The organism is Oceanobacillus jordanicus (assembly GCF_022095695.1).
GTDB classification, from domain to species: domain Bacteria; phylum Bacillota; class Bacilli; order Bacillales; family Amphibacillaceae; genus Oceanobacillus_B; species Oceanobacillus_B jordanicus.
On record NZ_JAIFZM010000007.1, the window covers coordinates 57,672 to 115,342 of the forward strand.

Below are 57,671 nucleotides of genomic sequence, written 5' to 3' on the forward strand. Positions count from 1 at the left end.
AACTAACATTACTACTTTTTCCTATTTATCTCTTTATTTATGTAGATTTTTCAATCATTCAAACATTACCCTATGATGTATTTATAGATTATATCGTATTTCCAGCGCTTCTCTTGCTTTCCATTTTGGTTGTTATTCTATCAAGCTATTTATTTGCAGTCCATGCCCATTTTGACCTTCCTTTCTGGAAATATGTTACATATGCTGTGCTAGCAGCTGGAATATCTCCATTGTCTGTTGTTTTAATTATTTTTGGCTTAGCACTTATTTCACTTCTTGCTTTTCTTTTTCCAGCTACCCTGTTGTTCTTCGGGGTAAGTATCCCTGTGTTACTTATTCAGGCCTGTGCTTTGCAGGCATTTGGGAAGATGGAGACGTTCCAACTACATCAAAAACGTGTGAAACACCAAGCAAGGTAAAGTGAAACTTCAATCAGCGGGGCTCTCATTCTTCCCCCACTGATTGTTAGTTGAACGAATCGGGATGTTAACGTCCGTTTACTCCCGCTTAAACATCACTGTTTCACCTCATATTTTGAAGTGGGAGTCTTACGGACGGGTGCTCCGGGATAAATTATCAGAAACTATTGACAAATCAAACGAACCGCTCTATATTAAGATGGAAAGCGCTTTCGTTAGGAGTAGAACATGACAACAATTTATGACATAGCAAAAGCAACAGAGTATTCGATTACAACGGTATCCAAAGTATTAAACAACTATCCAAATGTAAGTGAAAAAGCAAAGAAGAAGGTTTTGCAAGCAGTAGAAGAGCTGGGGTATACACCAAATTCTTCTGCCCGTACGTTGGCTACAAACAAATCCTGGATGATTGGGGTGGTGTTCGCAGAGCATTTGGGTGTCGGCATGGCGCATCCATTCTTTAGTGAAGTCATCGAGAGCTTTAAAAAACAAGTAGAGCTATATGATTATGATCTACTCTTTGTTTCTCGTAACATGGGCTTGCAAAAGCGAACCTATAAACATTTGAAACATCGAGGTGTGGATGGGGTAGTAGTGGTCCAATCATTAGGGGAAGAAGCGATTGAATATTCCACTTCCAAATTGCCGACGGTATTCATTGATATGCCGATTGAAAAGTCAAGCGCAGTATACAGTGATAACAAGCAAGGTGGAATGCTGGCAGTAGATTATCTGTATGGGTTAGGGCATCGAAAAATTGCCCATATTGCTGGACGTGATACCATGTTCACAGCTGTTGAACGCACAAGAGGATTTAAACTTGCCACCCGTGAAAAGGGGTTAACCATACCAGAACAGTACATAGTGGATGGTGGCTATTATTCCTATGAGGGTGGTCGTGAGGCAATGGTCAGGTTATTGGGTTTGGAAGCTCCACCAACGGCGGTATTTGTCGCAGGTGATGAGATGGCACTAGGGGCTGTTAAAGTAATCAAAGAAGCGGGACTTCGTGTACCCGAGGATATCTCGGTAATTGGGTTTGATGATATTCCACTTTCCAAGCATGTAGACCCACCATTAACAACAATAAGACAGGATAAACAACTGATTGGCCAGCAATCTGCGGTACTATTACTCGATAAGATTAATGGGCTATCTAAAAACAATCAGGATAAAATCGTTCCTGTCCAGTTAATTAAACGGAATTCCTGCAGTGCATTATAAGGGATTAGAAAATTTTATTGCTAGAAGGTAAAGCGCTTTACTAAAGTAGTGGAACGAAAAATAAGTGAAAATAGGCAAAAAACTGTATAATTCATTAAATGTAAGCGTAATCATATACCGTATATTAAAAAAATCTCCAATACTAGTATGCTTTTTCATAGTAAAGCGCTTTACCTGATCTGTATATGTGAAAAGGAAAGGGGGCGTAGGTGCGAAAAGTAGAGGAACGATGGTTGTGCAATATTTTATATTCTAAAGTCCAAAGTATAAGAAAAACTACACATTCGCTATAAAACATGCGAATGCTAGTTTTTCAAATTGTAATCGAGGGGGAATTACATTGAAAAAATTGGTGTTCTTATTAGCTATAACAAGTGTTTTTCTGGTACTTACTGCTTGTTCTGAAGAGAAAGCAGATTTAGTTGTTACATCGTTTACAGATGAATTGCAAGGACCAATTGATAAGTTCGAAGAGTTGCATGATGTAAAGGTAGATTTACAGATTATCCCTACCGAAAATTACACAACAACACTACGTCCTGCTTTAGAAAGTGGGAAGGGAGCGCCAGATGTATTTACTGGGGAGATCGTCTATTTAAAAGATTGGCTTGAACAGGATTACTGGGAAAATCTTTCTGCAGATCCTTATAACGTAGACAGTTGGGAAGATGATTACATGGAGTATGTCTGGGATTTAGGAAAAGACCCAGAGGATAATGTGAGAGCAGTTTCTTGGCAAACAACGCCAGGTGGGATCTACTATCGTAGAAGCATTGCAAAAGAAGTACTAGGGACCGATGATCCTGCAGAAGTAGGCGAAATGTTCTCCACCATGGAAGGGTTGATGGAAGTTGGAGAAAAGATGAAAGAAAAGAATTATCGTCTCTTCCCTGATGAAGGTTCTATTCAACCATACACGAATGGACAAGATCCACAGCCGTGGGTAAATGAGGCCAATGAGCTTGTGATGACAGAAGCACGTTTGTCTTACTTTGATTATGCAAAAGAACTACGTGATAAACAGTATACTGCTCTTGCTCCTGCTTGGTCTCCAGCCTGGTATGAGTCCTTCGTTGGTCCAATTAGTTATAATGTCGGCTGGGATGAGTTGGATGATAGTGCAGAAGCAGAAGACAAGACAGAAGTCTTTGCTGTCTCGCTTCCTACGTGGGCACTGAATTCTGTACTTAAAGTTGAAGCACAAGAAACTGCTGGAGATTGGGCTGTTACAAATGGGCCTACTCCATATTTCCAAGGTGGTACGTGGATTGGCATGTATAAGGATTCAGAGAACAAGGATCTGGCTTGGGAGTTTATCCAAATGCTCGTACATGATGAAGAGTTCCTAACTGAATGGGTTACAGAGACTACAGGGGATGTCCTTTCCTATATTCCTGTCACAAGTAAAATTAGTGAAGGGTATGAGGAGGAGTATTTAGGCGGGCAGAACCACTATGAATTCTTCCTGGAAGAAGCAAACAAAATTGATGCAAGCACGATCACGAAATATGACCAGCAGATCGGCGACTTATTTGGTACAGAGGTAGGCAACTATGTGGAAGGAACGGTCACAAAGGAAGAGGCATTAGAGGAGTTTTATAATCAAGTGAAAAATGCCTTCCCAGACATTACCATTCCGGAATAGACAAACAAGGTGAGGGAGCACTACCAACTGGCTGTGTTCCCCACTTTTTAACACGTGAGAACACTTTTAAATTCCAAGTAAAAAAACGTACACATTTGCAAAAGGACGAGCGAATGCGCGTTTTCTAAATTTTTTAGGTTAGGGGGAAGAGCATGGAAAAGACAAATCGTCGCGCCTATTTATTTATCGCCCCGTTTGTAATCGTGTTTCTGGTGTTTAATATCTATCCGATACTGCTTACTTTTTATTATAGTTTAACCAACTACAGTGGCATGGGTGGTATCGCAAATGCAGAGTTTGTTGGGTTTGGGAATTACATAAGACTTGTAACCGATAGTTATTTTTTTGAGGCTTTTGGAAACACGTTAAAAATATGGGGATTTAACTTTGTAGTACAGATGATGATTGCGCTTGGCTTGGCCTTGTTGTTTTCAGATATTCGACTGAAGCTTAAGGGTGTTGGACTATTTAGAGCACTATTCTATCTACCTAATATTATAACGATAGCATCGGTTGCTTTGCTGTTTAATATATTACTTGATTGGAACCATGGGGCATTAAACCAAATGCTGCTTAGTCTCGGAATTATCGACTCTCCAATAAATTGGTTGAATTCCCCTGTCTATGCCCAATCTGCCGTCGCTTTAATCGGGGCTTGGATGTGGTTTGGGAACTCTTTCATTATTCTTTTGGCCGGTATTTCTGGTATTTCCCGGGATTATTATGAGGCTGCATATATTGATGGGGCAAGCTGGTGGCAGTCCTTTACAAACATTACCTTGCCACAACTAAAACCTATTTTGCTGTATGTATTAATTACCTCGATCATTGGAGGTTTGCAACTGTTTGATTTACCAATGCTTCTAACCGATACGCGCGGTGCACCTCAAGGCTCTCTTAATACGATGGTGTTGTATTTGTATAACCAAGCATTTAAGTATAATAACTTCGGATATGGCGCGACCTTGGCATACGGGTTGTTTATTATTACCGTGATCTTCTCGGCCGTCACCTTCCGCACAATGTATCGGAAGGAAGTTAAGTAAAGGGGGAGGGAAAGCGATGAAAAAAATCACGCTATTAAAAGCGTTTATCTATATTGCGCTAACTGTGCTAGTGATCATTTGTTTTGTTCCGTTTTATATGATGATCGTGAATGCGACAAGGTCCAATTCTGAAATCTTACAAGGATTTACCTTAATTCCAGGGAGCGCCATTCTCGATAACTATCAAACACTTATTAGTTACATGGATGTTTGGCGTGGGTTTACAAACAGTTTAATAGTAGCTGTTTCTGTCACGGTGTTGAATGCCTATTTCTCTGCTTTGACTGCCTTTGCTCTTGTTGTCTATGAGTTTAAGTGGAAGAATATTATCTTCGTGTCGTTTTTGGTTATGATGATGGTGCCAGGCCAGCTAGGCTTGCTTGGCCTTTATGATTTAAGTGAAGCATTAGGCATGCTTGATTCTTATTGGCCATTGATTATCCCAGCCATTGCGGCACCATTTACCGTCTTTTTCTTCAGACAATATTTAATTACTACAATGCATACCTCCATATTGGAGGCAGGAAGGATCGACGGCGCAACAGAGCTTCATATGTTTCACCGAATCGTGCTGCCATTGTTAATGCCTGCCATTGCTACGATGGGGATCTTTACCTTTATTGGATCATGGAACAACTACATTACACCGTTAGTTATTTTGAGGTCGCCTGAACTATTTACGTTACCTGTCATGATGGGCGCACTCCGCGGCTCACCTGTTGCGATGAATCTGGGAGCCATGTATCTTGGCATCGCGATTTCCGTAGTACCGATCATGATTGCATTTCTATTTTTATCCCGCTATATCATCAGCAGTATTACAGCTGGTGCGATTAAAGGATAACGTACAATAAAATATTTTTGTTTTTATATAGGAGGATGTTTAGATTGAAAAAATTCGACCCTGCATTTGTGTTTGGTACGGCAACTTCTTCCTACCAGGTGGAAGGAGCAGTGAATAAGGATGGTCGATCGCCGTCGATCTGGGACACGTTCGCCGCTACGCCTGGGAAGGTTTACCAAGGGGATACCGGTGAAGTAGCCTGTGACCACTATCATTTATATAAAGAGGATGTACAGCTCATAAAGCAGTTAGGTGTAGAGAGCTATCGTTTCTCCATCGCCTGGCCGCGTATTTTCCCAAGCGAGGGAGAGTACAATGAGGCTGGGATGCAATTTTATAAAAATTTAATTAGCGAATTAAAGGAACAGGGAATTAAGCCTGTTGTGACGCTTTATCACTGGGATCTACCCCAATGGGCTGAGGACAAGGGAGGCTGGGTGAACAGACAATCTCTTGAATGGTTTTACACGTATGCGAAAAAAGTGTTTGAAGAATTAGATGGAGAAGTGGACAGCTGGATTACCCATAATGAACCGTGGTGTGCAGCATTTCTCGGTTATCATCAAGGAGTTCACGCACCTGGCCATACAAATGTAGAAGAGGCATTGAAGGCGGCACATCATATTTTAGTGTCCCATGGGCAAGCAGTGAAATTATTGAAAGAAACCATGAAGTCTGAGACGCCAATTGGCATTACCTTAAATCTGAGCCCGATTTACCCAGTAAGCCAATCTTTTAATGATAAGATTGCCGCAAATAATGCAGATGGTTATTCGAATCGCTGGTATTTAGATCCTATTTTTAAAGGGAGCTATCCAGCAGATATGGTCAATTTATTTTCTAAGTATGTACATGATTTTTCCTTTATCCATGATGGGGATCTTACAGAAATCTCGGTAGCATGTGATTTCTTTGGCATTAATTATTACAGTCGCCAGCTGGTGGAGTTCACGAGTGCAGGAGATTTCATGTACCGGGGTGGACATTCCGATTATGCTAAAACAGGAATGGGCTGGGACGTGTCACCGAAGGAGTTCCAGGAGCTCATTCGCCGTCTGAGAAAGGAGTATACCAATCTGCCAATTATCATTACAGAGAATGGTGCTTCCTATCCGGATGAACTCACAGTAGATGGGGCCGTCCATGATCCCGAAAGAACGGATTATATAAAACAACACCTCCAAGCTATTGCGGAATTAAATGAGGAGGGAATGAATATTGCGGGATACTATGTTTGGTCCTTATTTGATAATTTCGAGTGGGCGTATGGTTACGAAAAACGATTTGGCATTGTATACGTGGACTTCGAAACACAAAAGCGAACGTGGAAGGACAGTGCGAAATTCTATCAATCTGTTGTAGAAAAAAGAGAAGTGTGACTATACTAGATCTTATACTAGAAAGAAGTGCCTATCTAAAGGGAGAGTTAGCCTGGGCAGTTTGCATGTCCAGGCTTTTTAATTTAGTGACTACGAACTGGAAGTATGGACTAACAACTAATATAGTTGGTCTGCTGAGATAGTAAAATGAGTTCGATTTTACAATGAAAAAGGATATAATGGTAAAGAGAAAAAAGAAGGGACTGAACAATGCGCAGATATCAATATTCTACTCTCATATTCTATTAAAAACGGAGGAAGAAAATTGATTAACGAACTAATAACAAAACGATTAACGTTAAGAAAGATGCAAGAAAAGGATTCAGCCGGGCTGTTTGCAGTTTGGTCAGATCCATCTGTTACCAGATTCATGAATATTCCTGCATTTACAGGTGAAGATCAAGCGAAGGAAATGATTAACTTTTTAGCCGAGTTAGCGCATGAAAACAAAGCTCTCCGGTATACGATCCGCACGAAGGATAGTGGGCAAATTATTGGAAGTTGTGGTTATAACACAATCGACTTTGCAAACGGAAAAACAGAGCTGGGCTATGAGTTGGCAAAGGAACATTGGGGCAAAGGCTACGCCTCGGAAGCTATTCGTGAACTTATGAATTATGCATTTGAAGAATTAAACCTTCACCGTATCGAGGCGAAGGTGGAGCCTGAAAATAAGAATTCGATTCGTTTGTTACAAAATCTCGAGTTTACGTTTGAGGGGATTTTGCGTGATGCTGAGAAAGCAAAGGGGAGATTCGTCGACCTTGCCATGTATGCGAAGTTAAGTACGGATTAATAAAAAGCCCCAATGCTAATGTAGCATTGGGGCTTTCCTGCTATGGGAACCTTTTTCGTGTGTTATTCGTACGTTAGGTAGAGAATGTTCCAGAAAAGGAGGCAATGGGATGGAATGCTACATAGAAGAGACAGGTAATAAAGCCGGTCCTCTTATGCTTTTTGTCCACGGCGGTGGAGTAGGTGGTTGGATGTGGAATAATCAGCTAGATTATTTTACAGGTTACCATTGTGTTGTACCAGATTTACCAGAGCAGGGAAAAAGTAGTGAGACCACTTCCTTCACGATAAGAAAAAGTGCAGAGCTTATTCTTGATTTAGTAGAAGAGAAGGCTGCTGGAAAGAAAGTGATCGTGGTTGGCTTTTCCCTTGGTGCCCAAATCATCGTACAAATGCTCAGTATGCGACCAGATATCATTGACTATGCCATGATTAATAGTGCGCTAGTTAGATCAATGCCACGATTAGAAGCTTTCATAGGCCCCGCTGTAAGAATGACGCATCCTCTGACCAAGCGGCGTTCCTTTGCTTTGGCCCAGTGCAAAACACTCGCCATTCCAAAGGAGTTATTCGAAACCTATTTTCAGGAAAGCAACAAAATGACGGCAGAGACATTGATAAGAATTTTGCAGGAAAATATGATGTTTTCAATGCCATTAGGGTTTAAGAATGCGAAAACGAAAATTCTTGTCACAGTAGGTGAGAAGGAAAGAGGTATCATGAGGAAATCAGCAGAGGACATTTTAACAAACAGTCAAAACGGACAGGGTATCATTCTAGCGAAAGCAGGGCATGGTGCTCCGTTAGCAAATCCATCTCTTTTTAATTCCATACTAGATAAATGGTTAAAGGAAGATAGCAATAGCTAAATACATACATCTTCTGCAAAAGGGTATACTCCCTATAAAAAAGGTGGTATACCATAATGGAAAATAAAGTTGCAATCATTACAGGTGCAGGTTCTGGAATTGGCAGGGCTTCTGCTTTACAATTGGCTCGAGCTGGAGCAAAAGTGGCGTTATTTGATCTCAAAGAAGAAAACGCTACAAAAGTACAACAGGAAATTGAAAAAGAAGGCGGGGAAGCGATTGTCTGTGAGACAGATGTTTCCAAACCAGAACAGATGGAAGCAAGCTTTCAAAAGGTTTCCAGTAAATGGGGACGTTTAGATGCAGTGTTTGCCAATGCTGGGATCAACGGCACAGTCGCCCCCATTGAAGATTTAGACCCAGAGGAATGGGATAAGACATTGGAAACAAATCTCCGTAGCACATTCCTATCAGTGAAATACGCTATACCACATATGAAAGATAATGGCGGCAGCATTGTGATCACAAGCTCCATCAATGGGAATCGTACCTTCACAGGTTTTGGCATGAGTGCATACAGCTCATCCAAGGCTGGACAGATGGCTTTCGGAAAAATGGCTGCGCTAGAGCTTGCGGAATATGGAATTAGAGTGAACATCATCTGCCCTGGAGCAATTGAAACAAATATCGGGAAAAACACATTTCCAGAAAAAGATAACCTTAAAAAGATCGAAATCCCAATTGAGTTTCCAGAAGGCGGCCAGCCACTCGAACATGGTGCAGGAAAGCCTGAGCAAGTGGCAAATCTCGTTCAATTCCTTCTATCAGACCAATCCAGCCATATTACAGGAACCGAACTATTCATTGACGGAGCAGAGTCTTTGTTGAGATGATGTGTGGGGAGAGAAACGATATCTTGTTAAAGTGAATCGTGAACAGCGGAAAGTGAATCCAAAGCGAGACAAAGTGAAACGAGAACAGCCAAAAGTGAAACCAAAGCGAGGCAAAGTGAATCGTGAATAGCAAATAGTGACGCATCACAGCCCAAAATAGACGTACCTCTAACCATCCTGCATAGTAAAACAATAAAATAATATAAAAAGGGGGGAAGCATCACGTTGAATATGAAATTATTCTATATCATCCTGTCTATTGTCCTCGTGCTTCCTAATTCAACAACATTGCTTAGCAATATGAAAGGGGGAATAGGGATGATGGGATCAAATACTGCAGAAATTATTGTGGATGGGCATCAGGATGCACTGTATAAATCAATAGACTCTGAGACTTGGTTGCCGACAACAGATCTCGGGAAAAATACAGATTTTGAAGTTGATATTCCGAAGTTGCAAAAAGGAGGATTAAACGTCCCCTTTTTAGCTGCATATACACCAGGCTTTTATGGAAATGATGCGCGGAGCATAAGCCACACACTTGCGCAAATCTCCTCATTATATTGGACGGAAGAAAATAATGCCGAGCAGCTACAAATCGTTTCACATGCACCTGATATCCTTGCCACTGCAAATCGTGGCAAAATTGCAGCTGTCCCTACAATTGAAGGGGCTTATTCCTTGAATAAGGAAAATGCTCTAGAGCTAACTCGCCAATATCGTGATCTTGGCATAGCAGTAATGGGCTTTACGTGGAACTATTCGAATGCCCTTGGGGAAGGGGCCGATCAAATTTATGATGACCAGGAGAAAACGGCCTCATCAGGCGGTCTTACAGAACTTGGAGCGAAGGTAGTTAAAGAAATGAATAAGCTAGGGATGGCAGTGGATGTTTCCCATATGGCTGAGAGCACGTTTTGGGATGTCATGGAAACAACGAAGGCACCAGTTATTGCCACCCACTCTGGTGTTAAGGCATTAAAAGATCATCAGCGTAACCTAACAGATGAGCAACTCGTCGCATTAAAAGAAAATGGCGGTGTCATCGGGATTGTCTTTTATCCAGAATTTCTAACTGATTCGGGTGGAGCCACGATTTCTGATGTGGTAGATCACATTGATCATGCTGTTAAAATAATGGGAGTAGATCATGTTGCGATCGGCTCTGATTTTGATGGAGCTGAACTGCCTAGTGATATAAAGGACTCCAGTGAAATTGGAAAAATAAAAGAAGCACTGGCCGAACGAGGATACTCAGAGGAAGAGGTCAGCAAAATCATGGGCTTGAATACGTTGAGAGTGCTAAATGAGATCCAGGGAGCGGCAGATCGAGTGATCCGTGCCAAGGGGATTTCTATCATGCCTGAAGTAGAAATGGGAGAAAATCTTAATGAGCGAACACCTACCCTAACTGCGGAACTGAAGGTGGAGGAAGGAACAGAACTCGATCCGGAGAGCTTAAAAGTTATCGTAGACGGAATTCCAAACCCGGCAACGTATGATAAGAAATTAGCTACCATATCTTTTACACCTAAAGAACCATTGAAGGAAAAATTCCACGTTGTCACCTTCCTAGGTGCAGATAATGAAGGAAACGAGCAGAGGACGACGAGGATTTTTAGAGTGGAATAGGTATGTGAGGGAAGATAGAAGAACAAAGTAATTATTCATACTCCTAACGAGGTACTTATAGAAGATAACACGGAGTAGAAAATACAAAAACAGGTGCTAAACATACTAAACGAGACAGTATGTTAGCACCGTAATAGTAACCAAAGGCGGTGCCTGGATATTTAAATCCGGGCGTATTGTTTTAATGCAGTTAAACAAAAGAGTGTTTACCCCGGTGCAACCTCCCGTAAGACTCCCACTTCAAAACATGAAGTGAAACCGTTAGTTTTTAGTGGGAGTAAACGGACGCTAACACCCCGATTCGTTCAACTAACAATCAGTGGGGGAAGAACGAATCCCCCGCTGATTGAAGTTTCACTTTACACTATCTTCCTTTTAGATAAGCCAAGAATACCTGCGACTAAACAAGAAATACAGATTCCAAGTAGAAAGGTATAAGGGTTAAAGTATAGATAGTTTAGATGGATGCTTTTCCACCAAGTTAACCAATTATCAAGTGGATAGTAAAGCGCTTCTTTTATCGTTAAGACAAATTCCATTTGGGAAACAACTGAAAACCAAGTGACGGCTATCGTAATGGCAATGATAAGTAAACTAAACCAAGCTTTTTTCTTTGAGAGAATTTCAATAATCTTCATCGAAAAAACTATACAGAAAGAGATAAATAGTAGGAAGGAGATAAGGATATTTGGTATAAACGGGTTGCCATTTCCAGAACTGACCTCTGGGGATGGCGTCATCAAATCATAGATGAGATAAAAATTAAGTACATTTATTACCAAAGAGATAAGGAGCATACGATTGTTAATGTCTTTTTTTATGACGAACCATTTTGTTAATTTAACCATGATAAAAATGCCCATTGCAAGAGGTCCATATAAAATAATGAATATTAACATATCAGGTAATCCACTTAGTAAACCTTCCAATACATTCACCCCTTTATTAGTAGCTAACTAAATTACATCCAGTAGTTATATAAATTCTGCACAAAACAGCAAAATCCTGCTTGAAAGGATGCTCCTCAAGTATAAATGTATAACTTATCAATAAGGAAATCCCTATATATTTTTACTTAGGATCATTATTCTTAACAAAACCTCGTGCTTTCTCACACTATCTACATCTACACCAGAACTCCTTCATATTAATATATGCGTGCTAAAATCACCCAAGAAATGAAAATGGTACTAATCATTAACGCAGAAATAATATTTATGGCTTCTAGTGCGGATAGATGAATAACGTCACATTGAATAAGTATATTAAGGAGAGATGAGTAAAACAAGAATGCAAAGAATGAGAAAAACATCTTCCAAATAACCATTGAATATTTTCCCTATTTTTAAGGCAAGGGGAAGAGAAGGATTATAAGTACAACATATATGTAAAGTTCATTTGACGTTAAGGGTGTTTTACATTTTGTGTAGGTCTTAGTTTAATCCTCACAAAAGTTGGGAATTTGAAACCAATGAAGGAAGTTTTCCGTATGATACGTTAGAAATATTAATTTCATGGAAGGAGGAATATAGATGACGAATCGTATGATTGAAAGAATATTAGGTTCTGTTGGTGTTGTTATGGATTTTCTGTTCGCTATACTAGGCGCTATTCTCATAGTGGTAGTCAATCTAGGTATTGGCTGGTTCGGAGATTCCATTAATAGTGTGGAATGGGGTTTTGTCTCTAACATACTTTATATCGTAAATAATTTATTTTGGCTTCCAGTGCTAAGCTGTGTTGTTAGTTTTATTTTAGGACTTATTGCTGTAATGAAGGTGAAGCGTAACGCCAAGCTTGCCGGCGGATTATTTATCGCTTCCGCAGCCATTAGTAGTTGGCTCTTATTCACCGGAGTGGCGTTTCAGTCAATCTTATATTTGATTGCTGGAATTATGTGTTTTATCCGTAAAAATGAAGATGAGGCTGGCGTAAGAGTCTAAAGAAAAATCCGCACCTTAATGGCGCGGATTTTTTCATACTTAATTTCCTGATAGGAGAAGACCAAGCTGTGCAAGCAATGGGCGTTACACTAGTTATTTTTTCTTTTCAACACAACAAGTTGCTCTCCCTTGCTCAGGTTTATTTTCTTACGCAAGGTCACGAGCTGGATCGTTTTGTTTTCTTTCTGAACAAAGAGAGGAGTAGACTCCTCCGGTATAGTGTCCTTGTCCAGCTTACAATTTTCTTTTATTAAAATTGGCTTTATTTCATACGTTGTATTTATTTTTCGATTTAGTTCAGTGAAAATAGCATTCTCTTCGAATAGTAGGTGTGCTTTATGGGATGTATTTATTTCTTTTTTACCCAAGCTACTTCCTGCTGGTAAGGAGAAGGTATTGTTAAAGCCAAATTCTGGTGCGAATGTTTGGCTGACGAGTGCGTTATAGGCCATGTCTCCAGTCATCGCTAGTATCGTTTCATATGGTGTAAGGTCCACGTCGTATTGCGTATGCTCTGATAAAAGCTGGCCATGATAGATCGGGATGTCCTTATCGATAGCTGCCTGTAATCTTCCTCTAGAGGAATCACTAATTAGAACAGGGATACCAAGTTCTTATATATATTTGGCAAAAGCTATGGAAAAGCTACTCGCTCCCACGATAAGAACGCCGGGTGGTGCATCATTAGCCAGGCCAAGTGCTTTCGCCATAGGGCGTAAAGTGAAGCCATGGGCACAAACCGTGATGAAAACCAGGGCAAAAGTTAGTGTTGTTAGTAAGGCTGCACCTTCATGCCCGTCCTCAAGCAGAATCGCGGCAAAATATCCGGAAACGGTCAGTGCGACCACCCCTCTGGGAGCGACCCAACCAATTAGGGTTTTCTCCTGTTTCGTTAACTCTGTTCCAATGGTGGAGAGCCAGATAGATAATGGACGAACGATAAAGAGCATAACGAGTACGAACCCGATAATTGGCCAAGTAAAGATCTCCGCAATCGTTTCCCGAGAAAGAGATGCTGTTAGTAAAATGAAGATCGTGGAGGTTAAAAGCACCGAAATGTTCTCCACAAAATGATTCACATTGCCAATTGACGAAAGATACCGCTTCGTGCGGGCAAGCGTGAGTCCCATAACCGTTACAGCGAGCATTCCTGTTTCATGCATAATGACCTCAGCCACGGTAAAGCAAAGTAACACAAAGGCTAAAATGATTGGTGATTTAAGATATTCAGGAAAAACCCCTTTGCTTACCATAAAACTTACCAATAAGCCAATGCCTAGTCCTAATAAAATGGCGATAAAGGCGCTGAAGAAGAATGTAAGCATATAATCTGCATGCAAGCCTTCTGTGTTGATGACTTTAATTACTTCATAAGCAAATAGAGCAAGTAATGGGCCGAATGGGTCGACAATAATGCCTTCCCATTTAAAAACAGCAGCAATCCGCGGGCTTAGCTTAGCATTCCGTAACAGTGGAATAATCACAGTCGGACCTGTAACAACAAATAACCCACCAATGATAAAGGAAATTTCCAAGCTGAGACCTGCTATGTAATGCGCTGCGAGTGCGCCGAAGATCCAGGCAATAATGGCACCTATTGTAACAATACGAAATACAGATTTGGAAACACCCTTTATTTCTCTAATATCAAGCGTTGAGCTCCCCTCAAATAGGACAATGGCAACGGCAAGCGAGATAAGTGGGCTATATAGTTCACCTAATGCCTCCTGGGGATTAAATAACCCAAAGACAGGACCGAGCAATAAGCCGGCTATCGACATAATTACAATCGATGGCCATTGTATCCGCCAAGCGAGCCATTGTGAAAAAATACCAACGACAAGGATAACGACCATACTGATTAACACAACATTTTCCATGCGAGCACCTTCTAATCATTATATAATGGTATTCATTTTACCAAGTTTGCCAAAGTTTGTCGCTATTTAGAGGTTTAGCGGGGAGGAGCTAGTCTGGGTGACGCATGAATTGCCTGGAGTGGCGCAACCTCAACTCCGAGCGACGCAATACCCACTGGAAGAGATGCAAAACCAGGTCGAAGCGACGCGAGACAGCCAGAAGAGACGGGTGCAAGTGACACAACAATTAGGTGAAACGGCAAAGTGTGGGAGAATAACAGGATTAGTTATCCCCACCACATAGCCAAAACAATAAAAGACCAGCTATACGTCAATAATCCAAGGATGCCAAATATAGCAAAATACGCTTCCATTCTATCCTTTTCAATTCTCTGTTTTTTAAACTGGATGTAGGTGAAAACAAAGCTACTTAAATATAGAAGTAGACTTATTATCGAGGTGCCGGTTAAATAGTATATCGGATATGATTTAAAGAGATAGTCATTCAAGAAATAAGCTATACTTTGTGCACAAAAACCTGTGATGATTGCTACACCAAACATTCCCAAAACACTTGCATCTGCCTTCGTCATAGAACCCGCTCCTTTTCCACTACCTTATTATTTGATATTAGCATAATTTCCCATAAGATTTTCTAGATAGCACTTGGGTAAAAAATGCAATCTGGGACTAATTTTTAATAGGCATGAGCTTTTCCACTAATCTGAAGATGATATTTCCGGGTTACCTTTAAAGGTAGTTTATTCTGAATACGATACTTAAAAACATATACAAACTACATCAATTTTTATATTTAGTTAAAACTATAGGGAAAGAATAAGGAGGGATTAAGGATGGCAAAAGGAAAAACAAAAACGAAAAACAAGAGCAAGGAAGAAATTAATGATATGAAAAACGACAATAAATACAAGCGAAATCGACCTCCAGGTAATTAAGAGTAAAACGGAAAAGCCCTAAATACCAGTAGAGTGAAAAAAACCCCCAGCAGTTAAAAACTACTGGGGGTAAAAATCTAGTAGAGGTTATACAGATGTCGCACCTTGCGCGCCATCAATTCTGTAATAGGAACCACTAATAAAGGAAGCTCTATCAGAGGATAAAAAGACCATTAAGTCTGCAATCTCTTCAGCTGTTGCATATCGATTCATTGGAACAGATGCTTCAAATTGTTTTCTAGCTTCATCGGTGTTGTCACCCATTGCATTGGTTTCGATAGATTTCATCATTGCTGTATCGACACCAGATGGAGCTACAGCATTAACGCGAACACCATATTCTGCCATTTCTAATGCAGCAGTTTTATTCAAACCGATGACTGCATGTTTAGAAGCAGCATAGGCTCCCATGCCAGGTGCTCCTAGTAGGCCACCATTTGATGCAGTATTTACAACAGCACCAGCTTTTTGCTCTTTCATTATGTCCAGCACATATTTCAAGCCAAAGAAGGCACCCATCACATTTACACCAAATACAGCATTAAAGTTATCTGCTGTTTGTTCTGTAAGATTTCCAAAAGCTCCATTAATCCCGGCATTATTGATAAATACATCAATTTGGCCAAAATGTGCTTTTGTTTTTTCTACATAATTTTTTACGTCTTCTTCTTTTGATACGTTTGCTTCAAGTAGAAGGACGTTAGAGTCTTCAAGAGAGCTTGCAGCTTCTTCTAGTGCTTCTTTCTTCAAGTCCACAAGGGCAAGTTTTGCTCCTTCTTTTTGAAAAGCTTTTGCAGCTGCGATTCCAATTCCACCGGCAGCGCCTGTAATAAGTACGACTTTATCTTTAAACTGCATAATTTCCCACTCCTATCACATTTGTTACATGACAAAGGCGGATTTGTCTCTGTTGATGTAACGGATACATAAATTTTTGATCTCATATAAAGCTTACGCCTCTATGGTGAAGTTAATCAAGAAATCTGTTTATCCCGCTCCTTAACTGGCAGTAAAACCTACTTTAAGAATGCGAGAGGTAATCAGGCTAGTGGGGACCAACTGCAGTAATGGTCCGACTCGTTCAACTAACAAGCAGTGGGTGAAAAACGATAATCCCCACTGATTGAAGTTTCACTTTATTTAAAAAGGTTTGCCATGTATTGTTTTTTCGTTTTATAATCTTCCGTCTGTGTTATTTGTTTCTGTAGCATGCCGATTTCTTCTTTAAGTTGATTAATTTCCATTTGCTGTTCTTTTATTGTAATAAAATGCTCTTCGTAAGCATCCTGTTTCTCTACTAATTTCTGCAACATATGCTCATGTGCTGCCACATGCGATATGGTTGTCCCGATATTACGCATAAATGCAGTAATATTAGCAGTATCGTGGCTGATTTTTTGTTCCCATTCTATATAAACTTCGGTCTGTGGATTGTCTACACGCATTGGAAAACTTCTCCCTGCAAGCTGTTTTGTGATGGTTGTCGTTCCCATATTTTGATATTTACACTTTTTTATAAAACGCATCACGTCAATTGCTTCAGTTAGGAAGTAGATTGTATTATCTTGTTGGGTTTTTGGAATATACATCGAGAACTCCTTCATCCAATGTTCCCCTGTTTGCTGTGGGATTCCAACGATATGACAAAGTCCTTGAAAGCTTAGTAATTCCATTCTTTTCACCATCTTTCGCTGATTTATCCCGGTGCAACCGTCTGTAAGACTCCCACTTCAAAACATAAGGTGAAACCGTTAGTTTTTAGTGGGAGTAAACGGACGCTAACACCCCGATTCGTTCAACTAACAATCAGTGGGTGAAGAAAGGCCCCCACTGATTGCAGTTTCACTTTATCTCGCCTTTACTGGCAGTACGCCACCATGCAAGAATGCGAGAGGGGATCAACTGCTAGTAAAGGTTCGATTCGTTTAACTAACATTTGGTGGGGAGTCAGGGAGGAGACTCCGACCAAATGAAGTTTCACTTAATGCGTGTGGTCTTACTATAGGCAAAATAGTAGGAACGTGAATGGCATAAATGTGGAAAAAGTATGGGATTTTCCCAATTCATTATAGGTGGATGATGAAGTTAGAAGAAGCGATGTATGGAGGGAGTTCAAAACAAATTTTCACATATAGAAAAACCTCCGCATATGTAGCGGAGGTTTCTCGTTTTAGCCTGTTATCCTTTATGGTAAACACGTTCGCCACCAATATAGGTTTCCAAGACCGTAATATCTTTTATCGCCATCTTATCAACGGCAGTTGGATCTTGATCTAGTATCGCAAAGTCGGCAAGTTTCCCTGCTTCCAGGCTACCTGAATTTGCTTCATCTGCATTAAGCTTCGCTCCATCAATTGTCATGGTTTGTAAAGCTTTTTCCACACTAATACACTGATTTTCTCCGAGGATTTCTCCGTCCATTGTTTGGCGGTTTACGGCAGCCCAAATGGAAAACAGTGGGGAGATAGGTGTAATCGGGCAATCCGAATGCAAGGTGTACAAAATATCTCGTTCTGAAACATCGGCAAGTGGATTGATCCGAGCTGTTCGCTCTGGCCCGAGAAAATATTTTTTATGGCGATCTGCCCAGTAATAAACATGATTAATAAAGAATGATCCGGCCACATCTAGTTCCTTCATTCTGTCCAAATCAGTGGGTAAAGCTGTTTGCAAATGCTCAATTCGATGTAGATGATGGGCACGTGGATTTTTATTTAATACAAACGAATAGGCATCCAATATGGATTCAATTGCCTTGTCTCCATTGCCGTGTATTGTCAGTCGGAAACCACGGTTGTGTAGGTCAAGTAGTTCTTTTTCGAAATCTTCTTGGTCACGCAATAACTCCCCGTATTCCTCTGGTTTCGTGTAATACGGCTCACGTAAAGCAGCGGTGAATCCTTGAATAGACCCGTCTTGGAACAGCTTCGCACTATCTAATACCGCGCGCCCTTCCGTTGCAGCTTGGATTTCTTTATTGAGTGTTTCTGCATCTTTGTCCTTAAACACGCCACTTAGTAAATGATGTAAGACCATCAAACGCATACGCAATGGATGCTTGGCTTCTTTAACTGCTTTAAGATGTGCCTCATATTCAGCCAACCCAAGGTCAAGTCCAACGCCGGCATCTGAACAGGTCGTTATTCCTTCTGCTAAATAATCTTTCGCTCCTTCACCAAGCAGGTCAGCCATATCAGAAATAGATGGGGTAGGGATTGCCGCCTGGACTGGCTCCAAGGCAGGCAACTCATAGAGTACGCCATCTAACTTTCCATCTTCGTCTTTTCCAAAGTGTCCACCCTTGGGATTCTTTGTCTCATCTGTCAGGCCTGCTAATTCTAAAGCCTTTGAGTTAGCTACAGCAAAGTGAACCGATGTGTGCCGGATAAAAATTGGTACTTCTGTGGAAACTTGATCTAATTCTTTGCGAGTAGGATGTCGGTTTTCCTTAAGTAACGTGTTATCATACCCCCAGCCAAGCACCCATTCATCGTTATTCACTTTTTCCAGCTGAGCTCTTAACTTTTCTAATATGTCGCTAATGCTTTGATTCAATGGGGAGCTGCAATTAGCTTGTTCTCGAAATTGTGAATACATAAGCAGGTGACTGTGCGTGTCTACGAAGCCCGGCACAACTGTTTTTCCCTTTAAATCGATAACTTGACTTGAGTCAATAGTTGCTAGAGACGCTTCTGGCGGCTCAGCAGTTTCCCAAACCTGATCTACTCGTCCATCTTTTACAGCGAGTGAACCAGCTCGTGAAAAATTTTCATCCATTGTGAGGATTGTTGCATTTTTAATTACTAAATCAATCGTCATAATTGTGTTCTCCTTTATCCCGCCTAAACTGGCAGTAAATCCTCCACTTCAAGAATGTGGAAAGCAATTCAGTATTATAAGTGGAGGATCAATTGCCAGTAAAGGTCCGATTTGTGCAACTAACATCTGGTGGGGAGGTAAGGAACCCCAGACAAAGTTTCACTTTATGTTGTGGATTCCTTTGTTGTTTCTGTTGTGGCTGTTGCTGAATCTAGATCCTCCCAATAAACAGCGCGGACTTGTTCTGTTTTGTCATGGCTAGTAAGTAGGCTAACGATGACTAATGTTAGAATGGAGACAGCAAAGCCGAATATGGTATGGTCGATGGCCAGATTAAGATAGGGCCAGCTTAATGTTGCAATTAAAGCTAGAATCATACTCCAAATCATTCCATGCTTCGTCACTTTCTTCCAGAACATGACGGCAAGAAATGGGAATACAAGGACGGTCGCGGAGAGTCTTAACGCCCATTGATAGGCCGTTTCAATATTTGTGACAAAATATGCTACTACCATACCGAGTATTGAAATGATCACAACGGAAAGCCTTGCCGAAAACATCAGTTGTTTATTCGTGGCATTTGGTTTAATCAGCCGCTGGAATAAATCTCTTGTTAGGTTAGAACTTCCTTGTAAAATAAAGGATGTGGCTCCAGTCATTAAGGCAGCCATTAATCCAATGAAAACAATTCCACCAACTGCAGGAGGTAATAGTTCCGCCGTTACATAGGAAAAGATCAGGTCTGCATCCATGTCGGTTGGCACGTATTGACGCGCAATGACGCCGATGGAATAAGGGAGAATTGAGATTGCCCCTGCAATAACAAACCCTGTAATACCAGCACTTTTTGCAACTTTCTCACTTTTCGAAGCGAAAATTCGTTGCCAGGTGGATTGCCAAACGAGATAAAACGGACCTACAGATAGAGCGTAGAGTAATACACTACCCAAGCCTTCTGAGCCTAATGGTGAAATATAATCGATTGGTGTGTTAGCAAGGATTTCTTGAAAACCACCGGCATATATAACACTGGATACAGCAAGGACAATGATCCCAATGATTACAATGACAGATTGCAGCGCATCTGTAATAATCGTCGCTGGTAAGCCGCCCAAAATGGTAAAGCAAACGATTAAGACAAAGGAAATCGCAATCCCTGTATTTAGCTCCACTCCAAGCGTAATATTAAAAATCGTGGACATCCCAACCATTTGCAGGGCAAGTGTTGGAACGGAATAAATAAATGCTGAAAGAATAGATGGGATAATGCCTGATTTACCGCCGAAACGCTCGCCAAATAAATCAGCCAATGTATAGAGGCGTTGCCGTCTTAATGGACCGGCAAAAGCAACAATAAGTAGCAAGCAGAATAAAATTCCTGGAAGTGCAAATTTGAAGAATCCGGAAAGTCCTACGGTAAAGCCCATGCCCACCCAACCAATAAAAACAGCTGCGCCACACCATGTGCTTATAATGGTTCCGACTATTGGCCAAAATCCGGTGTTCCAGCCGCCGATTAGATAGTCATCATAAGTTTTCACCTTAAAGAAATAGTAAACCCCCATAGAAAACATTAAAATAAAATAGATTACAATATAGCTTAAATACCAAGTCATGTAAGTTAATCCCCTCAAAAATTTTATCGGTTTCTTTCTGTCAAGACTTGCTCAAGTGTCACCACCTCTCTTTATAAGTCTGTGTTTTATTAAACCAAACACAGACTGAATATTCAAGAATTGTCATTTGGTGTCGAATAAATAGGTGGAACATTTTTCTCAGCCATAGCGTTTTTCAGAATAAATGCTATATTTATTCTCCTAACCCTTATATAATGAAATAGAGAACGGTTACATAGGGGGAGTGGTAAGATGTTAGTCGGAGCAATTGAAGCAGGGGGCACCAAATTCATTTGCGGAGTTGGTACTGAACAGGGAGAAATACTAGAACAGATAAGTATCCCAACAAGAGGACCTGAGGAAACTTTGAAGGACGTCGTGGACTTTTTTAAAGGGAAAGAAATTGAACGACTGGGAATTGGTTCATTTGGGCCTATTCAAGTGAATAAGACTCAGCCTGATTATGGATCACTTTTAGAAACGCCGAAAACGATCTGGAAGCACTACCCATTATTAAAGCATCTTGAAGGGCATTTTCCGGCTGGTATGCCAATCGTGGTAGATACAGATGTGAACGCAGCAGTGCTTGGAGAAATTAAATGGGGCGCCGCAAAAGGAAAAGATTCCTGTGTTTATTTTACTGTAGGGACAGGCATTGGTGCTGGAGTGTTTCTCAATGGGAAGCTCTTGCATGGCTTAATGCATCCAGAAGCTGGACACATGTTTATAAAGCGCCATGAAATGGATGATTTTTCAGGTTGCTGCCCGTACCACAAAGATTGTCTCGAGGGACTTGCCTCAGGCACTGCTTTAAAGACGAGATGGGGCGTTGATGGAACAGAATTGACTGACGATCGTGCATGGGAGCTGGAAGGCTATTACTTAGCGCAGGCAGCTGTAAATGCTATTGTTACATACTCTCCGGAAAAAATTATATTTGGCGGGGGAGTGTCACAGCGCCCAGGGTTGATAGAGCAGATTCAAAAGCAAACACTGGAGCTTTTAAATGGATATATCAAAAAAAATCAAATCACCGACAATATCGAGGACTATATTTCCTTGCCTGGTCTTGGTTCCCAAGCTGGTTTAAAAGGGTCCTTGGCATTAGTGTTGGATTGATTTTTAGAAGAAAGAAAGCCATGTAACGTTTTTACAAGTACATGGCTTTTGCTGTGTTTTATTTCCGTGTGGGAACGATTACTGCTTATCCTAACATCGACCCGATTGCCCCAGCATGAGCACCCTTTTCCAAAAATATGGCTTGATAATCAAAGCTTTCTTCAAACATCTTTAGTCGCCGTTTAAAAGGTGGGTTTTCCTCCAGTGTACTTCCAATGAAAACAAGGGACTTGGTATGATGAGCCTGTGCTGCTTGAATGGACAGGAGAAGGATTGTCTCTGCAAGCAAACGAACTAAGCTTGCCGTATGGTCATGAGAGGTCGCTTCTTGATTAAGATGTGCCTTCCCAAAGTTAGCTGCAGTGAGGTCTCCCATGAGAGGAGCGGGACTTGGTGCATAAATATCCCGTATTAAAAGGTCGCTTTCTTTCTCATCACCTTGTTCAGCAGAAGCCACGAGTGACGAAAAATTTGTCTCCTTGTTGGAAAGAAGGGAGCCAAGACCGATTAATGTTCCTCCCCCAATTCCACTACCGAACAAACGTTGAAAAGAATGAGGTGTCACATGGTAAAACGATGTTCCTGTACCAATGCTTACCACAATATAATTGCTTACTTCATGACCTTCTTCTTCTATTAAGTAACGCGTACCATTTATAGTTGCTGTGAATTCATCTGTTTGCTGAGCCTGTCCTGATAGGTTGGCTTGGATATGTGCACCTTTTCCTCCAGTTATGAAAAACTCCGATTCGCCACCAAGCTTTTCAAGCCAGCTTATACATTCTTCCATTTGCTCAGGTTGGAAAGTACGCGTAACCATTTTTCCGTTCATACGATGTGCCGTTTTTATGAGTGTTCCTCCTGCATCAATTCCAATACGATTCATTCCCATCCCTCCAATTACCTTCCTACTACTATCATAACAAAATGAGAGCGATATTTTCGTTAGTTATAAGGTAACATGATACAATTAAGCTATACAGACTTAACAAATTTGGAAAGGAAGATACGTATGACAGCAAAATTTATCGGTTATGCAGGAACATACACACGGAAGACAAGCGAAGGTATTTATCGGTTTGTACTGGATACGGAAAAGGAAACATTAAGCAAAGCTGAAGTTGCAGCAAAGGTAGGCAGTCCCACCTATTTAACCATTAGTGAAGATAAGAAGCATTTATATTCTGTTGCTCAGGATGGAGAGCTTGGCGGTGTACATGCCTATGAACTAACAGAGCAAACTGGTGAACTTTCTTCCATTAACGGGCAGCTCGTGGAAGGTGCGCCACCATGCCACCTTGATGTGAAGGACGGTGTGCTTGTAACTGGGAACTATCATAAAGGGGATATTGGCCTGCACCAGGTTGGCAGCAATAATGAAGTGGAACAAGGGCAATTTTTAAAACACGAAGGAAGTGGCCCACACGATCGCCAGGAAAAACCGCATGTACATTTCACAGGCTATACACCAGATGGAAAATATATTGTAGTGGCTGACCTTGGGACAGATAAGCTTGTCACGTATAAACAGGAAAAGGACGAGCTGGTTCATGTAAATACATTGACTGTCAAAGAGGGAAGTGGACCGCGTCATATTGCCTTCCATCCAAATGGCAAGACAGCATACTTGCTCACAGAGCTCCGCTCAGAAGTTATTGTTTTGGATTATGATGCAGCAACTGGACGCTTTACCGAAAAACAGTATATTAAAGCGATCCCGGAAGATTTCACGGAGACAAATGATGCGAGTGCCATTCACGTTTCTTCAGATGGGAAATTCGTTTACACAGGAAATAGAGGGCATAACAGCATTGCCGTTTTTGCTGTTAATGAAGAGACAGGTGAACTTTCTCTAGTTGAGCTTACTCCTTCAGGTGGGGACTGGCCACGAGATTTCGTGCTAGATCCAACAGGGAAATTCCTGATTGCATCCAATCAACATAGTGGAAATATCGTATTATTCAAAAGGGATGAAGTAACAGGGAAATTAACACAGACAGATGAAGTAATTGATGTGCCAGAAGTCGTTTGTGTGAAATTTCTTGGTTAAAGATAGTTAAGAATGATGCGTACAAACAGAGAGAGGCTGAGTGTCGGCTTTTCTCTGTTTTTTTAAGGGGGAAAGGATACGCAAATATAGGTAATGGTAATAAAATGTGCAGATTGATCTTTTTATTTTAAAGGAATTAGGCACTCTCATTTTGTGATTTTTCTTAATAGAAAATTGTGTTTTAAGGATAAAATTGGACGGCGAAATAGCCTTTTATTTATTTTACATTTTTACTAGAATAGCTTAACGTTAGAACTAGAAGTTTTACCTCACCGTCACGGACAATAACCCTCCTACCTCAAGAAGTTTCACGTTATAGAATGCATAGATTGATATAGTGTGTGGATGAAAATTAATTTATCCCGGTGCAAGCGTCCGTAAGACTCCACTTTAAAACATGAAGTGAAGCCGTGATGTTTAAGTGGGATTAGAAAAAAACACTCCACAGATTGAAGTTTCACTTTATAATAAGTAGAGGAGGTGATGAAGTTGGAGACGAACGAAATATTACAGCAAATTCTTGATAATCAGGTCGAGACAAATAAAAAAATAGAGGCATTAGAAGCCAACATGGAAGGGCGCTTTGCTCAGGTGGAAGAGCGTTTCGTGCAAATAGAAGAACGTTTTGAGCAAGTGGAAGAGCGCTTTGCGCAAATGGAAAAACGCTTGGGACAAATGGAAGAGCGGATTGTACAAATAGAGAAGCGGATTGTACAAATGGAGAAGCGGATTGTACAAATGGAAGAACGTTTTGTGTTGGTGGATGGCCGCCTTGACAAGGTTGAAGAAAAAATAGAGCTGCTGACTTCGCAAACTACACAGGCATACCATGATCTCGTTGAAATTATTACCAATCAAAAGGAAGACATAACACAAAATTTCACACCTCTTGTAGAGACAGCCTTCTGGGCGGACAAGACGCTCCACCTTGAGAAAGAAATTTACCCCGGTGCAAGCGTCCGTAAGACTCCCAATTCAGAACATGAAGGGAAACCGTGATGTTTAAGTGGGAGTAAACGGACGCTAACACCCCGATTCGTTTGACTAACAATCAGTGGGAAGAACGAAAACCCCCACTGATTGAAGTTTCACTTTATAAATTAAAACAGCAGCATAGCTGACTATTGCACAATGGTAACACGATAAAGCCTTTGTGCAATCATCCCTTTTTTACGTTGGATCGTAATAATTTTAGTCAGGAAGGAATGCCCCCGTAGTAAAAATGTTGAAGTTGCAAAATAGAAAAACGTACACATTCGAGTTTTTCTAAACCATTCCTCTTATCCCCACGCATAATGAGCCCACTTACGACAAGTCATAAAATGAGTAGATATAAAGGAGGAGCAAGAATGAAATTTTTTCATACAGCGGACTGGCACCTAGGAAAACTAGTGCAAGGTGTGTATATGACCGATGACCAGGCGTACATACTGCAACAATTTGTTCAGGCAATTGAAGAGGAAAAACCAGATGCTGTTATTATCGCCGGTGATTTATATGATAGAGCAGTCCCGCCAACCGATGCTGTCCATTTGCTCAACGATACGTTAGATAAAATAGTGCTACAACTCAAAACACCTGTGCTGGCTATTGCGGGCAACCACGACAGTCCTGGACGCTTGAATTTCGGTAGTAAAATCATGCGCGATAACGGCTGCCATATTACAGGGAATCTTAAAAAGGACATGGAGCCAATTATTCTTCATGATGAGCATGGAGAAGTGCATTTTCATCTTGTTCCGTACTGTGATCCTAGTATTGTACGTAATGAGTTTGGGGATGAAGAGATCCGTTCCCATAACGATGCTGCTAAAAAAATTACAGAAGAGATCAAAGCAACAATGGATCCTAATGCGCGGCATGTATTAGTTGGTCATGCCTTTGTGACACCATATGGGGAAGAAGAGGAGAATACAAGTGACTCGGAACGACCATTATCTATTGGGGGATCGGAGTATGTGGATGCTACACATTTTAGTAGTTTTCACTATACTGCACTGGGGCATTTACATCAGGCACATTATGTAACAAAGGAAACAATTCGTTATGCCGGGTCTCCGTTAAAGTATTCGATCTCGGAAGAAAATCACAAGAAGGGCTATTTTATTGTGGAAATGGACGAGAAGGGCGATGTCTCTCTTGAGAAAAAAGAACTTCTACCACGTCGGGATATTCGCACAGTAGAAGCGTCCCTTGATGAATTATTAGAGCATCCTATCAATGAAGATTATGTGTTCATTCGCTTGACTGATGAAACAGCCGTTCTTTCACCGATGGAAAAAGTACGCTCTGTTTATCCAAATGCCATGCATGTAGAACGAAAAAATTATATGTTCTCCCCGGAATCAGAAGCGTCTAATGAGCCAATGGAACGAACAAAAATGAGTGATATTGAATTATTCCACGCTTTTTATAAAGAAGTAAAAGGCAATGAGGCGACAGAGGAAGCGGAAGAGCTTTTTAAAGAAGTACTTGATGAATTATTAAAAGAAGAAAATGAAACAGCATCCCCTCAAAGAACAAGGAATGCAGTGACGAATTAGTTGCCTTCCAGGCGGTAAGGAGCGAGCGATTTGAAACCATTAAAATTAACCCTGACAGCGTTTGGCCCATATAAGGAAAAAGAAGTCATCAATTTTACAGATCTACAGGAAAATCGTTTATTCGTTATATCTGGTAATACCGGAGCAGGAAAGACTACCATTTTTGATGGTATCTGTTTTGCCCTGTATGGCTCCGCAAGTGGTCAAGATAGAGAAAACAATGCGATGCTGCGCAGTGATTTTGCTGATGACAATGTCCATACAGCGGTTGAACTGGAGTTTGCTTTAAATGAGCGAACCTACCGGGTACTCCGCCAGTTAGGTCATATAAAAAGTGGTAACAAGACGAAGACAGGGGAACGATATGAATTCTTTGAAATAACCAATGGTAATGAAATCCCGGTTGTGGATAGACAGATGGTTTCCGAGATTGATAGAAAGATAGAGGAACTTATTGGCTTGACACAGGATCAATTCAAGCAAATTGTCATGCTACCACAAGGGGAATTTCGTAAACTATTAACCTCACAGACGGAAAACAAAGAAGAGATACTGCGTCGACTTTTTAAAACAGAACCCTATAAGCATATTACGGAGAAGATAAAACAAAAGCGGCTTGCCATGGACGATGCATACAAGCAGGCCGTTCGCGTGCGTGATCAATACATTGCAGCAATTGGAAAAAGTTTGCCAAAACGAGATAGCAGTACCCTTTTTCCACTATTAGAGGCGGAATATCAGAATACAAAGCAAGTGCTAGATGGCCTCGAGGGAGAACGTCAATACTATGAGGCGAAAATTGTGGAGGATAAAGCGGCCTATGAACATGCTTACAAATCACACAATCAGAAACAAACAACATACCATCTTTCTAAAGCATTAAATGACCGTTTTGCTGCCTTAGAGCAAAAAGAAAATCGATTAAAGGAATTAGTAGACCAGGCTGCACAATTTGAGAAAAAAGAAGTACAGCTAGAAAAGGCAGAACGAGCTCAGCGCCTTGCCCCATATGAAAAGCAGCGAGAAGAATGGCGACGGGATGAGGCAGCAAAACAAGCAGCTCGAAAAGAAGCAGAACAAAACAAGATACAGATAGATGAGAAAAGAGTAGAAGTTCAAGCTGCATATGAAAAAGAAGAGAATAAAAAAGCTGAGCGAGAAGCGATACGAAAAGAATTGGATAAGCTGCATGACTTTTTACCAGTTGTGAAGGAAATGGATACAGCGAAACAGAAGCTTCAACGTCTCCATCAACAAGGGAAAGCCACCTATGCAGAATGGCAGCAAGCGAAAGAAAAGCTTGAGGAACAGAAAAATAAAGCAGAACAGCTCGATCAAAAGATTAAAACACTTGATCAGCTGGTGGAAAAACTGCCCGACAAGCAGCAGCAATTAGGTGAAATGCGGGAACAAATTAAGCTCGTATTGGATTACCTGAAACGAAGAGATCATTTACGTACATTGGAAACAGAAATAAAGCAGCAAAAGCAGGTAGTAGAGGAAAAAAGAAAGCACTATCTTAAGCTGGAGGAAAATTGGATTAGCAACCAGGCAACCCTCTTAGCGGAACACCTTCATGATGGAGAGGCTTGTCCTGTGTGTGGAAGTGTGGAACACCCGGAAAAAGCGACTAGCAGATCGGATGCGATTTCTAAGGAACAACTTGAAAAAGCCAAGCATGACTATGATGCTGATGATAGTAAATATAGAGAAGTTTCGGCAAACTATCAGGCTGCAAAAACACAGGTTGAGGAAAAGGTGCAGGAGCTAAATAGCTATTCGGTTTCCTTGGAAAATGCAGAACAGACAAAGGATAAGCTTACTGAATCTGGTACTGCGCTTAAACAGGAAGTAGAGCAATTAAACAAAGCACGTAAAGAACTAGCAGATCAAAAGCAAAGTTATGAACAGGTAAAAGTAACAACAAAGCAGTTAGAAGAAAAAGTACAAGCAAAAGAAAAAGCATATCAAGAAATTAAATCCTCCTATGATACGTCAAAAGCAGTTTACCAAGAGAGAGTTAACAACATTCCAGAAGACGTTCGGGTCTTAACAGAACTTGAGCAAAAAATTCAACAAGCGAAAAAGCAGCAAGAAATGTTGGAAAATGCTTGGGAGACCATCCAGAAAAGACTGCAAGAAGTAAAAGAAATGCAGGCAAAAGCAGTAGAACGGCTTACCCATGTACAGCAACAGTGTGTAGAAACGACTACCAAAAGGGAAGAAGTGGAAAAACAATTTACTACTGCTTTAGCAGAGGCAAGTTTTTCCGCGGAAACTGATTATCAGGATGCAAAGCTATCTGAAGAAGCGTTTCATGAACTAAAAAATAGCGTAGAGCAGTTTAAGCAAACACTCTCCACCGTAAGGGAGCAAGTGTCTGAGCTTAGGACAGAGTTAAAGGATAAGGAAAAAGCTGATCTGTCGGCGATTGAATCTGAACTGGCTAAGTTAAAGGAGACATATGAAGTTACCCTGAAAACTTGGCAAGAGTCGAAAAACTATCATCAAGAAGCGAAGGATTTATATCAAAGCATAGCAAAAGCAAGTGAAGAATCTGGAGACATCGAAAGAAAACTCCGGACTATCTCTGACCTATACGATGCCATTCGTGGGCAGAATAATCGTAAAATATCGTTTGAAAGGTACTTACAGATTGAGTACCTGGAACAAATTATTGATGCAGCAAATCAGCGGCTTAAGCATTTATCAAATGGTCAATTTTTCTTAATGCGCAGTGACCGACAAGAGTCTCATGGTCGGCAAAGTGGGCTTGCTCTCGATGTCTATGACGCATATACAGGTCAGACAAGGGATGTCAAAACATTGTCTGGTGGAGAGAAATTTAACGCCTCACTATGCTTAGCCCTAGGCATGTCAGATGTAATCCAAAGTTTCCAAGGTAATATCTCTATAAAGACGATGTTTATTGATGAAGGGTTTGGAACACTGGATGAAGAAGCATTAAATAAAGCAATTGATACACTCGTCGACTTACAGCAATCCGGTCGAATGATTGGCGTTATTTCGCATGTTCAAGAGCTAAAAACCATCTTCCCAGCTGTTTTGGAAGTGAAGAAAACGAAGGAAGGTTCAAGTAGAGCCAAGTTTTTAATTAAATAGCAAAAAAACACAGTACTAGCCAGTGGCTTGGTACTGTGTTTTTTTCGTTTTTGTGTTATTAAGATGCATGTGGTCGCTGTTGTTTTTTATAATACATATTAAACAATACCATGACCACAAGAACAAGAGCAGCGCAGACTAGGTAAAGACTCTGGTAACCGTATCCCGAAACCACAAGTCCCCAAATAAATGAGCCAAGTGCAATACCAGCATCATAAAGCATAAAGAAAGTGGCGGTTGCGTGACCACTCCGGGCTGGCTCTGCTGTTTGAATTGCCATCGTTTGGAAGCTTGGCAGTAGTGTGCCATATCCAAGACCGATTAAGGCTGCGGCGACAAAGAGCATCCAGGCAGATGACGTAATACTTAACATTACAAGCCCTGCCACAAAGATAAGCAAGCATGGGAGGATAACAAAACGCGCTCCTCTGCTATCAAAGGCTCTACCAAGTGAAGGTCTGGAAAGTAACATTACGCCTGCAAAAACGAGAAAGAAAAAGCTTGCTGCAGCTGCAAGTCCTATTGACTCTGCATATACCGAAATAAAGGAAAGGATACTAGCATATGCAAGGGAAATGAGACTGGCAATAATGGCGATCGGTAAAGCTTTTAGTTCGACTAAACTATGAATAGAAAGCTTTCCTTTTTTTACAGTCGTTTCTGCTCCTACTGGTTCTTTCACATGAACGAGAAGGGTTGATAAAATACCAGCAATCATAAATATGCTAAGGATAATAAACAATGTTTTAAAACTGACAAATTGCAGGAGACTTAGTCCAATAAATGGTCCGGCCACTACCGCCAGGTTCATTGACATTGCGAAATATCCTAAGCCTGCTCCCCTGCGTGCTGGCGGAATTAAATCAGCTGCAATCGCTCCTGTTGCAGTGGTAATTACGCCAAAGGAAAGACCATGAATGAAGCGTAAGATCATTAATGGAACAAAGGATTCAATCCCTATATAGATAAAAGTTGTAAGTGCAAAGACACTTACGCTTAAAACAAGCCCTTTTTTCTTCCCTATCCGATCAAGTAAGCCTGCCGAAAAAGGTCTAACAGCAATGGCGGCGATTAGAATAGAGGTAACAACAAGACCACCTTGTGCTTCTGTTCCATCCATTTCTTGAATTACATAAAGCGGAAGGGTGGTTATTAATGTATAAAAAACGACAAACACTAAAAATTGCGTCATAAAAATACTAATAAAACTACGAGTCCATATCTTTTCTAATTGGTTTTTCATTCTGATGTCTCTCCTGATGATTTTAGTTTAGCTAAAAGCGTGTATAATTGGTTTTTCTCTTGTTGTGAAAAAGCCGAAAGCATCTCCTCATCAAAGCTTTCCACCGATTTTTTGACAGTAGGGATCCGCTCTATTGCCATCGGAGTGAGTTCAATAATCCGCTCACGCTTGTCTTGACCTTGCTTTCTGCTAATCCAACCACTCTTCTCCATCCGAACCAAGGTCCGTGTGACAGTTGGTGCTTCCGTATTTAAATACTTCCAAATCTCCGTTTGTGTCATAGCCCCAAACGTATCCAGGCAGTAGATTATGGCCCATTGTGATGCATATAAATCATGATCTTTAAGCTGTACGTTTAATTCTTTCACCGTATAACGAGACAGTTGATTTAAAGCATGCATAATATCCCGGTTTTCCACATTCTTCATTTTCATACCCCTCTTCAATACTTACCCAGGTAAATAAACACCCGAACTATATTACAGGAAATTTAGCTCGTTGTAAAGCGAGTGGACACTTTTGTTAAGTAAGTCGCGGAGTTAATTAACCAAGTTGTGCCGAGACATCTGCTGAGAGACCGTGAACATCGGCCGAGAGCACCGACACATCGCCTGAGAGCACCAGAACATCGGCCGAGAGCACCAGAACATCGCCTGAGGGCACCACAACATCGGCTAAGCGCGCCGCCACATCACCCAAGAGCACCCACCCATTCTCACAATCTAGTAAGCCTTTGCAAAAAAGATCTTGCTTTTTTGAAAACGCTTGTGTTAACATAGATTCATCTTAGATCTATGTTGGATCTTTTACATGTGGGAGGCAAAAACAGATGCAAAATAGAAGACTTCTTGCTTTCTATGGCGATGATTTCACGGGATCCACCGACGCGATGGAAGCATTAGATAGTTTTGGACTTAGAACAATTCTTTTTTTGGAACCGCCAACAGAAGAATTATTAGAAAGGTTCTCTGATGCCCAATGTATTGGGGTTGCAGGGACTGCACGTGCGAAAAATAACGAAGAAATGGAAAAAGAACTTACACCAGTTTATAAAAAGTTTAAAGAGATAAATCCTTATTTTGTTCATTACAAGGTTTGTTCAACCTTTGACTCTGCTCCAGAGGTGGGAAGTATCGGATATGCTGCTGATTTAGCTAGACGTTACTTTGAAAGCGGCTCCTATCCATTGCTCGTCGCTGCACCAGCATTGGGAAGATATACGGTATTTGGCAATCATTTTGCTAATTTTCATGGGTCCATTTATCGACTTGATAAACATCCTGTAATGTCAAAACATCCCGTAACGCCAATGGATGAGGCGAATTTAGCGGTTCATCTACAAAAGCAGACGAAGCAATCTATCGGAACAATTAACATGGTAGATATGGAAAGAGACCCAGCGGAAATTACTAACGATACCGACGACATTATGCTCTATGATGCAGCTGAGGAAAAAGAGATGAGTTGGTTCGCTGACAAAGTTTGGCAAGATAGAAGCGAAAGCACAACGCAATTTCTAATCGGGTCCTCAGGCATTGAATATGCACTCGGTAACAAGTGGAAAAGAGATAACATTGTGGAGGGCAAAGCGAAGGAACGTCAACCACGTGATATCGATCAAATGCTCGTTGTTTCTGGAAGTGTTTCAGAAGTTACCAAGAGACAGCTGGAACATGCAGAGGAATCAGGCTTCCATATGGAACAACTGCCATATGAATTGTTTACGGAAGAGAATGACCCTGAAAGCTATCTAAATCGCATCATTGAATTACTAGACTCCAAGAAGAAAGTGATTCTATATACAGCAAAAGGGACGGAAGATAAAGCAATTAAGGCAACAAGAGATCATCTTACACAAGCAGGAATTTCAGATATTGGAATCCATATTGGACAACAATTAGGACGCTGGACAAAATATATTATGGAGCGTGCTCCACTGAAGAGAGTTGTTATCTCTGGTGGTGATACTTCTGGATTTGTTACATCACAGCTTGGCATTTATGGACTAGAAGTCCTTCAAGGCATTGCACCAGGAGCTCCTTTATGTCGCGCATATTCAGAAGACGAGCGCTTTGATGATTTAGAAATTGCGTTGAAGAGCGGACAGTTAGGTGGAGAAGGGTTCTTTGAGAATGTCTTCTTAGCGAAGAAAACCTATTAATGGGAGAAAGGGGATCGCGATGCTTTTAAAAGATGTAGCGTACCAAGCAATTAAGGAGAAAATTTTGGAAGAAGAATATCCACCAGGACAATTCCTTTCAGAACGCACCTTAATACAAGAGCTAGATATGAGTAAGACACCGATAAAAAATGCACTTGTTCGTCTAGAATCTGAGGGGTTTGTCACCGTTTCCTCCAAGCAGGGGATTGTGATTAATGATCTCTCAATTGAAAGAATCAATGATATTTATAATCTGCGAATTGCATTAGAAACGTTTACCTGTGATGCATTATATGAACGAATTACACCGCAGCAACTTGGTGATTTGAGAGAGAACTTAGAGCAAACCAAGGTAGCCGCAGAGGAACTTGATGTGAAAGGCTTTGCTTCATTGGATCATGATTTTCATGTTGATCTAAGTGAAATTGCCGGTAACAAAGAGATTACACGCATTCTATTAAACTACCATGATCATTTACTTCGTATTACTTTGCGTCATTTGCGCAAGGATCCTACTAGGGTTCGCAAGTTCTATGAAGACCATGTTGCGATTGTAAACGCTCTAGAGGCACATCAGGAAGAAAGTATTACCCTGATGAGACAGCACTTGCAAGAATCGAAATCCATGTTATTTCAATAAGAAGGAGATGCCAGTTATGAAAGCAGTATTTGTTCAAGACGCTGAGAAAATTGAAATCAAGGACATCGACCGTCCAACAATAAACAGTGATGAAGTACTCATTAAAGTAGCGACAGCAGGAATTTGTGGTTCTGATATCCACACCTACAAAGGGCTACACCCTTTTAGAAAGCCTCCAGTTGTGATTGGCCATGAAGTGGCTGGTGAGGTTGTAGAAATTGGAGAGGCGGTAAAGAACGTTAAAGTTGGCGATCGAGTGACCGTAGAACCACAAAAAGGTACAGGAGAAAGTGAAGGCGTGATGACGGGGAATGTGAATTATTCAGATGAGCGACTTGCGCCAGGCATGGGAGATTGGTTAGGAACAATGGCCGAATATTTTGTGTCACCAGAAGATCTCGTGATTTCCTTACCTGATAGTGTGAGCTATGACCAAGGTGTTCTCGTAGAACCACTTGCAGTTGGTGTTCACGCAGCATTCAAAGGCGATGTGAAACCTAACGATAGAGTAGCGATTATTGGTGCTGGTCCAATTGGGCTGTTAACACTTGCTGCAGTGAAAGCAAAAGGCGTAACAGAGACGGTTATCACAGATGTGCTTGATTACTCACTTGATGTTGCCAAAGAACTTGATGTAACAGAAACAGTCAACATTATGGATAATCCAAATTGGATTGAGGAAACAAAAGAACGAATGGGAGGATCTTTTGATAAAGTCTTTATCACAGCAGGTGTTCCAGGCATTATCAATCAAGCTCTAAACCTATTGAAAAAAGGTGGACGTGTCGTAACCGTCGCGATGTTCCATGGTCAGCAAGAAGTGGACATTGAACAATTACAGCAAAATGAAAAAGAAATTGTTGGCTGTATGACATATAACCGACCAGATACAGAGGAAGCGCTAGAAATTATTAAAGAAGCTAAGATTCCTGTTGAAAAAATCATCTCACATGTTCTGCATTATGAAGAAGCAGCACATGGCTTTGAAATTGTTAATAATAAACAAGACAACTCAGTAAAAGTTCTAGTTAGATTTGACTCATAGAGGAGGAATTTAGGGTGAAACGGGAGAGAATAATTGGTCTAATTTTGCTAATAGCTGCCTTCACCCTTCTCGGAGCTTGCTCAAACACAGCGAGCTCCCAAGAAGGGGAAAAGGATGTAACAACATTAAGGCTTGGACATATCCAAAGTGAATCACATACATGGCATAAGGCCTCTGTAAAATTCGCTGAACTGGTGGAAGAAAAGACAGATGGTAAAGTAAACGTCGAAATTTATCCTAGCTCCACACTTGGTTCTGATAGAGATTTAATAGAAGGAACACAAATAGGCTCTGTCGACTTTGCATTAGTTGCAGGGGTAATGTCTAATTTTTATAAACCATATTCTATATTGGAATTGCCTTATCTATTCGATGATCAAGAACATATGGAATCCTTCTTATACGGAGAAGGTGGCGAGGAATTACAACGCGATATGTTAGAAGAAACAGGAATTCGCGGTCTAGAATTTTGGGCACGTGCACCAAGGGAATTAACTACAAATAAACGAGTTGACACAATAGACGACTTAAAAGGAATAAAAATTCGTGTTCCAAATATTGAAGCATCTGTAGAAGGATGGGGCGCAATGGGGGCCAATCCGACTCCGATGAACTTTAGTGAAGTGTATTCGTCACTCCAAACTGGGGTAATTGATGCACAGGAAAATCCGGCATCCTTTACGACTAGTGCTAAGATTCATGAAGTACAAGACTACTTAGTCAAAACAGACCATGTTTATGGCTACGTGCAAATGATTATGAGTGATATTACGTATGAAAAGCTAAGTGAAGAAGAACAGAAAGCAGTTGAAGAAGCAGCATTAGAGGCAAGAAACTATCAAAATGAGCTTGTTGCTGAGCAAGATAAGAAAGCGCTTCAAGAAATGGAAGACGCTGGAGTTGAAATAATTGAAGTAGACAAAGAACCGTTCCGTGAAGCGGTATTGCCTGTCCATGAACGCTTAGCAGATAAGTATGGCAGAGATCTCTATGATTCAATTATTGAGATGAGTAGTTTAGGGGGTAATTAGATGCAGAGCTATGTGAGTTTTATAGATAAAATTAATAAAGCAGTGAAATATATCGTATCGGCCATGTTTATCGTATTAGCGGTATTAGTGGTACTTCAGGTCATTACACGCTTTGTCATTGACTATCCGCTTAGTTGGTCTGAAGAAATATCTCGTTATTTAATGATTTACATTGTGTTTTTTGGGGCAGCCCTTGCAATGCGAAATAAAGAACATATTGCAATAGACTTTTTAGTAGAAATTGTAAGCGCTAAAAGAAAGAAGGTTCTAAATTCTATTATTCTATGGATTTCTCTTATTTTTGCAGCGATTCTTTTCTATTATGGTTCTGCTTTAACCTTAACAGTAGTAAACCAAGCTACACCGACATTGCAATTCTCCATGAGTTGGGCTTATGCAGCTATTCCTTTAGGATCTCTGCTGCTACTGCTTAATACAATTGCTGTCATGATTGAAGACAAACAAGGTAAAACAATAGAGGGAGGTGGGGCGCAATGATAATCGCATTATTTGTATCCCTCATTATCTTATTTCTTCTAGGGGTTCCTGTTGCGATCTCTCTAGGCTTATCATCAAGTATCGCCCTGCTCGTTGCAGGAGATATCCCGTTAATGGTTCTCGCACAGCGGGCGTTTGTATCACTTGATTCCTTCCCATTGCTGGCTATTCCGCTATTCATGCTAGCTGGTGTCATTATGGAATACGGTGGTATTTCTCAGCGATTAATTAATTTAGCCAATGCTTTAACTGGACATGTTTCTGGTGGGTTGGCCATTGTAACTGTTGTAACAACCATGTTTTTCGCAGCGATTTCAGGTTCAAGTGTTGCCGCAACTGCAGCATTAGGGGCTATCCTTATTCCTGCAATGGTTGAAAGAGGTTATCATAAGGATTTTGCCGCAAGTGTTCAAGGCGTTTCAGGGACATTGGGCATCATCATCCCACCTAGTATTCCGCTGATTTTATATGGTGTGGCAGCAGGTACGTCCATTGGTGATTTATTTATCGCAGGTGTAACACCAGGTATCGTGATTGGTATCGGATTACTTATTGTGGTAATCATCGTATCTAAAAAACGAAACTACCTGAAAGAGCCGAAGAAGACAAACAAGGAATTAGGTAAAGCGTTCTTGGAGGCGATTCCTGCTCTTATTATGCCTGTTATCATTTTAGGTGGTATTTATAGTGGAATCTTTACTGCAACTGAAGCAGCCGGTATTGCCGTAGCGTACGCGTTTCTAATCAGTATTGTATTTTATAAAACGATCAACTTTAAAAATATCAACAAGATTCTTACACAAGCGACCGTTACAACATCAACGATCATGTTTATCATTGCAAGTGCTGGGCTATTCAGTTGGATTTTAACTATCGAGAATATTCCACAACAGGTTGCAGAAATGTTTACATCTTTCTCTACTAATGGAACAGTATTCTTATTAGTTATTATGGTGTTACTATTATTGGTAGGAATGTTTATGGAAACCAATGCTTCTATTATCATTCTCGCACCGATTTTGGCACCGGTTGCCTTAGAAATGGGAATTGATCCAGTTCATTTTGGAATCGTAATGATCGTAACACTCGCAATTGGTATGGTAACACCACCACTTGGGTTAAATCTATTCGTTGCAGGAAAGATTGCGAACTTGAGATTAGACCAGGTTACAAAAGGAATGATACCATTCTATATTGCAGTAATTATTACGTTACTCATTATTGCACTATTCCCATCTGTATCACTGGGACTATTAAATTTGCTTGACTAAGGAGTTTAGAGAAGAATGGATAGATTAGACTTAGTGAAAGACCTGCAAAAAACAGGCGTTTTCATGATGGACAATGATCTAGCTTGGGGAACAGCAGGAAATATTAGCGCTCGAGTAAGCGAGGACCAATTTTACGTATCTGCAAGTGGAACATATCTGGGAGAAATGGATATAAGCGATTTCTCCCTCTGTTCAGATGACGGATTGGTTGAAGGGAAAAAGCCATCTAAAGAGCATATTATGCATCAAAACATTTACAAAGAGCGACCAGAGATCAATGCTATTTTGCATGCATCTCCTTTCTACAGTACACTTATTGCCAATACTGATATGGCCATTCCTTCTAACTATTTTGTTGAAGCGATGTATTATTTGGAAAAGATCGTACGCATTCCATATGAGCATCCAGGAAGTCTTGGGCTCGCAGATGCTGTAAAGGAAAAAGCGAAACTAGGAAATGTAATGCTACTTGAAAACCACGGTGTTATCGTTTATGACACAAGTTTAAAAGAAGCTAGAATGGCATTGCAGACACTAGAATATACGTGTAGAATGCATATCCAGGCAATGCAGAGTGGAATTAAGATAAACGGCTTATCGGAAGACACAGTAAACGACTTCCTTTATAATGCCGGCTACAAACCAGTTCGCAAATGGGATTAAGGTAAATAGAAAAACAGCTGAGACACAGTCTCGGCTGTTTTTTAGGTGGATTGTTAATCAAGGGGGATGTTTAATCAATCAAAAAGGTACGTCAATCAATCAAATGGGTGGGCAAATCAACCAAAGCAGAGCCCCAATCGACCAAGATAGCTGTCTAATCAATCAAAGGGGATGTTCAATCGACCAAGATAGCTGTCTAATCAATCAAAGGGGATGTTCAATCAACAAAAAAAGCTATTCAATCAATCAAAGAGGAGTCCCAATCAACCAAAGCGAAACGCCAATCAACCACGCGTCACCCCACCCTTTTCTCAATTATTCAAAATAACCTTCATCAACGTTCTCACATAAGCTGTTTTCATGTAATAAAAATAGCCTTTTTTACCATTAAAAACCAAATATTTTATTTATAAAATAGGGGCATAGAATGGGTAATAATCTTTTACTGTTTACTACGTTAAAGTGACGTCACAATCTAACGCAGGAACAAAATTTAGTAGAGAAAGAAGCTGATCCTCATGATAGACGAGCCTATTGTTGCTGCCATGCTAATATTTGCTTTATTCGCATTGGGAGAATTTTTATCCGTTGTTTCCAGAGCAAGAATCCCGATGTTATTTGTCGTGATGTTCGGTTATTTACTCTTACTTTGGACAGGTGTTTTTCCACCTGATATTGCCGACAAGGCGAATATTTCCGCTTTCGCTTCTATTTTGCCAGCGGTTTTGATTGTGCATATGGGGACATTAATCCCTTTTAAACAACTGAAGGAGCAGTATAAGGCAGTTCTCATTGCCTTATCCGGGATCCTTGTCGCTGTAGTGCTTGTCATTGTTTTCGTTACACCGTTTGTTGGCTATACATCTTCTGTGGTTGGATTAGGGCCATTAACGGGTGGGATTATCGCGTTTGTTATTACATCAGAACGTCTGCAGGAACTTGGACTAGTTAGCTTGATCACCATTCCGGCACTCATTTTAGGAATTCAAAACTTTGTTGGAATGCCACTTGCTGCATTTTTCCTACGTAAGCTTGGTGTCTCTGTACAAAAAGAATTACGTGAGACAGGCTATCAGACAGTAGCCGCAACGAAAGAGAAGCAAGAAAAAAGCAGGAAAAGCTTGCTACCGGAAAAATACCAAACACAGGTCATCCTTCTCTTTCAAGTGTTTCTTGGAGCTGCCATAGCGGTAGTCCTTGGATCTCTGACAGGCATTAATTATAGCCTATGGGCACTTGCAATAGGCATTATAGGAACCTATTTTGGCTTCTATCAAGGAAGTATGATGGAAAAGGCAAATTCCTTTGGGATAACGATGGCACTCTTAATTGTTGTGGTGATGTCTTCCATGAATTCCATCACACCGTCCATGTTCACGGACTATCTTCCAGAAGTACTTTTGATCATGGTGGTTGGGATAATCGGAATTTTAATTGGCGGCTATTTCAGTTCAAAATTATTAAAATGGAATCCAAATAAAGGAATACCCGTTGCCTTAACAGCATTATTCGGGTTTCCTGGTGATTATATTATTTGTGAGGAAGTCAGCAGAAGTATAGGAAAGGATGAGAAGGAAAGAAAGGCTATTTTTAACGAGATTTTAACGCCGATGCTGGTCGGTGGGTTTACGACCGTCACGATTGCATCGATTGTGATTGCAAGTATTCTTGTTGGTACACTATAAAACTCAATAGAAGGGGAGCGTTACATATGACATACACTTTTGTAAAAAATGGCACGTTAATTGATGGCAATGGAGGAGAACCAGTAGAAAAGGCTGCTGTACTATTAAACGATGGGAAAATTGAGGCAGTGGGAGAAGAAGCAGAATTGGCATCACTAAAACCCGACGCAAAAGTAGTTGATGCCGATGGAGGCTACATTTTACCAGGTCTTTTTGATACACATGTTCACATGATGTTCCAAAAAGCAGAGATGCAGAAAACATTGGAGACACCTTTCTCGATGCGTTTTTACCAGGCGATGGATTATTTAAAGAAAACGATTGATATCGGAATCACTTCTGTAAGGGACGCAGGGTTTACGGATGTTGGTGTGAAGCAAGCGATTGAAGAAGGATTAATTGTCGGACCAAGAATGCAAGTAAGCATCAATCCACTTACCATTACTGGTGGTCATGGGGACTCATGGATGCAATCAGGCATAGATGTCACGAATGTAACCTACCCTTCCATGCCGGATGCGATATGTGACGGCCCCGATCAAGTACACAAAAAGGTGCGGGAGATGCTACGTGCAGGAGCTGATATTATCAAGGTCCACGCAACAGGCGGTGTGCTTAGTCCTACTGACCATCCAGAATTCACGCAATTCTCGCAAGAAGAACTGGAGATTATCGTGAGGGAGGCGAGCTTCCGAAATGGGGTCAAGGTAATGGCCCACGCTCAAGGTTCTGAAGGGATAAAGAATGCAGTTCGTGCTGGAATCCATTCCATTGAACATGGCATTTACTTGGATGATGAGGCAATTGACTTGATGTTAAAGCACGGTACGTACTTAGTGCCAACATTGCTTGCGCCGGTTTCTGTACTAGAGTTGGCTGAAACGACGAATGACATGCCAGCCTATGCGGTAGAAAAGTCAAAAGAGGTTGCTGAGATTCATAAAACGAGTGTTGCCAAGGCTCATCGTGCGGGAGTGAAAATCGCAATGGGGACGGATGCTGGCGTCATGCCACATGGTACCAACTTAAGAGAGCTTGGCCTAATGTGTGAGATAGGGATGACCCCAATGGAAGCCCTACAGGCAACGACAAAAGTGGCTGCTGAATGTATGGGGTGGGATAACAAACTGGGTACATTGGAAACTGGAAAAGTAGCGGATCTTATCATTACGAAGACCAATCCGCTTACGGACATCCGCAGTTTAGAAAACAAGGAAAACATCACAACCGTCATTAAAGATGGACAACTCGTGAAGCAAAATACGGTTAAAACGACAGTACGTATATAAAGTGAAACTTCAATCAGTGGGGGTTTTCATTCTTATCCCACTGATTGTTAGTTGAACGAATCGGGGTGTTAGCGTCCGTTTACTCCCACTCAAAACTAGCTTCACTTCATGTTTTGAAGTGGGAGTCTTACGGACGGTTGCACCGGGATAAGAAGCAAAAAGGAGAGAAAAGTGGAAGCTTTTCTCTCTTTTTATGTGCTTTTCTGATTATACAAACGACTTGCCCGCGTTACACTTAGCGCTAGAAGAATGAGGGATAATATACTGAAAACCACCCATCCATCTAAATCTCTTGCTGCTAACAAGATAGCAATAATACTTCCTATAATAGAAGCGGAAAATCCGAGCATCGTCTTAACATCTTTTAACATGGTATAATTCATCATTTTTCCTCGCTTTTCTTATTTTGTGTGCTTTTGAAAAAGAAATAAAACCTTTATTATCCCACTTACATAGCAAAAATAGGATATGGCGAAAACACCGAACAGCAAAATCCATTCTATGGAGAAATCAGGTATGGGTGCCATAGCAAGGCTGTACCCAATACATGCACACACCACGATTAGAAAAAGTAACAGGGAAAAACTTCTTTGTAAATAATAGAGCGATGTATGTGACGAATATTTTAGCAAATCTTTCCAGGCAAGGAACCGTTCCAAGATACCGTTGAATAAGATGTTCATGACATCTCGAATGGTTGGTTTTTTCATGCTAAGTATATATAAAAGCTCTTCCCCATAATGCGCACGCCATTTTTTGGGGTATACATAGAGAAGCCATTTCATAATAAGCCAAGCCTCCTCCATCCAAGCGACGTCACTTGTTCCAATTCCTTTAATCTTTCCTCCAGATACGCTTTGCCAGATTCCGTAACCTTATACGGCTTTCTTCTGTTTTGTAAGGGCATAGCTTCTATGAGACGCAGCTTTTCCATTCGGCTAATGGCGCCATATAGTGTCCCTGGTCCAAGCTTTTTATGATAGTGTTTTTCAATATCTTCCATGATGGCATAGCCGTGCTTTTCTCCTTCGGCTAAACTGATTAAGATAAATAAAGCTGGCTCTGAAAACCGGTCAAGTGACTGCATTGCTTCACCTCATCTATTACGTTTTGTGTTATATCGTATAACGTAATAGTAATCAAAAAAATCCTATGAGTCAACTTTTGTCACAATTGTGCAAAAACCATGGTATGCTAGGTTTAGAGAGATATAAGTAAGGGGTTTTTATAATGCAAGCGAATAAAAAACGACGGTTAATCTTCACATTTTTGGTTGCTGCGATTGGTGGATATATTTTTTACATCCTAAATATGCCGCTTCCCTGGGTGCTTGGTGCCTTAACGTTTACCTTTATCGCACAAGGGCTATTAAAGCAGGAAGCATATATCCCGACCCCAATAAAAAATACAAGCTTTATTATACTTGGAATTTATTTTGGACTTTATTTTACATTGGAAACTTTCCAGATGATACTCCCGTATTTTCTTCCATATCTTTTGCTTACCCTCATTCTTATTTTTGCTAGTATTTTTATCAGTATCATGGTGACAAAATTATCGTGGGTAAAGGTAGACAGCATGACAAGTATTTTTGGTAGTATTCCAGGGGGCTTGTCTGAGATGACATTGGCGAGTGAAGCATTTAAGGCACGCACGTCCTTGGTTGTTATCTTTCAAACAATTCGTCTGGTGACCGTTCTCTTTACCGTTCCTTCCATTATGGCCTTGTTATTCGGACAAGGAACAGGGAACACAAATGGTCAGGCTTCCACAGAAGTTATTCTTGGATCTCCTGTTAGCTATTTGGCTTTTATCCTGCCAGCATTGGCCGCGTTGTTTTTGAATAAAAAAATTCCAGCGGGGATTATTATCGGGGCAATTGGGGTGACAGCGGCACTTAATATTACGCTCGTGGAGCTGCCAGCGATCCCTCCCACTCTTATGTATGCAGCACAGGTTGCGGTCGGGGCAAGCCTTGGTAAAAATATTCTGTTTCGAGATATAAAGGCAGGTGGAAAGCTCTCCTTTATATATTTTGGCACATCCCTTGGCATAATTGCCTTTTCTATTATGCTTGGTGTGATTTTAGCAAACCTAACCTCATTAGATTATGTTACAGCTATTTTAAGCATTGCACCAGGCGGTTTGTTTGAGATGGTTTTAACAGCATATAGTCTTGGGGGAGATCCTGCTGTCGTTAGCTCTTTGCAACTCATTCGTATACTTGTCATTGTAATTGGCGTGCCACCACTATTAGGTATGTTATTTCGTGATAGAAGATCGACCAGTCACATATCTTAAACTTTTTGTTTGCATTGTACTTGGACTGAGAGTTTAGGAAGGTTAAATAGAAGGAGGAAAACTGGTTATGTCATTGACCAAATGGAAGCAACCGACCATTCTTTTAATTTCAGTAGGAACTGCTAGTCTCGGAGATTTCATATATCTAATCGCTATCAATTTATTAGTCTTTCAAATAACGGGTTCAGCGGCTGCGGTGGCTGGGCTTTGGGTAGTCGGCCCCATCGTAAATGTGTTAACTAAATTTTGGACCGGAAGTTTTATTGAGTACCGAAGTAAGCGGAAGATCATGATTGTGACATATTTGGCTAGGGCGATATTTGTATTCTGCCTTCCTTTCTTATCTTCTATTTGGTTCATCTTTTTATTTCTCATCTTGCTAAGTATTGCGAAATCATTTTTTGGTCCTTCTTCTATGACGTACATAACAGAAATGATATCGAAGGAGATGCGGAAACGATTTAATTCTATTCAGTCCCTTACAACATCAGGTGCCTTCATTATAGGTCCAGCTGTAGCCGGATCCCTTATTCTATTTTGGGGCATCGATATAACGCTAATCATTAACTCGTCAGCCTTTCTACTATCTGCGTTTTTCCTAATGCTATTGCCTGAAATGGGTGCAGTTGAGAAGGCAACCATACCAAAGCTTTCCTGGGCTCAAGTACGAGAAGACTTCCAAGTTGTTCGTAACTTTGTTAAGGTCAACCATTATGTAGCGTATATTTACGGATTGTTTCTGGTTACCACGATCTTCGCGTTTGCAATGGACGCTCAGGAAGTAGTGTTTACCCAAGACGTAGTAGGGTTATCCGAAATGGATTATAGCTTACTCATTAGTATTACAGGGATTGGATCGATTACGGGTGCCATACTCGTGTCTGTTTTCTCTCATCTTTTCTCACTACGATATTTGATTGCCTTGGGAATTCTATTTCAGTCGGTTGGGTATGTTCTCTATGCCTTCTCCTGGTCGTTTTTAACCATAACGATCGGCTTCATCATATTAGGCTTCTTTAACAGTTTCTTAAACACGGGAATAATGACGTTTTACCAGAATAATGTCCCAACAAATTTAATGGGAAGGGTAACAAGTCTTGTGCAGTTATTGCAAAGTGGCCTACAAATTTTAATGGTATTAGTGGTTGGAACGATGGGGGACATTATTTCCCTTAGACTGATGATCATTGTGTTATCTACAGCTATGCTGCTAATCGCCTTCCTAATTGGATACAGTGCATTAATGCCGGCCAAGAAAACGTATTTTAGAGAAGCAAGTTAGAGAGCGTCTTATTATTAAGTGGAAAAAAGCAGGAGAAAATAAAAACAACCAGAACCACTCTAAAGTGACTCTGGTTGTTTTTATTTTGCTACTTAAAGGACGTAATATAAAAGATCCTCTACATCACTAATAAAATCGGCCAACATAATTCGCCCAACTATATAGGTTAGAACTGACATTAAGATAACAGTAGCTAAGCTAAGGTAGACGCGTTGTCCCTGTTTTGCAACAAGGGTAGCTTTCTCATATACCATGATTACTGGAACAAACATTAAGAATAAAATTAATGACGTACCAAGTGTATAAATGGTTAATTGGATAGAGCCTGCTAGTCCGAATAAAATAGCTAATACATTTAAAGTAGCAAACGGTACTGCCAGCCCACCAAATTGTGCTACGTATGTTTGGAAGTCGATATGATTTTTAGCAGCTTTAACCATTATAAAGCTGCTAAATAAAGAGATCACCACTGAAATGGCAATAATAAAGAAAAGTCGAAAGTTCAATTCGAAAAATGGAAGAGAACTTTCTGTTGCTCCAAACCCACCCATAAATGAACGCGTTAACGAGTTTGCTAGAAAGTAAATGCTTAAAGAAAAGGCAATTGCATAGATAATTAAGGTAACGAACCCTGATATAAAATGCTTCCGCCCAGACTGAAATGCGAGTGATGGATTTTTAAGTAAGCTTAAGAAGTAAGAGCCGTATTGCTGCAAGCCATCCTTGATATCCGTAGGTTGGTTTACAGGTGCCATGGTTGCTGCAGACTGAGCTTTTGCAGTCAAATGGTCTACATTTGCTGGGTTCCCCTCAGGCGTCACGGCTGACCCACAAACACCGCAAAATTTTCCTGTTTCTTGTTTATGATTACATGTAGTACAAACGAGCATGTTCTAATCCCCTTTTAATAAATAGATACTTTATCTTTTTTCTCTCTCTGTTTCTTCATACGTAATACTACGGATACGATAACCGTCTTCACCTGTCACGACCGTATAGTTTTTTTCTCGATCATAATCTGTCTGTTCATCGAGGTGATTTGTAAACGTGAATTGTTCGTTCGTTGTCACTTTTACGGTAAGCTCGTCGACGATTTTGGCATCTATAACTTCATTCGAGGTGAATTCATAATAATAGTTTGTATCCTCTAAATCGGCGATGTAGGTCCCCAGCTCCTCTGATGCATCGCTTTCGGGCTCTACATAGGGTTCTATCAAACTATAATCCTGAAAGTTCACCGCATTCTCATAGGCATCGCGAAAGCTGAGAACAAGGTCACCAGCCTCTTCTTCAGGCGATACTGCAGCTTGCGCCTCGGCAGCATAAATGGCTTGATCATCAAACCAGAAATCAAGATCATACCACCCGTCTGCTTGCGGTTGTAGTGTATCGGTCTTCAACACGCTTCCGTCAGGAGCTTCCCATTCAGCATGAAATTCCAACCCATTCTCTTCTGGGAAGGGACCAAGAAAGTCGAATTCGTTAAGTTTCTTGCCTGTATCCTTACCGTTCATAAAGAGACTTGCTTCCATTTGGTTGGAATAGATGCTTTGTGTATATCCTGGGAACTCAGCATAGACTTCGTGTTGATCTGCAGCTTCTACTATAAGATCTTCTTCATAGGCAAACTCACCGAACATATTCTCCGCTTTAGCAGTTAATGTATAAGTGCCTGGGTAAACCGTGGTAATGGTAGTAGGCTCTTCTAAATTTAGCTTCTCTGTTACTCGATCAATCGTTACTTCGGCATTGTCCATGGAAGAAGACGCAACAAGCTCAACTGGTACTGCTTGGAATGTATAAGTTGTATAAAGTCCTAAAACAACAGATTTAGGTTTGACCCGAAATAGCTCTGTACCGTTGGAGCTTATAATTTTTTTCTCCAGCTTGGTTGGCTGTTGTTCTTCCGATTCCACTATTTGCATAAACTGCTCTTTCACGTGATCCCATTCCGTTTCTTTTATGTATTGGAGATACGCTTCATTATTAAGTAATGCATCTTCATCAACTTGCACATGGTCAAGGAATGCTCCTGCCTGTTCTTCTGAAATGGCCTCGTCCATAGCCTGAAGCTGCTTCATTGGACTAAAATAGCTATCCAGCATTTTATGGGCAATAAATAATGACAAACAAAGTGCCCCAATAATAAGGAGTAACACTTTCGTGCGTTTTTTCATCGGTTGGCGTGGTTTGCTTCCACGAGTTGGCCCAATCGTGTCTGCTTGCTGAGAAGCTTCTCCACATTCTGTGCAAAACCGATCTTCCGTCTCTAGCCTTGTTCCGCAATTTTTACAATAGGGCATAGTTTTTCCTCCTTTCTTTTGATATAAGAACATTAGCCTGGGTAAAATGACCCAGCATTGATAAGTATAGCAAAATTCTTTAGGAAAGAAAGGAAAAATTGGGAGATTCTTCGTTTATGCTTTTTCTTTGAATTTCATGCTGTTCATTATTATAATTAACAGCAAGTTGTTAATTTTCAATTATTTTAAGATGGGGGGATGAGAAGTGACAACGAATGATGGTAAAAGAAAAAACAAAAAGGGCGTCAAAATGCCAGACGCCTTCGTTATATTATTTGGTTTGTTGCTCCTCGCAGCAATTGCTACATATATTATACCAGCAGGGTCTTTTGAAAGAGAGACAACAGATAATGAGATTACCCAAGTAATCCCGGACAGCTACAGTGAAACAGATATGAATCCAGCTTCTGTAATGGATGTATTCCTAGCTATCCAACAAGGACTAATTGATACAGCCAATCTTGTGTTTATGGTATTAATTATTGGTGGAACGGTTGCCGTATTTGAACATACAGGGGCCGTCAACTCTGGAATTAACGCTCTAATCGATCGTACTAAGGGGAGGAAATATCTGCTAATCATCTCTGTTATAACCCTTTTTGGTATATTGGATACAGCGGGGGTAAGTGGAAATGCTGTTATTGCCTTTATTCCGATCGGAATTATTCTTGCCCGGGCACTTAAGCTTGATGCCATTACAGGAATTGCGATGATCTACTTAGGACAGTATGTGGGTGTGGCAACAGGTACATTTGACCCCGTGATAACAGGTATAGCCCAGCAAATTGCTGAGTTACCTTTATTCTCAGGGGCTGCACTACGAGGAGCGGCTTTTATTGTGTTTCTTCTAGTTACCATTGTCTATATCTGTCTCTATGTAAAAAAAATAAGCAAGGATCCTGCAAAATCTATGATGGGATCGTCGCCTTTTGCCAAATATCACGATGATGAACAAGACACGGATTCATTTGGGGCGTTTACCCTGCGGCATAAGATCGTTATTCTTACGTTCTTTGTTTTCTTGGGAGTTTTTCTGTTTGGTGTTTATAACCTCGGTTGGTCGATTAACGAGCTTTCGGCAACCTTTCTTATGATGAGCATTGCGGTAGCAGTTATTAATAAAATAACGCCAAATAAATTAGTTTCGGTGTTTATGGAAGGGGCGAAAGGACTCGTCTATGGAGCCCTCGTGATTGGAATGGCACGAGCCATTGTAGTCATTTTGGAAAATGGGTATATTTTAGATACGATCGTTCATTATGCCTTTGGCCCACTAGAAGGTTTGCCAACATTACTCGGAGCCCAGGCAATCTTTGTTTTTAACTTACTCTTTAACTTATTGGTAACATCCGGTAGTGGCCAGGCGGTCATCACCATGCCATTTATTGTACCGTTAGTTGACATGCTTGATATTACACGGCAGACAGGTGTCTTAGCATTTAAACTCGGTGATGGCATAACGAATATTTTCACGCCTACCTCAGGTGTATTGATGGCAGTATTGGCTGTCGGAGGTGTTCCGTGGAATAAATGGTTCCGCTTCGTCTGGCCACTTGTCCTTATTTGGGCTTTCATTGGCGCTGTGTTTATTAGCATCGCGGTTCTTATAAATTACGGACCATTCTAACGAAAGGAGAAACAACATGGATCAGATAAAAGCATACATGACAAAACATCACCAGGACATTATGGAGGATATGAAATACATTGTGGAGAGTGAGTCGCCTTCCCATGATAAAGCACTATTAGACGTTTGCGGACAACGTATCCAAGACTTATTGGAAAAGCACTTTGGCTATCGTGCAATGTTAATAGAAGAGAAAGAACACGGAAATCATTTACGGTTTGAATACGGAGAAGGGGAAGAAAAACTCTTAATTCTGTCCCATTTTGATACGGTTTGGGATAAAGGAGAGCTTCCTATTAAGGAAGAGGGAGGAAAAATCTTTGGTCCAGGCATCCTCGATATGAAAGGTGGGCTTGTCCAAGCGATTTGGTCGATGAAAGCATGCAAGGATTTAGGTCTGCACGTAGATAAACGCGTTGTTTTCTTGTGTACAAGTGATGAGGAAATTGGCAGCCCGAGCTCGCAAGCATTGATCGAACAGGAAGCGAAAGACAGCTTTTGTGTTTTGGTTACAGAGCCACCCGTAGCCGGAAGTGGCGCATTAAAAACAGAACGAAAAGGCTCTGCTCGCTACTATGTAGATGTAACAGGCAAAGCAGCCCACTCTGGCAATCATCATGAAGATGGGGTGAATGCTATTAAAGAAGTGGCCGAGCAAATTCTTTATTTAGAGTCACTTACAGACTACGATAAGGGTACAACCGTGAATGTAGGCTCTGTGGAAGGTGGAGGGCCGCTAAATGTTGTTGCCGATGCAGCATCGATCGGGGTTGATGTAAGAATGGAAACAGAAGAAGAACAAGACAGAATCGAACACATTATGGAAGAGCTCGAACCTCATACAGAGGGCGCTAAAATAAAGGTGCACGGTGGCGTTATGCGACCACCAATGCATAAGAATGAACGAACAGAAAAGCTATTTGCAAAAGCCAAAGAAGTAGCTCAGGAACTAAATATGAAGCTTAAGGAAGAGAGTGCAGGTGGCGGAAGTGATGGAAACTTTACTGCAGCGATGGGGGTTCCTACCCTCGATGGACTCGGTGCAGCAGGTGAGGGGATACATGCCAGAGATGAACATATTTTGATCAATGACATTCCGGAGCGAACCGCTTTGCTTTGTAAGTTAATTTATTCGGTTTAAATCACTGGGGATTTTCCCAGCTTAACATGAATAGGAATAATAAAGAGTAAGGGGGATGATGGAAATGAATCAAGGTATTGGGGGGGGTGTTTTTGCAGGTAGCATGTTTCTTGGTATTGGGTTAGGACTACTTTTTGATAACGTGGCAGCAGGCACGTTGATTGGTATGGGGGCAGGGTTCTTAGCTATGGCTTTCAGCAGTAGGAAAAGAAGCTGAATCGGGTTGCAAGTTTGAACAATTTAGGGTAATAATTTGATGAAGGGTACCAAAAGAAGGAGGTTTTCTATGTATTGCCCTAATTGTGGAATAAAGGTAACACAGGAAGCAAAGTTTTGCCCATCTTGTGGGATAAAGCTAATTCAAGAAGAAGACGTATTTAGACAAGACGCTGGTCAAACGCAATCGGCAGCAACAGAGGATGCCGGTAAAACAATCCCCGATCAGATGCGCAGTACTTTCTTGCATGCAACGGAACGCATTAATGGACTTGTGGGGGAAAAAGGGAATATTGACTTGAATTTACGGGATATATTTTCTTCTGTTTTTAAAAAACACTCCAAGGAAGAAGGGGAGATCCTGTTTATTTCGGGAACTTCTTTGACGACACCAGGGGAGGAAGAAATCTCCACCTCTTGGCCAAAGCCTTGGTTGTTTTCCAGAATCTTTCTCATTCTGGCGGTTACATATCTTTTCCTATACGTATGTACTTATATGTTTCATAATCCTAACGCTTTGCCAGGACTTATTGTGGTTGGATCGTTTGTCGTCCCCTTTTCCTTACTCATTTTCTTTTGGGAAATGAACGCTCCGCGGAATCTGAGTATCTATGAAATTGCCAAAATGTTTTTCATAGGGGGGACCGCATCGCTTGTGACCACCCTAATTCTGTTTTCGATCGTCCCGGTTTATAACCTGAATGTTGGGGGCGCCATCATTGTTGGCGTTGTGGAAGAAGTCGGAAAGCTAGTCATCATTCTTTATTTTATAAAGAAATTGAACCCAAAGTACATATTAAATGGCCTTCTTATTGGGGCTGCCATTGGGGCAGGATTTGCAGCATTTGAGTCAGCAGGCTATGCATTTCGCTTCGGCACGATGAATGGGACGGATTTTATGCTTTCTGTCATGTTTGACAGGGCCTGGATGTCCATTGGCACACACGTTAGCTGGGCAGCCATAACGGGGGCTGCACTCGTCTATGTTAAAAAAGCGGAGCCCTTAAAAGGGGAGCACTTGACCGATGCAAAATTTCTTAAGCTCTTTGCTGTCCCTGTTATTCTACACTCTGTGTGGGATATGCCACTCTATTTGTTCCAGGTATTTAATCTGATGTATATCGTGCTAATTATAATTGCTTGGATCTTTATCTTCACGTTAATTCATGCAGGGTTAAAGCAGATTGTTCGGTTGAATGTAGGTCAATAGGCAGTTGGGGAAGAGGACGTAATATGATATCTTTTAAATAGGATAAAGTGAAACGTCATTTCATAAGGCTCTTTCCGCCAGGCGAGGCGGGATAAATATTTAATTAATGAGGGTTGTGTATGAATGCACGCTGTGAAAAAATTCTACAATTACTCCTTTCAGCCAAACAGGCTATCACAAGCGAAGAGATTTCCTTAGCACTCCAAGTTAGTTCGAAAACGGTAAGAAATGATTTAAAGGATCTTCAACCATTGCTCTTAGACAATCATATAAAATTGACATCGATTCGAGGGAAGGGCTATGAGCTACTTCCTTTGGATAAAGAAAAAGTAGCTCTACTATTAGAACAACAGGCCCTGCAAGCTTCGCCAATTGAGCCGGAGAATAGGGTCTATTTTTTGATGGAAAAATTACTCATGCAAACAACCTATAGTAAACTTGAAGATATGGCTGATGAACTGTTCATCAGCCGCTCAAGTCTGCAAGGGGATTTGCGGCAGGTCAGGGAGATATTGAGTGATTATAACCTAGCACTAGAGCAAAAGCCTAATTATGGTATAAAAGTCGTTGGCGATGAGATGCAAATACGCTTTTGTATTGCAGAATGGCTTTACCAACAGGATGCATCTGTCTTACGAGGTGCTGTCGACTTAGACATTTTGCCAGAAGAGGATTTGCAGACTATAAAAAATAGTATTTTAACCAATCTACGAAAAAATCAAATCCTCATCTCAGATATAAGCCTCCAAAACCTCATTACCCATGTTGCCATAGCTGTTAGACGACTGGGAGAAAATCAAGCGATTGGAACAGGCTTGGATTACGTCCATTTAAAGAATGAAAAAGAATATATCGTTGCTAGAAAAATAGTGGACGATATAGAGGATACTTTACAGATTACGTTTCCAGTAAATGAAGTTGCCTATTTGGCCATGCATTTATTAGGTACAAGACTTGTATCACCAAACGAAAAGGTGGATCGCCATGTTTGTAGCATGGATCCAGCAATTTCTGAACTGGTAGAGAAGATGGTAGAAAGAATAGATAATCAGTATGGTTTTCAATTGAAAGAGGATATGGAATTGCGGTTAGCATTAGCTCTACATCTAAAGCCTGCTATCAATCGCTACCACTACCAAATGAACATTCGCAATCCGCTGCTCGATGAGATTAAATTAAATTATCCACTATCATTTGAAGCAGCACTTATTGGCAGTGAGGTATTGAATGAAATCCATTCTATTAAACTGGTAGAGGATGAAGTGGCCTATCTTGCCCTTCATTTGGAAGTGGCACAAGAACGGAAGAAACAGAAAGCTAGGAATAAACAAAGATGTCTCATTGTGTGTGCTTCAGGGATGGGCAGTGCCCAGCTGTTGACGTATAAATTAAAGGATCTTTTTCATGAAGAGATAGTTATTGCTGGAACTACTGAAATGCACAATTTAAAGCATTACACACTTGAAGAAATTGACTTTATTATTACGACGATCCCCCTCCTATGGGATCCAGGAATCCCTGTTATTCAAGTAAGCACTATATTAGGTAAAAAGGATATTTCCGAAGTTAAGGGGATTATGAAGAGAAACAATCCAGTAATACGTAACTATTTCTTGGAACCGTTTACATATTTTCGTAAAGAATTCATGGACCCTGAAACAATTTTGCGTTTCCTATGTAACGATCTCGAGAGATTGGGATTGGTTGATAGCAACTACCTCGATTCCGTTTTGCAGAGAGAGGTATATGCATCCACGAGTTTTGGCAATCTTGTCGCAATTCCTCATCCATTGGAGCCACAAACGAACCGTACATTTTGGTCTGTTATGACACTCGTAAAGCCTATTGAGTGGGGAGACAAGCCGGTCCAGTTAATTTTCCTCTTAAATGCCAGCAAGGATAGGCAGCATGAACTCAAGCCGATGTTTGAAGAACTAGGGAACTTGTTGGAGGATCAGCACCTGATTAGACAATTAGTTGCAGCTAAAAATTTTAATGCGTTTAAGCGGTTGATGGGTATAGGGTGAATTCCCTTGCGTTCTCCCGGAGCAAGCGTCCGTAAGATTCCCACTTCAAAAAACATGTAGTGGGAGTAAACGGACGCTAACACCCCGATTCGTTCAACTAACAACCAGTGTGGGAAGAACGAAACCCACAACTGATTGAAGTTTCACTTTATTAACAATTTTCCTTAGCAGTGTGTTTCATTTAATGGATGACGTATAGTGAGAGAATCAATCTGCCTTTTTAGAGAAGGTTGGGTCGATTCTTTTTTTGTTTTCGGTTTCCATACAGCCTTTTTCCGTTGCCAATGGAAAAAGAGTGGGTGCAAATGACTTATTTTTCAGAATAAAATATTAATGACACACTAAAGAAAGGAGGGATCTTTTGGAACCTATCAAAATAACAGTAATAGGTGGAGGTTCATCATATACTCCAGAGCTTTTGGAAGGGTTGCTTGCGGAAGCTGACGTGCTCTCAATAAAGGAAATATGGCTGGTGGATATCCCGCAAGGAGAGCGAAAGCTGCAGATCATGGATGCGCTGGCAAAACGCATGGTAAAAAAGTCCAAGCACGACATTAAGATCGTTTCTACATTGGATAGACGTGCTGCAATTAAGGGAGCAACCTATGTCATTACGCAAATAAGAGTAGGGCAGTTAGAAATGCGTCGACATGATGAGTACATCTCGATTAAGCATGGGGTTATTGGGCAGGAAACGACCGGAGCAGGAGGGTTTATGAAAGCACTTCGTACCATCCCGGTTATATTAGGTATTTGCAAGGAAATGGAAGAGCTTGCTCCAGATGCCTGGCTGTTAAATTTTACGAATCCTGCAGGCATCGTTACAGAGGCTGTGCTAAAACACTCTACCGTTAAAGTGGTGGGGCTTTGCAATAATCCGATTAATTATTATAAGAAGTTCGCGAAAACGTATGACGTGGCAATGGAGGACGTGCGGATTAATTTCATCGGAATTAATCATTTAATTTGGATAACCGGATTGTATATTAAAGGAAAATCACACATTCAAGATGTTTTGACAGGTAAATCTGCTAGTTATGAGGCTGCAAATATACCTGACTTTGGCTGGGACCATGACTTTCTGCAGTCCCTCGGGGCGATTCCTTGCGGCTATCATAAGTATTACTACCAAACGGACACCATTTTGCAGAAACAGCTTTTAGAATATGAACAAAATGAAACACGAGCAGATCAGGTGAAAAAAGTGGAAGCAGAGTTGTTTGAGCTATACCAAGACCCAGATTTAGATAAAAAGCCTGAAGCCTTGGAACAACGAGGTGGCGCTTATTATTCGGAAGCTGCAGTTCGGCTTATTCATGATATTCATTTAAACACTCAGCAGGTTCACACATTGAATGTCCGAAATAATGGAGCAATTTCCTGCCTGCCGGATGATGTGTGTGTGGAGATCAATTGTGTTGTTGAAAACCATCAAATTACACCACTGCAAACTTCAGAGGCGCCAGCCCAAATCAGGGGCTTACTACAAGTCGTAAAGGCTTATGAAGAATTGACAGTAGAAGCAGCCGTCACGGGAGATAAGGGAATTGCAATTCAAGCCTTAACTATTCACCCGCTTATTCCATCGGCCGAGAAGGCAAAGCAAATTTTAGAGGAAATGCTGGCAGTTAACGAGCCTTATCTAACCGGAGAACCTTTTAACATAGGGATGTCAGCCACTATGGAGGTGAAGAGATGAAGATCACATTATTATGCGCGCTTGGAATGAGTACAAGTTTACTTGTTAAGAAGATGAACCAGGAAGCTGAAAAGCAATCAATTGATGCGGAAATTGAAGCACACTCTGTGGATGATCTTGAAAAGCAGCTCAAGACAGCAGATGTCCTGTTAATTGGTCCGCAAATTCGTTACAAGAAAAACGCATTGTTTAAGCAGGCAGAGGAAGCCGGTGTGCCGATAGCGATCATCGACATGAAAGCATATGGCACGCTCGATGGAAAAGCAGTATTAGAGCAAGCATTAGATTTGAAAAAATAAAGAAACAAAGGGGAGAAGGTCTATGAAAGGGTTTCAAGCATTTATGGAACGTTATTTTATGCCTGTGGCTGGAAAATTGGCGGAGCAGCGCCATTTAAAAGCGGTGCGTGATGGGATTATTGCCGTTATGCCATTATTGATCATTGGTAGTATCTTTTTAATTATTTCCTCACCACCTTACAAACCATGGGCAGAATTTATGGCACCATTTGCAGCTTCGCTTAGCATCCCGGTGGACGCAACATTCGGGTTGCTTGGCTTGATTGCTGTCTTTTCCATTGCTTATAACTTGGCTAAAAGTTATGGCATGGATGGTCTTTCAGCAGGTGTGTTAAGTACCGCAGCATTTTTTGTTGCGACCCCTTTAACAGAGGAAGGAAATATTCCGCTTAACTTAATGGGTAGTGAAGGACTATTTATCGCCATCTTACTGGCCATTACCACAGTGGAGATCTTCCGCTTTTTCGAGAAACGAAACATTGTGATCCGCATGCCAGACACTGTGCCACCCTCCGTATGGCGAGCCTTTACAGCGCTCATTCCCGGCGCTGTGATCATAACCTTGGTATGGGGCGTAGATCTTATACTTCGATCTAGCTGGGATCTATCATTGCATGGAATTGTTGGTGCTGTTCTTCGTGAACCACTGCAAATGCTTGGTGGGAGCTTCTGGGGAGCTATGATTGCCATTTTACTTATCCACCTGCTTTGGTCTTTTGGGATTCATGGAATTTCTGTTGTAGCAAGTGTTATGGCACCAATTTGGTATAGCCTAACAGATGAAAATATTGCAGCACAGCGAGCAGGAGAAGAACTTCCACACATAGTTGGCCAGCCTTATATGGCGATTTGGTGGGCAGTCGGGGGATCGGGCATGGCGTTGGCACTTACATTGCTCTTTCTGTTCCTGGCAAAATCCAAGCATCTTAAAGGACTTGGCAGAGGATCAATCGGAGCAAGCATTTTTAATATTAGTGAGCCAGTTATCTTTGGAGCGCCGGTTGTCATGAACCCGTTATTAATCATTCCGTTTATTCTAGCACCGCTCGCAGTTGGTGTTATAACGTATTTCTCCATGTCCATCGGTTTAGTTGGGAAGCCCTATGTTATAGTGCCATGGACCATGCCACCACCTTTATCCGGTATTTTAACGACAGGTGATTTTCGTGGAGGTATCCTCATGCTCGTCAATATTGCAGTAGCGATGTTTATCTACTTCCCGTTCTTTAAATTATATGATAAACAGCTTCTAAAAGAGGAAGAAGAGAGAAAAGAAACAGCTGCGGCAGCTAAGGAAGAGGAGGCGTAACACGTTCATGCAGCAAAGCAAAAGACAAGTAATCGTCAATGCAGATGATTTTGGGATGACACCAGGCGTGACAGCGGGCATTTTATATGCACATCAATTTGGGATAGTCACAAGCACGACAACAATGGTGAACACCGCCTTTGCCAAACAGGCTGTAGAACTTGCCAAAGGACACCCTAATTTAGGTGTTGGATTGCATTTTGTATTAGATGCCGGGAAACCAATCTCTCGGCATGTCCCAAGTCTAGTAGACACAAGCGGCTATTTCTTGAAAGGGGAAGTACTAAGTAATTCTGCCAGAAAAGAAGAGATAAAGATTGAATTACTTGCGCAGCTTGATTTACTACGACAATGGTATCCGCATGTTACCCATATTGACAGTCACCACCATAAGCATTTGCATATTCCACAAGCGCTGGAAGCTGTACTGGAGGTTGCCGAGGCGTACAGCTTACCAGTGAGGTCCTTTTCAAAAAATAGCTGGCAGAAGGTGAGAAGTACGGATTATCTGCATTATGATTTTTATGAAGAAACGGTGCAACCTGCTTTCTTGGAAAATCTCATCACTTCCACTGAAGAGGGCGTCAGTGAAATCATGTGCCATCCAGCATTTTTGGATACATGGCTTTTAGAAAGAAGCAGTTACACCGAGACGCGGATGAAGGAGCTCGAACTTCTAACAGACAAAAACGTGATGCATCTCTTTACTTCTGAATCTATTGAGCTCATACACTTTGGAGGAATACATGATGAACATAAATAATTTATCGATGCAAATTATCTTGCATGCAGGGAATGCCAAGGGGATTTTACACGAGGCATTGGAAAAGACAAGGACTGGAAATTTCTCTGAAACAGATCACTTGCTGAAGGAAGCTTCGGATGAACTCCTTAAAGCGCACAAGGTACAAACATCCTTCATCCAAGAAGACGCACAAGAAAAGTTAGGTGTTCTCCCTGTCATATTAGTACATGCCCAAGATCACCTTATGACCGTAATGTCAGAAAAAACAC

General features: G+C 41.0%; 52 protein-coding genes and 1 pseudogene (2 of these 53 cut by a window edge). 37 read left to right on the forward strand and 16 right to left on the reverse strand.

Features of this window, described 5'->3' with window-relative positions; genetic code table 11:
- The 10 genes from K3T81_RS09765 to K3T81_RS09810 form a co-directional block, all read left to right on the forward strand.
- Nucleotides 1–419 carry the 3' portion of a YesL family protein gene (locus tag K3T81_RS09765; protein WP_238019691.1) on the forward strand. The gene continues 220 nt to the left of window position 1, outside the view, so the window shows 419 of its 639 coding nt (coding positions 221–639); its start codon lies beyond the left edge, outside the window; it ends in the stop codon at nucleotides 417–419.
- 228 nt (nucleotides 420–647) lie between these two features.
- On the forward strand, nucleotides 648–1,646 hold the full coding sequence (locus K3T81_RS09770) for a LacI family DNA-binding transcriptional regulator (RefSeq protein WP_238019693.1): 999 nt from the start codon (nucleotides 648–650) through the stop codon (nucleotides 1,644–1,646).
- Between the two features lie 340 nt (nucleotides 1,647–1,986).
- The gene (locus K3T81_RS09775; RefSeq protein WP_238019694.1) at nucleotides 1,987–3,291 is read left to right on the forward strand and encodes an ABC transporter substrate-binding protein; all 1,305 of its coding nucleotides are present in this window, start codon (nucleotides 1,987–1,989) and stop codon (nucleotides 3,289–3,291) included.
- 152 nt (nucleotides 3,292–3,443) lie between these two features.
- Complete coding sequence (locus tag K3T81_RS09780; protein ID WP_036575711.1) at nucleotides 3,444–4,337, forward strand: carbohydrate ABC transporter permease; 894 nt, start codon at nucleotides 3,444–3,446, stop codon at nucleotides 4,335–4,337.
- Between the two features lie 16 nt (nucleotides 4,338–4,353).
- Nucleotides 4,354–5,181 (forward strand): carbohydrate ABC transporter permease, encoded by an 828-nt coding sequence (locus K3T81_RS09785; RefSeq protein ID WP_238019695.1) that lies wholly within the window; start codon nucleotides 4,354–4,356, stop codon nucleotides 5,179–5,181.
- A 44-nt stretch (nucleotides 5,182–5,225) separates the two neighbouring features.
- Nucleotides 5,226–6,560 (forward strand): GH1 family beta-glucosidase, encoded by a 1,335-nt coding sequence (locus tag K3T81_RS09790; protein WP_238019696.1) that lies wholly within the window; start codon nucleotides 5,226–5,228, stop codon nucleotides 6,558–6,560.
- A 265-nt stretch (nucleotides 6,561–6,825) separates the two neighbouring features.
- Entirely contained in the window at nucleotides 6,826–7,356 is a 531-nt protein-coding gene (locus K3T81_RS09795) for a GNAT family N-acetyltransferase (protein WP_238019697.1), read from the forward strand.
- Nucleotides 7,357–7,465: 109 nt separating this feature from the next.
- Entirely contained in the window at nucleotides 7,466–8,224 is a 759-nt protein-coding gene (locus tag K3T81_RS09800) for an alpha/beta fold hydrolase (RefSeq protein WP_238019698.1), read from the forward strand.
- Between the two features lie 56 nt (nucleotides 8,225–8,280).
- Entirely contained in the window at nucleotides 8,281–9,057 is a 777-nt protein-coding gene (locus tag K3T81_RS09805) for an SDR family oxidoreductase (protein ID WP_238019699.1), read from the forward strand.
- A 231-nt stretch (nucleotides 9,058–9,288) separates the two neighbouring features.
- Nucleotides 9,289–10,689 (forward strand): dipeptidase, encoded by a 1,401-nt coding sequence (locus K3T81_RS09810; RefSeq protein WP_238019907.1) that lies wholly within the window; start codon nucleotides 9,289–9,291, stop codon nucleotides 10,687–10,689.
- 359 nt (nucleotides 10,690–11,048) lie between these two features.
- Here K3T81_RS09810 and K3T81_RS09815 read toward each other — a convergent pair whose 3' ends face one another.
- Nucleotides 11,049–11,618: a hypothetical protein gene (locus K3T81_RS09815; RefSeq protein WP_238019701.1), complete on the reverse strand. Its 570-nt coding sequence runs from the start codon at nucleotides 11,616–11,618 to the stop codon at nucleotides 11,049–11,051.
- A gap of 603 nt (nucleotides 11,619–12,221) precedes the next feature.
- Between K3T81_RS09815 and K3T81_RS09820 the strand changes: the two genes are divergently transcribed.
- Entirely contained in the window at nucleotides 12,222–12,632 is a 411-nt protein-coding gene (locus tag K3T81_RS09820) for a DUF4064 domain-containing protein (RefSeq protein ID WP_106897589.1), read from the forward strand.
- 89 nt (nucleotides 12,633–12,721) lie between these two features.
- Here the strand turns inward: K3T81_RS09820 and K3T81_RS09825 are convergent.
- From K3T81_RS09825 to K3T81_RS09850, 6 genes and pseudogenes are all read right to left on the reverse strand, one after another.
- Nucleotides 12,722–14,512: pseudogene (locus K3T81_RS09825) on the reverse strand (cation:proton antiporter).
- Nucleotides 14,513–14,778: 266 nt separating this feature from the next.
- Nucleotides 14,779–15,084 carry a hypothetical protein gene (locus K3T81_RS09830; RefSeq protein ID WP_238019703.1) on the reverse strand — a complete coding sequence of 102 codons (306 nt, stop codon included), beginning with the start codon at nucleotides 15,082–15,084 and terminating at the stop codon, nucleotides 14,779–14,781.
- Nucleotides 15,085–15,534: 450 nt separating this feature from the next.
- Complete coding sequence (locus tag K3T81_RS09835; RefSeq protein WP_161464632.1) at nucleotides 15,535–16,305, reverse strand: SDR family NAD(P)-dependent oxidoreductase; 771 nt, start codon at nucleotides 16,303–16,305, stop codon at nucleotides 15,535–15,537.
- A gap of 278 nt (nucleotides 16,306–16,583) precedes the next feature.
- Complete coding sequence (locus K3T81_RS09840) at nucleotides 16,584–17,120, reverse strand: MerR family transcriptional regulator (RefSeq protein WP_238019704.1); 537 nt, start codon at nucleotides 17,118–17,120, stop codon at nucleotides 16,584–16,586.
- A gap of 505 nt (nucleotides 17,121–17,625) precedes the next feature.
- Nucleotides 17,626–19,266: an amidohydrolase gene (locus K3T81_RS09845; protein WP_238019705.1), complete on the reverse strand. Its 1,641-nt coding sequence runs from the start codon at nucleotides 19,264–19,266 to the stop codon at nucleotides 17,626–17,628.
- Nucleotides 19,267–19,430: 164 nt separating this feature from the next.
- Complete coding sequence (locus tag K3T81_RS09850) at nucleotides 19,431–20,882, reverse strand: sodium:solute symporter family protein (RefSeq protein ID WP_238019706.1); 1,452 nt, start codon at nucleotides 20,880–20,882, stop codon at nucleotides 19,431–19,433.
- 252 nt (nucleotides 20,883–21,134) lie between these two features.
- Between K3T81_RS09850 and K3T81_RS09855 the strand changes: the two genes are divergently transcribed.
- Nucleotides 21,135–22,001: an ROK family protein gene (locus K3T81_RS09855; RefSeq protein WP_238019707.1), complete on the forward strand. Its 867-nt coding sequence runs from the start codon at nucleotides 21,135–21,137 to the stop codon at nucleotides 21,999–22,001.
- Nucleotides 22,002–22,086: 85 nt separating this feature from the next.
- Here the strand turns inward: K3T81_RS09855 and coaW are convergent, their stop codons facing one another.
- Entirely contained in the window at nucleotides 22,087–22,887 is an 801-nt protein-coding gene (gene coaW / locus K3T81_RS09860; protein ID WP_161464582.1) for a type II pantothenate kinase, read from the reverse strand.
- A gap of 126 nt (nucleotides 22,888–23,013) precedes the next feature.
- On the opposite strand from coaW, the gene K3T81_RS09865 reads away from it, so the two are divergent.
- From K3T81_RS09865 to K3T81_RS09880, 4 genes are all read left to right on the forward strand, one after another.
- A complete protein-coding gene (locus K3T81_RS09865; RefSeq protein WP_238019708.1) occupies nucleotides 23,014–24,051 on the forward strand; it encodes a lactonase family protein in 1,038 nt (345 codons plus the stop codon).
- Nucleotides 24,052–24,540: 489 nt separating this feature from the next.
- Entirely contained in the window at nucleotides 24,541–25,050 is a 510-nt protein-coding gene (locus tag K3T81_RS09870; protein WP_238019709.1) for a hypothetical protein, read from the forward strand.
- 350 nt (nucleotides 25,051–25,400) lie between these two features.
- On the forward strand, nucleotides 25,401–26,594 hold the full coding sequence (locus K3T81_RS09875; RefSeq protein WP_238019710.1) for an exonuclease SbcCD subunit D: 1,194 nt from the start codon (nucleotides 25,401–25,403) through the stop codon (nucleotides 26,592–26,594).
- A gap of 30 nt (nucleotides 26,595–26,624) precedes the next feature.
- Complete coding sequence (locus K3T81_RS09880) at nucleotides 26,625–29,717, forward strand: AAA family ATPase (protein WP_238019711.1); 3,093 nt, start codon at nucleotides 26,625–26,627, stop codon at nucleotides 29,715–29,717.
- A gap of 58 nt (nucleotides 29,718–29,775) precedes the next feature.
- On the opposite strand, the gene K3T81_RS09885 is transcribed toward K3T81_RS09880, so the two are convergent.
- From K3T81_RS09885 to K3T81_RS09895, 3 genes are all read right to left on the reverse strand, one after another.
- On the reverse strand, nucleotides 29,776–30,960 hold the full coding sequence (locus tag K3T81_RS09885) for an MFS transporter (RefSeq protein WP_106897574.1): 1,185 nt from the start codon (nucleotides 30,958–30,960) through the stop codon (nucleotides 29,776–29,778).
- Entirely contained in the window at nucleotides 30,957–31,388 is a 432-nt protein-coding gene (locus K3T81_RS09890) for a MarR family winged helix-turn-helix transcriptional regulator (protein ID WP_106897573.1), read from the reverse strand. The genes K3T81_RS09885 and K3T81_RS09890 overlap by 4 nt, the downstream gene beginning before the upstream one ends.
- Before the next feature lie 115 nt (nucleotides 31,389–31,503).
- A complete protein-coding gene (locus tag K3T81_RS09895; RefSeq protein WP_238019712.1) occupies nucleotides 31,504–31,737 on the reverse strand; it encodes a hypothetical protein in 234 nt (77 codons plus the stop codon).
- Nucleotides 31,738–31,789: 52 nt separating this feature from the next.
- On the opposite strand from K3T81_RS09895, the gene K3T81_RS09900 reads away from it, so the two are divergent.
- From K3T81_RS09900 to K3T81_RS09940, 9 genes are all read left to right on the forward strand, one after another.
- Nucleotides 31,790–33,121 carry a four-carbon acid sugar kinase family protein gene (locus K3T81_RS09900; protein ID WP_238019713.1) on the forward strand — a complete coding sequence of 444 codons (1,332 nt, stop codon included), beginning with the start codon at nucleotides 31,790–31,792 and terminating at the stop codon, nucleotides 33,119–33,121.
- A gap of 19 nt (nucleotides 33,122–33,140) precedes the next feature.
- Nucleotides 33,141–33,761 carry a GntR family transcriptional regulator gene (locus K3T81_RS09905; protein WP_119578485.1) on the forward strand — a complete coding sequence of 207 codons (621 nt, stop codon included), beginning with the start codon at nucleotides 33,141–33,143 and terminating at the stop codon, nucleotides 33,759–33,761.
- A 16-nt stretch (nucleotides 33,762–33,777) separates the two neighbouring features.
- Nucleotides 33,778–34,806 (forward strand): zinc-dependent alcohol dehydrogenase, encoded by a 1,029-nt coding sequence (locus K3T81_RS09910; protein ID WP_238019714.1) that lies wholly within the window; start codon nucleotides 33,778–33,780, stop codon nucleotides 34,804–34,806.
- 14 nt (nucleotides 34,807–34,820) lie between these two features.
- Nucleotides 34,821–35,837, forward strand: a complete 1,017-nt coding sequence (locus K3T81_RS09915) for a TRAP transporter substrate-binding protein (RefSeq protein ID WP_238019715.1) — start codon at nucleotides 34,821–34,823, stop codon at nucleotides 35,835–35,837.
- A complete protein-coding gene (locus tag K3T81_RS09920) occupies nucleotides 35,838–36,335 on the forward strand; it encodes a TRAP transporter small permease (protein ID WP_106897569.1) in 498 nt (165 codons plus the stop codon).
- Nucleotides 36,332–37,606, forward strand: coding sequence for a TRAP transporter large permease (locus tag K3T81_RS09925; RefSeq protein ID WP_036575604.1), 1,275 nt, complete (start codon nucleotides 36,332–36,334; stop codon nucleotides 37,604–37,606). The genes K3T81_RS09920 and K3T81_RS09925 overlap by 4 nt, the downstream gene beginning before the upstream one ends.
- A 15-nt stretch (nucleotides 37,607–37,621) precedes the next feature.
- On the forward strand, nucleotides 37,622–38,269 hold the full coding sequence (locus K3T81_RS09930; RefSeq protein WP_238019716.1) for a class II aldolase/adducin family protein: 648 nt from the start codon (nucleotides 37,622–37,624) through the stop codon (nucleotides 38,267–38,269).
- A gap of 518 nt (nucleotides 38,270–38,787) precedes the next feature.
- On the forward strand, nucleotides 38,788–39,954 hold the full coding sequence (locus K3T81_RS09935; protein WP_238019717.1) for a hypothetical protein: 1,167 nt from the start codon (nucleotides 38,788–38,790) through the stop codon (nucleotides 39,952–39,954).
- A gap of 26 nt (nucleotides 39,955–39,980) precedes the next feature.
- Nucleotides 39,981–41,243 (forward strand): metal-dependent hydrolase family protein, encoded by a 1,263-nt coding sequence (locus K3T81_RS09940; RefSeq protein ID WP_238019719.1) that lies wholly within the window; start codon nucleotides 39,981–39,983, stop codon nucleotides 41,241–41,243.
- Nucleotides 41,244–41,434: 191 nt separating this feature from the next.
- Here K3T81_RS09940 and K3T81_RS09945 read toward each other — a convergent pair whose 3' ends face one another.
- Genes K3T81_RS09945 through K3T81_RS09955 form a run of 3 tightly spaced genes read right to left on the reverse strand, consistent with a single transcriptional unit; the run spans nucleotide 41,435 to nucleotide 42,330 of the window.
- Complete coding sequence (locus K3T81_RS09945) at nucleotides 41,435–41,626, reverse strand: hypothetical protein (RefSeq protein WP_238019721.1); 192 nt, start codon at nucleotides 41,624–41,626, stop codon at nucleotides 41,435–41,437.
- Between the two features lie 18 nt (nucleotides 41,627–41,644).
- Nucleotides 41,645–42,028: a hypothetical protein gene (locus tag K3T81_RS09950; protein ID WP_238019723.1), complete on the reverse strand. Its 384-nt coding sequence runs from the start codon at nucleotides 42,026–42,028 to the stop codon at nucleotides 41,645–41,647.
- Nucleotides 42,025–42,330 carry a PadR family transcriptional regulator gene (locus K3T81_RS09955; RefSeq protein ID WP_238019725.1) on the reverse strand — a complete coding sequence of 102 codons (306 nt, stop codon included), beginning with the start codon at nucleotides 42,328–42,330 and terminating at the stop codon, nucleotides 42,025–42,027. Before K3T81_RS09955 ends, K3T81_RS09950 begins: the two co-directional genes overlap by 4 nt.
- Before the next feature lie 143 nt (nucleotides 42,331–42,473).
- Between K3T81_RS09955 and K3T81_RS09960 the strand changes: the two genes are divergently transcribed.
- Nucleotides 42,474–43,544 (forward strand): AbrB family transcriptional regulator, encoded by a 1,071-nt coding sequence (locus tag K3T81_RS09960; RefSeq protein WP_238019726.1) that lies wholly within the window; start codon nucleotides 42,474–42,476, stop codon nucleotides 43,542–43,544.
- Nucleotides 43,545–43,611: 67 nt separating this feature from the next.
- The gene (locus tag K3T81_RS09965) at nucleotides 43,612–44,826 is read left to right on the forward strand and encodes an MFS transporter (protein ID WP_238019728.1); all 1,215 of its coding nucleotides are present in this window, start codon (nucleotides 43,612–43,614) and stop codon (nucleotides 44,824–44,826) included.
- A gap of 92 nt (nucleotides 44,827–44,918) precedes the next feature.
- Here the strand turns inward: K3T81_RS09965 and K3T81_RS09970 are convergent, their stop codons facing one another.
- Both K3T81_RS09970 and K3T81_RS09975 read right to left on the reverse strand, forming a co-directional pair.
- Nucleotides 44,919–45,716: a hypothetical protein gene (locus tag K3T81_RS09970; RefSeq protein WP_238019730.1), complete on the reverse strand. Its 798-nt coding sequence runs from the start codon at nucleotides 45,714–45,716 to the stop codon at nucleotides 44,919–44,921.
- 30 nt (nucleotides 45,717–45,746) lie between these two features.
- Complete coding sequence (locus K3T81_RS09975) at nucleotides 45,747–47,129, reverse strand: TcaA NTF2-like domain-containing protein (protein WP_238019732.1); 1,383 nt, start codon at nucleotides 47,127–47,129, stop codon at nucleotides 45,747–45,749.
- A 205-nt stretch (nucleotides 47,130–47,334) separates the two neighbouring features.
- Between K3T81_RS09975 and K3T81_RS09980 the strand changes: the two genes are divergently transcribed.
- The 10 genes from K3T81_RS09980 to K3T81_RS10025 all read left to right on the forward strand — a co-directional run.
- Nucleotides 47,335–48,756: a YfcC family protein gene (locus K3T81_RS09980; protein ID WP_238019734.1), complete on the forward strand. Its 1,422-nt coding sequence runs from the start codon at nucleotides 47,335–47,337 to the stop codon at nucleotides 48,754–48,756.
- Between the two features lie 16 nt (nucleotides 48,757–48,772).
- Nucleotides 48,773–49,897, forward strand: a complete 1,125-nt coding sequence (locus K3T81_RS09985; RefSeq protein WP_238019736.1) for a M20 family metallopeptidase — start codon at nucleotides 48,773–48,775, stop codon at nucleotides 49,895–49,897.
- A gap of 64 nt (nucleotides 49,898–49,961) precedes the next feature.
- Nucleotides 49,962–50,114, forward strand: coding sequence for a hypothetical protein (locus tag K3T81_RS09990; RefSeq protein WP_238019915.1), 153 nt, complete (start codon nucleotides 49,962–49,964; stop codon nucleotides 50,112–50,114).
- A gap of 69 nt (nucleotides 50,115–50,183) precedes the next feature.
- Nucleotides 50,184–51,323: a PrsW family glutamic-type intramembrane protease gene (locus K3T81_RS09995; RefSeq protein ID WP_238019738.1), complete on the forward strand. Its 1,140-nt coding sequence runs from the start codon at nucleotides 50,184–50,186 to the stop codon at nucleotides 51,321–51,323.
- A 119-nt stretch (nucleotides 51,324–51,442) separates the two neighbouring features.
- A complete protein-coding gene (locus K3T81_RS10000) occupies nucleotides 51,443–53,350 on the forward strand; it encodes a BglG family transcription antiterminator (RefSeq protein ID WP_238019740.1) in 1,908 nt (635 codons plus the stop codon).
- 361 nt (nucleotides 53,351–53,711) lie between these two features.
- On the forward strand, nucleotides 53,712–55,049 hold the full coding sequence (locus tag K3T81_RS10005) for a 6-phospho-beta-glucosidase (protein WP_238019742.1): 1,338 nt from the start codon (nucleotides 53,712–53,714) through the stop codon (nucleotides 55,047–55,049).
- Nucleotides 55,046–55,348 (forward strand): PTS sugar transporter subunit IIB, encoded by a 303-nt coding sequence (locus K3T81_RS10010; RefSeq protein ID WP_238019744.1) that lies wholly within the window; start codon nucleotides 55,046–55,048, stop codon nucleotides 55,346–55,348. Before K3T81_RS10005 ends, K3T81_RS10010 begins: the two co-directional genes overlap by 4 nt.
- 22 nt (nucleotides 55,349–55,370) lie before the next feature.
- Nucleotides 55,371–56,657, forward strand: coding sequence for a PTS cellobiose transporter subunit IIC (gene celB / locus K3T81_RS10015; RefSeq protein ID WP_238019746.1), 1,287 nt, complete (start codon nucleotides 55,371–55,373; stop codon nucleotides 56,655–56,657).
- A 7-nt stretch (nucleotides 56,658–56,664) separates the two neighbouring features.
- Nucleotides 56,665–57,420 (forward strand): carbohydrate deacetylase, encoded by a 756-nt coding sequence (locus K3T81_RS10020; protein WP_238019748.1) that lies wholly within the window; start codon nucleotides 56,665–56,667, stop codon nucleotides 57,418–57,420.
- A protein-coding gene (locus K3T81_RS10025) for a PTS lactose/cellobiose transporter subunit IIA (RefSeq protein ID WP_238019750.1) crosses the window boundary here: on the forward strand, nucleotides 57,407–57,671 show its 5' portion. 98 nt of this gene lie beyond the right edge of the window; only the first 265 of its 363 coding nucleotides appear in the window; its start codon is at nucleotides 57,407–57,409; its stop codon lies off the right edge, out of view. Before K3T81_RS10020 ends, K3T81_RS10025 begins: the two co-directional genes overlap by 14 nt.

Bases quoted from the DNA above. Each gene is read 5' to 3' on its own strand.
- K3T81_RS09770 (WP_238019693.1), top strand. From the start codon at position 648: ATGACAACAATTTATGACATAGCAAAAGCAACAGAGTATTCGATTACA.
- K3T81_RS09780 (WP_036575711.1), top strand. From the start codon at position 3,444: ATGGAAAAGACAAATCGTCGCGCCTATTTATTTATCGCCCCGTTTGTA.
- K3T81_RS09785 (WP_238019695.1), top strand. From the start codon at position 4,354: ATGAAAAAAATCACGCTATTAAAAGCGTTTATCTATATTGCGCTAACT.
- K3T81_RS09800 (WP_238019698.1), top strand. From the start codon at position 7,466: ATGGAATGCTACATAGAAGAGACAGGTAATAAAGCCGGTCCTCTTATG.
- K3T81_RS09805 (WP_238019699.1), top strand. From the start codon at position 8,281: ATGGAAAATAAAGTTGCAATCATTACAGGTGCAGGTTCTGGAATTGGC.
- K3T81_RS09810 (WP_238019907.1), top strand. From the start codon at position 9,289: ATGAAATTATTCTATATCATCCTGTCTATTGTCCTCGTGCTTCCTAAT.
- K3T81_RS09820 (WP_106897589.1), top strand. From the start codon at position 12,222: ATGACGAATCGTATGATTGAAAGAATATTAGGTTCTGTTGGTGTTGTT.
- K3T81_RS09830 (WP_238019703.1), bottom strand. From the start codon at position 15,084: ATGACGAAGGCAGATGCAAGTGTTTTGGGAATGTTTGGTGTAGCAATC.
- K3T81_RS09835 (WP_161464632.1), bottom strand. From the start codon at position 16,305: ATGCAGTTTAAAGATAAAGTCGTACTTATTACAGGCGCTGCCGGTGGA.
- K3T81_RS09840 (WP_238019704.1), bottom strand. From the start codon at position 17,120: ATGGAATTACTAAGCTTTCAAGGACTTTGTCATATCGTTGGAATCCCA.
- K3T81_RS09845 (WP_238019705.1), bottom strand. From the start codon at position 19,266: ATGACGATTGATTTAGTAATTAAAAATGCAACAATCCTCACAATGGAT.
- K3T81_RS09850 (WP_238019706.1), bottom strand. From the start codon at position 20,882: ATGACTTGGTATTTAAGCTATATTGTAATCTATTTTATTTTAATGTTT.
- K3T81_RS09855 (WP_238019707.1), top strand. From the start codon at position 21,135: ATGTTAGTCGGAGCAATTGAAGCAGGGGGCACCAAATTCATTTGCGGA.
- coaW (WP_161464582.1), bottom strand. From the start codon at position 22,887: ATGAATCGTATTGGAATTGATGCAGGAGGAACACTCATAAAAACGGCA.
- K3T81_RS09865 (WP_238019708.1), top strand. From the start codon at position 23,014: ATGACAGCAAAATTTATCGGTTATGCAGGAACATACACACGGAAGACA.
- K3T81_RS09875 (WP_238019710.1), top strand. From the start codon at position 25,401: ATGAAATTTTTTCATACAGCGGACTGGCACCTAGGAAAACTAGTGCAA.
- K3T81_RS09885 (WP_106897574.1), bottom strand. From the start codon at position 30,960: ATGAAAAACCAATTAGAAAAGATATGGACTCGTAGTTTTATTAGTATT.
- K3T81_RS09890 (WP_106897573.1), bottom strand. From the start codon at position 31,388: ATGAAGAATGTGGAAAACCGGGATATTATGCATGCTTTAAATCAACTG.
- K3T81_RS09895 (WP_238019712.1), bottom strand. From the start codon at position 31,737: ATGTTAACACAAGCGTTTTCAAAAAAGCAAGATCTTTTTTGCAAAGGC.
- K3T81_RS09900 (WP_238019713.1), top strand. From the start codon at position 31,790: ATGCAAAATAGAAGACTTCTTGCTTTCTATGGCGATGATTTCACGGGA.
- K3T81_RS09905 (WP_119578485.1), top strand. From the start codon at position 33,141: ATGCTTTTAAAAGATGTAGCGTACCAAGCAATTAAGGAGAAAATTTTG.
- K3T81_RS09910 (WP_238019714.1), top strand. From the start codon at position 33,778: ATGAAAGCAGTATTTGTTCAAGACGCTGAGAAAATTGAAATCAAGGAC.
- K3T81_RS09920 (WP_106897569.1), top strand. From the start codon at position 35,838: ATGCAGAGCTATGTGAGTTTTATAGATAAAATTAATAAAGCAGTGAAA.
- K3T81_RS09925 (WP_036575604.1), top strand. From the start codon at position 36,332: ATGATAATCGCATTATTTGTATCCCTCATTATCTTATTTCTTCTAGGG.
- K3T81_RS09930 (WP_238019716.1), top strand. From the start codon at position 37,622: ATGGATAGATTAGACTTAGTGAAAGACCTGCAAAAAACAGGCGTTTTC.
- K3T81_RS09935 (WP_238019717.1), top strand. From the start codon at position 38,788: ATGATAGACGAGCCTATTGTTGCTGCCATGCTAATATTTGCTTTATTC.
- K3T81_RS09940 (WP_238019719.1), top strand. From the start codon at position 39,981: ATGACATACACTTTTGTAAAAAATGGCACGTTAATTGATGGCAATGGA.
- K3T81_RS09945 (WP_238019721.1), bottom strand. From the start codon at position 41,626: ATGAATTATACCATGTTAAAAGATGTTAAGACGATGCTCGGATTTTCC.
- K3T81_RS09950 (WP_238019723.1), bottom strand. From the start codon at position 42,028: ATGAAATGGCTTCTCTATGTATACCCCAAAAAATGGCGTGCGCATTAT.
- K3T81_RS09955 (WP_238019725.1), bottom strand. From the start codon at position 42,330: ATGCAGTCACTTGACCGGTTTTCAGAGCCAGCTTTATTTATCTTAATC.
- K3T81_RS09960 (WP_238019726.1), top strand. From the start codon at position 42,474: ATGCAAGCGAATAAAAAACGACGGTTAATCTTCACATTTTTGGTTGCT.
- K3T81_RS09965 (WP_238019728.1), top strand. From the start codon at position 43,612: ATGTCATTGACCAAATGGAAGCAACCGACCATTCTTTTAATTTCAGTA.
- K3T81_RS09970 (WP_238019730.1), bottom strand. From the start codon at position 45,716: ATGCTCGTTTGTACTACATGTAATCATAAACAAGAAACAGGAAAATTT.
- K3T81_RS09975 (WP_238019732.1), bottom strand. From the start codon at position 47,129: ATGCCCTATTGTAAAAATTGCGGAACAAGGCTAGAGACGGAAGATCGG.
- K3T81_RS09985 (WP_238019736.1), top strand. From the start codon at position 48,773: ATGGATCAGATAAAAGCATACATGACAAAACATCACCAGGACATTATG.
- K3T81_RS09990 (WP_238019915.1), top strand. From the start codon at position 49,962: ATGAATCAAGGTATTGGGGGGGGTGTTTTTGCAGGTAGCATGTTTCTT.
- K3T81_RS09995 (WP_238019738.1), top strand. From the start codon at position 50,184: ATGTATTGCCCTAATTGTGGAATAAAGGTAACACAGGAAGCAAAGTTT.
- K3T81_RS10000 (WP_238019740.1), top strand. From the start codon at position 51,443: ATGAATGCACGCTGTGAAAAAATTCTACAATTACTCCTTTCAGCCAAA.
- K3T81_RS10010 (WP_238019744.1), top strand. From the start codon at position 55,046: ATGAAGATCACATTATTATGCGCGCTTGGAATGAGTACAAGTTTACTT.
- celB (WP_238019746.1), top strand. From the start codon at position 55,371: ATGAAAGGGTTTCAAGCATTTATGGAACGTTATTTTATGCCTGTGGCT.
- K3T81_RS10020 (WP_238019748.1), top strand. From the start codon at position 56,665: ATGCAGCAAAGCAAAAGACAAGTAATCGTCAATGCAGATGATTTTGGG.